This window comes from Caballeronia udeis (assembly GCF_044909315.1).
Classification (GTDB): Bacteria; Pseudomonadota; Gammaproteobacteria; order Burkholderiales; family Burkholderiaceae; genus Caballeronia; species Caballeronia udeis_A.
On record NZ_JBIYEB010000041.1, the window covers coordinates 1 to 57027 of the forward strand.

The window sequence follows — 57027 nt, forward strand, 5'->3', positions numbered from 1 at the left end:
TCAACCGTCGGCATGCCGTCCGTTCTGCTACCAACACATTGTACGAACCAGAATCCTTTATAAACCACTGGACAGGTCAAATACATATCAGTGTCACGATGCCGGGCGCGCCCGCGGCAATGGTCCGCTCGACCTGCACGCGCATGGCGTCGCGATCAAGCTGGTTGTGTTCATCGAAATAAGCATAGAGGACCGGCCAGATGCCGGCGGGTGAATAGTCGTGTTTCAAAGTCATATGCATTGAACCTGATCTTCGATGTTCAGTGAGAGTCGCGCGGCACGGGTGCACCGCTCGCGCCGACCAGGAAATCGAGGTCCGCGCCCTCGTCCGCCTGCAGCACGTGATCAACGTAGAGCTTCACATAACCGCGCAGGGGAGACGCCGGCCTTGACCACGCCGCACGCCGCCGTTCAAGCTCTTCATCGGACACGTCGAGATGCAGCCGGCGCGCCTCGACATCGAGTTCGATCATGTCGCCGGTCTGCACGAACGCCAGCGGACCGCCCGCCGCCGCTTCCGGCGACACATGCAACACGACCGCGCCATACGCGGTACCGCTCATCCGGCCATCCGAGATACGGACCATGTCCGTAATGCCTTTTTGCAGCACTTTTTTCGGCAGCGGCATGTTGCCAACTTCAGCGAAACCCGGATAACCCTTCGGCCCCGCGCCCTTCAACACCATCACGCAATGCTCGTCGATATCGAGCGTTTCGTCGTCCACCTTCGCGTGCAACTCCTCCACGGTCTCGAACACGACCGCGCGGCCGCGATGTTTCAGCAAATGTTGCGTTGCCGCCGATGGTTTGATCACCGCGCCGTTCGGAGCAAGATTTCCCCTCAGCACAGCGATACCGGCCTTGGGCTTGAACGGCGCGGCAAACAGCGTGATGACTTTTTCGTCGTCATTGCGGGCACCGGACACGTTGTCCCAGATCGTCTTGCCGTTCACGGTCAGCGCGCCCTTGTGCAGCAAACCTTGTTCGCCAAGCTGCTTCAGCACGGCCGGCAAGCCACCCGCGTAGTAGAAGTCCTCCATCAGGTATTCGCCCGACGGCTGGAGATTCACGAGACACGGCACGCCCGAACCCAGTTCCCAGTCGTCGAGGGTCAACGGCACGCCAATGCGCCTGGCGAGCGCGATCAGATGCACGACCGCGTTCGTCGATCCGCCAATCGCGGCATTCGTGCGAATCGCGTTCTCGAAGGCTTCGCGCGTAAGGATGCGGTCCATGGTGAGGTCCTCGTGCACCATGTCGACAATACGCCGGCCCGCCATATGCGCCAGCACCTGACGGCGGGCGTCGACGGCTGGAATGGCTGCGTTATGCGGCAAGCCCATGCCCAGCGCTTCGACCATCGACGCCATGGTGGAGGCCGTGCCCATCGTCATGCAATGTCCTCGCGAACGGTTCATGCACGACTCGGCTTCAGTGAATTCCTCTTGCGTCATGGTGCCCGCGCGCACTTCCTCCGACATCTGCCAGACACCCGTGCCCGAGCCGATAGGCTTGCCGCGATACCGGCCGTTCAGCATCGGTCCGCCGGATACAGCAAGCGCGGGCAGGTTGCACGACGCCGCACCCATCAGCAACGCGGGCGTGGTCTTGTCGCAGCCGACAAGCAGGATCACTCCGTCAAGCGGATTGCCGCGAATGGATTCCTCCACATCCATGGATGCGAGATTGCGAAACAGCATGGCGGTCGGTCGCAGGTTCGACTCGCCGAGGGACATCACCGGGAATTCGAGCGGCAGCCCGCCCGCCTCTCGAACACCGCGCTTCACGTACTCGGCCAGCTCGCGAAAATGAGCGTTGCACGGTGTCAGTTCCGACCAGGTGTTGCAGATACCGATCACCGGACGGCCATCGAAATTGTCGTGAGGAATGCCCTGGTTTTTCATCCACGAGCGGTGAATGAAACCATCCTTGCCGTGTGTGCCGAACCATTGTTGCGAGCGAAGTTTGCGCATGTCCTTGTCTCCTGGCGCAGGGCCGTTGTGGGTTGTTGTAGGTCGTTGTGAAGGATGGGCTTGCCGGTTCGGTGACTACGCGCGATTACCCGACGTCCTGTTCTTGCGAGTCCGCATGGCTGGTTACCTGATCGCCGGCTGCCACCGCTGTACGCACCGCGGTCTTCTCAAGCGCGTTGAAGTCACGTTGCGTCGCGAGCAGCAACCGCGTCATTGCCGTGTGCGCCTCTGCGGGCTGGCGGCGCCGGATCGAATCGAACACTGCACGATGCTGCTCCAGCGACGCCTGCGCCGATAACGCTTGCCCACCGGTCAGGCGAATACCCGCGTCCAGCGCAGCCCGGACCGTGCCGATCAAATGCGTGAAAACCCAATTCCCGGCCGCCTCGATAATGCCCGCGTGAAAGGCAACGTCCGCTGCCGCCCAGCCCGCGCCGCGCGTGCCATCCGCCTCGCTGGCCATTGCGTTGAGCGACGCTTCGATACGAACCAGGTCATCCTCGGACGCTCGTGCCGCGGCGAGCTCGGCGGCTCGTGGTTCGACCAACAGACGCGCCTCGACGAGCGCCTGAAAAAAAGACACGTCGTCCACGCGCAATACCGCCACGCCCAACACTGACGCGTCCAGCAATTTCCACGACTCGCGCGCAAGAACGGTCGCACCCTTGCGCCGTCTGCTCTCGATCAGGCCGAGTGATGCGAGCTTCTGCATTGCCTCCCGCGCCGCCGTCCGGCTCACGCCGTGCGCAGTGGCGAGTTCCATTTCATTCGGCAAGCTCGCGCCGACCGGGTAGGCGCCCGAAAGAATCGCGTCGACGAGATGGACGACGATCGCCTCATGAAGCTTCGTCATGGTCGGCGAGGCTGCGTTTTCTGGTTTCATCGAAGCGGTGAGCTCATGTGAGTCGAGAAGTTAAATCATACATAATCATTGGCAAAAAACCGAATATGTACGACATAATTTCACACTCACCCAAGGTCAGCGGAAACCGTTGTCGGTCGTGACAGGCCATCCAGAGGGCCGCTGAGCTTCATTCCTGGTGACTCAGACAGAAACCCGCGCGTGCGATACAGACGTGCTGAGAGAGTCCAGGCGCTTGCCCGGGAACTCACAGTGAATAGCAGTTGATCGGCGATGCCCGGCCGGACGCCCCGGTCAGAAACGCGGGAGTAAGGTCTTCAGCCCAACCGGCGGCCTATGCCTGCGCGAATAAACCCGACCCGACAGTGGAATGCAGCAGTCAGAGCAATTTTTCGATATCACTGGAAAGCGCGTCCGGTTTCGTCACCGAGCCGAACCGGGTGATCACGTTGCCTTCCTTGTCGACCAGGAACTTGGTGAAGTTCCACTTGATGCCCTCGGTCCCGAGCACGCCCGGCGCCTCTTCGGTCAGATAGCGGAACAGCGGATGCGCATTCGCCCCGTTTACGTCGATCTTCGCAAACATGGGAAACGTGACGCCGAAGTTCTGCTCGCAAAAGCTGCCAATTTGAGCCGCGTCGCCCGGTTCCTGCTTGCCGAACTGGTTGCACGGGAAGCCCAGCACCACAAAGCCGCGCTCTGCGTAACGTTCGTACAACTCCTGCAAACCCTTGTACTGCGGCGTGAATCCGCACTCGCTCGCCGTGTTCACGATCAACAGCACCTTGCCCTGGTAGCTCTCCATGCTGACGGTTTCACCGCCGAGGGTTTCCGCTGAAAACGAGTAGATAGGGTTCATTCGATGCTCCGCTTGAAAAAATCCAGTCTAAGCGAAACACGGGTCAAAAAACATCTGACCGAACGGCCAACGGCGCGCCAACGTCGATGAGGCGGCGGCGACCACCCGCGCCGGTCTAAAATAGCGTTTTCCCGTACTCGCCTGGGTCTCCACGCCGTGATTCGCTTCAACCAGTTCAGTCTTGCCCGCGGCATCAAACCGCTCTTCGAACAGATTACGTTCGCGCTCAATCCTGGCGAAAAGGCGGGGCTCATCGGCGCTAACGGCGCGGGCAAGTCCACGCTCTTCTCCGTGCTGCGCGGCGATCTGCACGCCGACGGTGGCGATTTCTCGATGCCTCCGTCGTGGCAAATCGCGCACGTCGCGCAGGAAACGCCGGCCGTGGACCGCACCGCGCTCGACTACACGCTCGACGGCGACACGCAATTGCGGCGCATCGAAGCGCGAATTGCGGCGGCATCGGCGGCTCACGACGGCGCCGCTGAAGCCGACGCGCACGCCGCCTTCGCCGACGCCGACGGTTACACCGCCCCCGCCCGTGCCGAAACCCTGCTGATCGGCCTGGGCTTTACGCTCGCGCAAACGAAAGAACCGGTGACGAGCTTCTCCGGCGGCTGGCGCATGCGCCTGAACCTCGCGCAGGCGCTGATGTGCCGTTCGGACTTGTTGCTGCTCGACGAACCCACGAACCACCTGGATCTCGATGCCATCGTGTGGCTGGAAGACTGGCTGCATCGTTATCCGGGAACGCTGATCGTGATCTCGCACGATCGTGAATTCCTCGATTCCGTCTGCAACGTGACGCTGCATCTGGAGAACCGGCAAATCAAGCGGTACGGCGGCAATTACAGCCAGTTCGAAATCCTGCGCGCACAGCAGATCGCGTTGCAACAGAGCGCGTACGAGAAACAGCAAAAGACGGTGGAGCATTTGCAAAGCTTCATCAACCGTTTCAAGGCGCAGGCGACCAAGGCAAAGCAGGCGCAAAGCCGCGTGAAGGCACTGGAGCGCATGGAAATCATCGCGCCGGCGCACGCGTCTTCGCCGTTCACGTTCGAATTCCGCACGCCCGATGCCGCGCCGAACCCGATGATGGTGATGGAGGCCGTGCGCTGCGGTTATCACACGGATGCGGGTGAAGTGCCGATCGTGGAAGGTGTCACGCTGTCCATCCAGAACGGCCAGCGAATCGGCCTGCTGGGCGCAAACGGCCAGGGAAAATCGACACTCATCAAGACGCTGGCGGGCACGCTTGAAGCGTTGAGCGGAACGGTGCGCGAGGGTAAGGGCCTGCGGATTGGCTATTTCGCGCAGCATCAACTCGAAACGCTGCGTCCCGATGACTCCGCGCTCCAGCACGTCGCGCGCCTTGCTCCGGACACGCGCGAACAGGAATTACGCGATTTCCTCGGCGGGTTCAATTTTTCCGGCGAGATGGCGACCGCGAAGATCGCGCCGTTTTCCGGCGGAGAAAAGGCACGGCTCGCGCTTGCGCTGATCATCTGGCAAAAGCCCAATTTGCTTCTGCTCGACGAACCGACGAACCATCTGGATCTTGAAACGCGTCACGCGCTGACCATGGCGCTCGCGCAATTCGAGGGCACGCTGATCCTGGTGTCGCACGATCGCCATTTGCTGCGCGCCACCACGGATAATTTCATGCTCGTGGCCAAACATCGGCTGCAGCCGTTCGACGGCGATCTCGACGACTATCGCGACTGGCTGCTGCAGCACGCGGCCGAGCAGCGGGCGGCAGCCAAGGAGATAAGCGGCAACGGCAATGGTTCAGCGGACGATTCTTTGGAATCGGGGCAGAACCGCAAGGAGCAGCGTCGTCTGGAAGCACAAGAGCGGCAGAAGCTCTCGCATTTGAAAAAGCCGCTGCAATCGCGGATTTCGAAGATCGAGAAGGAGATGGACAAGCTGAATGCCGAGAAAGCGCAGCTCGATATTTTCGTGGCCGACGCCGCCAGTTACGAGCCTGCCATGAAGACGAAACTCACTGAATCGATTCGCTGCCAGGCCGATGTGAACGGTCAATTGGAAGCGCTCGAAGCGCAATGGCTCGAGGCGCACGAGGAACTGGAACAGATTGGCTGAATGCCCGCTGCTCAACCAGCCTTAACGCCTGGGCAGGGTTTGGCGCGGCATTCCTTCGTCGTCGACGAGTACGTGCTTGCGTCCCTTCACGTGGCGCCGGATGGTCGCCACCACCTCGTCTTCGGTCACGTCTTCGGCCACTACGCGACGCGATATCTGCCCTTCAGCGTCGATCCACTCGACGATCCGGCACCCGCCGCCCCATGGCTGCTGAATGGGCGCGGACACACGGCAGCCGCGCAGATGGAATGAAGGGCGAGACAAAGTTTGATCTGCGTGTTTCAAGGCGTGGTCCTTTTTCCTTTTGCGCTCGTATCCGGGTTTGTCGCGATACAAGGATAGAAAAAGCCCGCCCCCCGTGGGTTACATGAACCTCGCGGTTTTTTACGTCACATTACTAAGGGACGGATCGGCGACGCCCTCGCGGCGAACCCCGTGTGACCCTGACGCCGCGGTGGATGATGTCAGGCCAGCGACCGCACCCGATCGATCGCCTCTTCAATCCGGTCGACCGCGATCACTTCCAGCCCGTCGATAGGCTGCTTCGGCGCATTCGCCTTTGGAATCAGCGCGATCGAGAAGCCCAGTTTCGCAGCCTCCTTCAAACGGTCCTGGCCTCGCGGCGACGGCCTGATTTCACCCGCCAGCCCGACTTCGCCGAACACGATCAAACCCTTGGGCAACGCCTTGTTACGCATCGACGAATGGATCGCGAGCAGCACGGCCAGATCGGCCGCGGGTTCCGTAATCTTCACGCCGCCCACGGCATTCAGGAATACGTCCTGATCGAAGCACGCAATGCCCGCGTGCCGATGCAACACGGCCAGCAGCAAGGCAAGCCGGTTCTGTTCGAGCCCTACGGCAAGACGGCGCGGATTCGGGACATGCGCGGTATCGACCAGCGCCTGCACTTCCACCAGCAGCGGCCGCGAACCTTCCTGCGTCACCAGCACGCACGAACCCGGAACGCTCTGCTCATGCTGCGATAAAAACAGCGCCGATGGATTCGCGACGCCGCGCAAACCGCGCTCGGTCATCGCGAATACACCAAGTTCGTTCACCGCGCCGAAGCGGTTCTTGAACGCGCGCACAAGGCGAAACGATGAATGGGTATCGCCTTCGAAGTACAGCACCGTATCCACGATGTGCTCAAGCACACGCGGCCCGGCGAGATTGCCCTCTTTGGTCACGTGGCCAACCATGATGATGGTCGTACCCGTTTGCTTCGCGATCCGCGTCAGTTGCGCCGCGCATTCACGCACTTGCGCAACCGACCCCGGCGCGGAGGTCAGCGCTTCAGAGTAAACGGTCTGGATTGAGTCGATGACCGCAACTTCCGGCCTCTCGGTATCGATAGTCGCCTGGATTCGCTCTAGCTGGATTTCCGCCAGCAAGCGCAAATCGGGCGCTGCGTTGCCGGAATCGCCGAGCAGGCCGAGCCGCTGTGCGCGCAACGCGATCTGCGCGCCGGACTCTTCGCCGCTGATATAGAGCGCAGGCCGCTCGCGGGCGATCTCCGCCAGCGATTGCAGCAGCAGCGTGGATTTCCCGATGCCCGGGTCGCCGCCGATCAGCACCACGCCGCCGGCCACCAGGCCACCGCCCAGCACCCGGTCGAATTCACCAATGCCCGTGGTAAAGCGCGGCACATCCGACGCTTCGATCTCGGACAAGCGCTGCACCGGCGAGGTCTTCGCGAGTGCTTGAAAGCGATGCGCCGACGGCGATTCCGCCACCGACTCGACCAGCGTATTCCACGCTCCGCATGCGGTACATTGGCCTTGCCATTTCGGCGCCTGGCCGCCGCATTCGGTACATACGTACAGTGTCTTGACCTTCGCTACTTTCGCCACTCGCCTTCCTGAATTCCGTCGTTACATATCCAGATACTCAACGCAAACCCGCTCTACTCCGCCCGCATTGGCACACGCGGCGCGACTGCGCACATCAACTCATAGCCGATCGTGCCGCACGCTGCCGCGACATCATCGATTGGCAATTTCGTGCCCCACAACTCCACGGGGGCACCGATCCCGGCAGTTGGGACCGGAGTGAGATCGACCGTCAGCATGTCCATGGAGACGCGGCCGACAACCCGCGTCAGCACGCCATCGACGATAACCGGGGTGCCTTCGGGCGCCACTCGAGGATAACCGTCCGCATAACCGCACGCCACTACGCCGATCCGCATAGGACCTGTAGCCGAGAACACCGAACCGTAGCCGATCGAGTGCCCCGCCGGCACCGTCTGCACCCCGATCAGCTCCGACGCGAGCGTCATGGCGGGCTTCAATCCAGTGCTGGCGATATCGGCTGTTTTGCCCGACGGCGAAGCCCCGTACAAAATGATGCCGGGACGTACCCAGTCGAAATGCGAAGCCGCATGCCAGAGCGTTGCCGCCGAGTTCGCGAGGCTGCGCGCGCCTGCGATGCCTTCGGCGCCGCGCTCGAACGCTTCGAGTTGATGGCCGATCCCGCGCGGACCATCGGCATCGGAGAAGTGGGTCATCAGCGTGATCTGGCCAACGCCCTGCACGGCTCGCGCACGTTCCCACGCTGCCCGGAAGCGCTCCGGGGTATAACCGAGCCGGTTCATGCCGCTGTTCATTTTCAACTGGATATTCACCGGCTTCGATAATCGCGCCATTTCCAGCATCCGCAACTGTTCATCGCAATGCACTGCCGTAGTCAGGCTATAACGATCGATCACATCGATATCCGTCGGACGGAAAAAACCTTCCAGCAGCAGGATGGGCCCGGCCCAGCCGAGCTCACGCAACTTGACCGCTTCTTCGAGGTCGAGAAGACCGAAGCCGTCGGTGGCGCGCAATCCGGGGAACGCTCGCGCCACGCCGTGGCCATAGGCATTAGCCTTGACGACAGCCCATATCTTGGATTTCGGCGCGTGGCGGCGTGCGACAGCGAGATTGTTGGCGAGTGCTGCGGTGTGGATCGTGGCGGATATGGGGCGCGGCATGGGAGTTCGGTTGGAAAAAGCGGTGATTATGCGAGAGCGGCCGCAGCTTGACAGTGAGTTGCCTGAGAAGGCTGCGTTTCAAACCCGGCACGGTGGCAGCCGATCGTGCCCTATTGGTGCCCGGTTCATTATCATTCGGGGACGTTACAAGGCTGCTCGGAGTTGATCAGTCAGGCATCAATCATTGCATATGATGGCCGCTTGATGAGAGACCGTGCACGTGGTGATAAATTCGAAAATACCCGATAGCGAGGCCAATAGCTGAATCAGTACCTGAATCAATACCTTATCACCGCCTTGCAGACCGTTGACGTTCCGGCCTGAACGTCTGCGAATTGTCATGCAGGTTACTGCTAGGCAGAATGCGCCTATTTTCGTGTTATAAAGCCGTGCACACAACCCATTTCGAACAGAAATTGCCTGAACGGGAGCCTGAGCGCAAAACCGGACGCGAGAGACGAGCGCGCCGTGTGCGAGCGGGGCGGATTACCCGCAGTGCGGACTAGCATCGGATCAGATGAAAAAAGGTTTTTACACCATCATGGCCGCGCAGTTTTTCTCGTCGCTGGCCGACAACGCCCTTCTGATCGCTGCGATCGCACTGCTGAAAGATCTTCACGCTCCGAACTGGATGACACCGCTGCTCAAGCTTTTTTTTGTGCTGTCATACGTTGTTCTGGCCGCTTTCGTCGGTGCCTTCGCAGACTCGAGACCGAAGGGCCACGTGATGTTCGTCACCAACTCGATCAAGGTCGTCGGCTGCCTGACCATGCTGGTCGGTGCGCATCCGTTGCTCGCCTACGGCATTGTCGGATTCGGCGCCGCGGCGTATTCGCCGGCGAAATACGGCATCCTCACGGAGCTCTTGCCCGCCGACCGTCTGGTCGCGGCGAACGGCTGGATCGAGGGCACGACGGTGGGCTCGATCATCCTTGGCACCGTCATGGGCGGTGCGTTGATCAGTCCGCACATTGCCTCGCACATCCTTCAGTTACATATCCCCAAGGTCGATACCCCCGCCGAAGCCGCGATGCTCGTGATCGTGCTCATGTACATTGTCGCGGCCCTCTTCAATCTGCGGATTCCCGACACCGGCGCGCGTTATCCGAAGCAGGAACATCGCCCGCTCAAACTGATCACCGATTTCGCCGATTGTTTCAACGTGCTCTGGCACGACAAGCTCGGCCAGATCTCGCTTGCCGTGACCACGCTGTTCTGGGGCGCGGGCGCGACGTTGCAGTTCATCGTGCTCAAGTGGGCCGAAGTGTCGCTCGGCATGTCGTTGTCGGAGGCCGCCATCCTGCAGGCGATCATCGCGGTCGGCGTGGCGGTAGGCGCTATCCTTGCAGCCGCGCGCGTGCCGCTGAAAAAATCGCTGTCCGTGCTGCCGGTCGGGATTGTGATGGGCATCGCGGTGATGCTGCTCGCGTTTTATTCCAGGCATCTGTTCCCTGTGCACTGGGGCATCTATTTCGGCCGCATGCATCTTCCGGGGTATCTGATCTGCGCGTATATCTTCCTGATGATTGTCGGCGGGCTGTCGGGCTTTTTCGTCGTGCCGATGAACGCGCTGCTGCAGCATCGTGGTCACGTGCTGTTGTCCGCGGGTCACTCTATTGCGGTGCAGAATTTCAACGAGAACCTGTCAGTGCTCGTGATGCTGTGCCTGTATGCCGTGCTCGTCTGGCTCGACGTGCCGATTCAATTCGTGATCGTGCTGTTCGGCACCTTCGTCTGCCTGATGATGTACTTCGTGATGCGGCGGCATCAGGCCAATCAGCGCGCCTTCGATTCGGTCGCGCTGATTGGTGAATCAAGGCATTGAGCGCGGGCTTTGCGGCTGGCCAGGGCGTGTGAGTCGCGCCTGAGCGGAACAAAGCAAAACCGCCAAAGCCTGAAACCACGCCGAGCATTGAACCGCCCGGCGCGCGATAATCCCGCTTATTACCCTTTTCTTCACACCCTGCCCATGCTCGCCGCCGATCTCTTTTCGTTCGCCGTGCGTGTGCGCGAACGCGCGCCGCTGGTCCACTGCCTGACGAATCTCGTTGTCACGAACTTCACGGCCAACGTGCTCCTCGCGCTGGGTGCCGCACCCGCAATGGTCGTCGCGCGCGAGGAAGTAGGTGAATTCGTCCCGCTGGCCAACGCCGTATCGGTGAATCTGGGCACGCTCGACCTGCCGCAAAGCAAGGCGATCCGCGCTGCCGTCGAAGCCGCCAACCGCGCGCATAAACCATGGGTGCTGGATCCGGTCGCGGTCGGCCCGTTGAGTTTCCGCACCGCCTTCGCGTTCGATCTGCTCGATGCGCATCCGGCCGTGATTCGCGGCAACGCGTCGGAGATCATCAGCTTGTCGGGGGGTGAATCGAGCGCGCGCGGCGTCGACAGCACCGCCCTCGCCGAAGCCGCGCTCGACGCAGCTCAGGTTCTTGCGCTGAATACAGGCGCCGTGGTCGCCGTCACAGGTCAAACCGATTACGTCACCGACGGCCGCCGGACAGTCGCGTTATCGAATGGATCGCCGTTGATGACCCGCGTGACCGGCGTGGGCTGTGCGTTGTCGGCGACGGTCGCAGCTTTTGTGGGCGTGGCCGAAGCCGATGACTTGTGGGCCGCGACCGTCGCCGCGATCGCTTACTCAACCATTGCGGGAGAACTGGCGTCGCGTGACGCTGCGTTGCCCGGCAGTTTCGCGGTCGCCTATCTCGACCGGCTGGCATCGCTCGATGCAAACCTGTTCGCCGCCACGCTCGTGTCGCGTGAGCTCGCGCCCGGCGCGTGATGAAGCCCGGATGACCCTCGATCTTGCGCTGTATCTTGTCCTCGATCCCGTCCAGTGCGGCGGCCATGCACGCGCGCTCGATGTGACGCGGGCCGCGCTCGATGGCGGCGTCACGATCGTGCAACTGCGCGCGCCTGAATGGCACAAACGCGCGTGGCTCAACCTCGCGCTCGACTTGCTGCCGCTGACACGCCTGCATGGCGTGCCGCTCATCATCAACGACCATGTGGATGTCGCGCTCGCGGCCGGCGCCGATGGCGTACATATCGGCCAGAAGGACTTGCCGCCGGATGTCGCAAGGACCTTGCTTGGGGCGCGGGCGCTGATCGGGTTGTCGGTATCGAATGACACGCAGGTCGATCACGCCAACACGCTGGGCAGCACGATTGATTACGTCGGCGTGGGACCGGTATTCGATACCCTGACCAAGCCGGACGCGTCGGCGGCGTGCGGTATCGACGGACTCGCCGCGCTGTGTGCGCGTTCCGTGCATCCGACTGTGGCTATCGGCGGAATCCAGTTGCACAACGCCGCCGATGTCAAACGCGCGGGGCCGGGAGGTATCGCGGTGGTATCGGCTATCTGCACCGCTGCCGACCCGCATCTCGCCGCGCGACAATTGCTTGAATCCTCTTGAAGACCATGACCCATCCAATCCCCAACGTCCTCACCATCGCCGGCTCCGATTCCGGCGGCGGCGCCGGAATCCAGGCTGACCTCAAGGCGTTCTCGGCACTCGGCGCTTACGGTTTGTCCGTCATCACGGCGCTCACCGCGCAGAACACGCGCGGCGTGACGGCCATTCATACGCCCGACGCGTCGTTCGTTACTGCCCAGCTTGACGCCGTTTTCGACGATATCCGCATCGATGCCGTGAAGATCGGCATGCTCGCCAACGCCGACGTCGTGCGCGCGGTAGCGGCCGCGTTGCGCCGGTATCGGCCTGTGCACGTGGTGCTTGATACGGTGATGATTTCCAAGAGCAACCATGCGTTGCTCGCGCCGGACGCCGTGGCGGCGTTGCGCGATGAACTGCTGCCGCTCGCGACGCTGGTCACGCCAAACTTGCCGGAAGCCGCTGCATTGCTGAACGTGGCAGCAGCCGAAGATGAGGACGCGATGGTGCTTCAGGGCGAAGCGCTGCGAGCGTTGGGCGCGCGGGCGGTGTTGATGAAGGGCGGCCATCTGAGTTCCGCCGATAGCCCCGACTGGCTGATCGAGGACAGCGGTGCGCTGCGGCTCGGCGGCCCGCGCGTGCCGCTGAAGAACACGCATGGGACCGGGTGCACGTTGTCGTCGTCGATCGCGGCGCTGCTGCCCCAACGCGATTCGCTCGCTACCGCTACCGCCGATGCCAAGCTCTATCTGACCGGCGCGATCGAACAGAGCGCGCGGCTGGAGGTCGGGCACGGGGTTGGCCCGGTGCATCATTTTTTCAGGTGGTGGTGAGGGTCGCCTTGCTACGCGCGAGCTCGGCCGGGTCAGGCATGCTTAACCCGCAAAGTCAGCGGCGCGCTCCGGCCATTCATCGGGCACGATAAATCCGCGCGAGTGTTCGCGCCAGATATCGCGGGTCGCGCGCCCGGAGTAATCGGAACCTTCACAACGTTCGTAACGCGCGACCATGATCGGCGACGGCAGTGCTGCGACTCGCTCGGACAACACCGCCGTCTGTTCGAGCAGCGCTTCACCCTCTTCTGCCGATAACGTTCGCTCTGCCATCCATCCCAATCTCGGCAGCGAAGCGAACAGTCCGTCTCCCTTCGAATCGCGCCACTCCGACGCCGTTTTCCACCAGCCGCGCAGATGGTCCCCGGCTAGTTCGAGCGGAAGATTCGACCCGAGACTACGATCGCCGTCGCGATAAAACAAGCGCCCTTTGACGAACAACTCGGCGCGCCATGGGCCTTCGAAACCGAGTGACGCGAACTCATCGCGCGCACTTAAACCCAGTTGATGATTCAAGAGCCGCGCGTGCTTCAGGTCGAAGCGATCCTGCAGATTCGGGCCGACATAATGAGCGAGCGTAGCAGCGCCGTCACCCTCGCCGATGTGGAGATAGAACTTAACCGCGAGCTCCCAGTGCAGCCGATCGCCACGCAGGTTCTCCAGCAGGAAATCGACTTCGCCGAGCGTACGGCCTGCCGTGCGCAACGGGATGTTCGCCGCGATCAACCGTGCGTGCGGGCCATGCTTCAGGAAGTATTCGAGCAACGCTTCAGCGTAGAAGCCTAGCCGGGTCAGCGACGGTATGTGAACCCGGGTATGCAGGGCCGCGGGGTCCAGATCGAGCGCGGCGAGCCAGGCCAACGTGGTTTCGCGCTCGATCTGCGTTACGGCGGGACGCGCGAGCGGCGCGCCCGCGCGCGACGCGCTCAGCAAGTCCGGCGAGAACAGCAGCCACGCGAGATCCCGGACGGCGGGATCGTGGAAAGGCGTGATCTCGTCCGCGGCCGTCACGGGCCCTCTACTTCCTTCACCGACTTGCGATAGGTGGCCTGGGCAAGACACAGGTCGGCCCATGCCTTGGCTTTGTCGGGAAGACTGCGCAGCAGGTAGGCCGGGTGATATGTGACGATCACCGGCACGCCCTGATAGTCGTGCACCCGGCCCCGCAGCGACGCAATGCTCGCCTCCGTCTTGAGCAGGCTCTGTGCGGCAAACCGTCCAAGCGCGACGATCAACTTGGGTTTCACCAGTTCGACCTGCCGCTTTAGATAGGGCTCGCAGCGCGCGACTTCATCGAGTTCCGGATTGCGGTTGCCGGGTGGCCGGCACTTGATCACGTTCGCGATGAACACGTTGTCCTCACGCGATAACGCCACCGCGTGCAGCATGCTGTCGAGCAGCTTGCCCGCCTGGCCGACGAACGGTTCGCCCAGCTTGTCCTCGTTCTCACCCGGCGCTTCGCCGATCAGCATCCAGTCGGCGTCCCGGTCACCGACGCCGAATACCGAATTCGTGCGCCGCTCGCACAAACGGCACCGTTCGCAGACGGAGACGCGAGCGGCCAGCGTGTCCCAGTCGAGCGTCGCGATGTCGGCGGCTGTGTCGTCAATGGCTTGCGATGCAACCAGTGGTTGCGCCGGCACATCGTCGACCCACGGCAGGTCATCGAAGACAGGCGGTTCTACAGAAGCGGTCTTTGCCGGCGGTGTTTGCTCCGCATTGCGCTGGTTCGCCTGCGCGGCGGAAAGAGCGGCGTCGAGTGCTGTCAGCGTGTCGACTGGATCTGCTGTCCGGGCCACCGGCACGTGCTGCTCTTCGACCGGCATACGCGGAGCGGGACGCTGCGCCCCGGCGGCGGTTTGATCGAGCGCACTCGCCGTCGAGTCCGTCGATCGATCAGCCGCCGACACGGACGTATCAGCATCAGCCGATGCCTCCCCTCGCCTCACCCAGACCGTTCCCAGCCCGAACTCTTCCAGCATCGACTTATGCAGCGCCATCCACGGCCTCCTTTGAAAACGTCAGACGCATGACGAGTGCATCCTCGCGCGACCGGTGCCGCGCGGGGTAATAGTTTTTGCGCCGCCCAATGGTGGCAAAACCAAAGCGCTCGTAAAGCTGGATGGCGCGTGGATTCGATGGCCGCACTTCCAGCAGCACGCCGTCGAGTTTCTGATGACGCGAGATCCGTACCGCTTCGCGCAGCAACGTGAGCCCGGCACCGGCGTGTTGCGCCTGGGGCGCCACGCACAGATTCAGCAGATGCATTTCATCGACGACCGGCATCAGCACGCAATAACCCAGCAGCGTCCCTGTGACGTGGCGCAGGCACACGCCGAAATAGCCATTGCGCAGCGAATCCTGGAAATTGCCACGGGTCCAGGGGAACTCATAAGCGAGCTTCTCGATGGCGGCGACCTCATCGAGATCGGCTTCCGTCATCGGCGACAGATAACGATCCGCCATCAACACGCCGCTCACCGTAGCGGCTCCGTTGTGTGAACGACCGGCACCGCGGGGTCCGTGTGATTAGCTTGATCTTCAGCAGCGGCAGCCTTCGCGGCACGCGCGTCCATTCGTTCGGCGGTGGTCTGTGCGACCTTGTTGCGTACGTACTCCGGCTCGGCCTGATCCGGCGCGACCGCCCGGCCGGCACGCAGCGCACGCAACCCGGCGAGCGCCACGGGCAACGCGTGCGGCAGCGCATCGAAGTCGATACGGCATGCCGGGGCAGCCGGCACGGGCAACCGTTCGCCGAAAGCCGCCGCCGCGTTGCCCGCCAGCGTGAACGGCTCGTCGGGCAGAACAATGGCCTCAGGCTGATCAAGCGATGCCGCCTGCACCGTGCCCCACTCGCCCGCCGCCGTGTCCCAGCGGAAATCCGCCCAGTACGCCTCGTTCATGCGGGCGTCGAGCGCCGCCAGCACACGCGCGGCCGACGGTTCGTGCAAACGCGCGAACTCCGCGCACGCGAGCAAGGTGCCGACCGGCACCACCTGCACGCCCAAGCCGAACGCAAGCCCTTGTGCGACGCCGGTCGCCGTGCGCAAACCGGTAAACGATCCCGGCCCGGCGCCGAACGCCACTGCGGAGCAATCCGGGAGCTTCAAACCGGCTGCATTGAACAATTCGCGGATCGCGGGCAAAAGCCGCGTGCTGGAAACCGATCCCGTCAATTCATGGCTGAACCAGACGCTGACTTCGCCAGCAGAGTAATGAGGAGGACTTGCATGAACCACGGCCGCGGCGGTGGCCGCCGGGTCGGCAATCAGCAGCGCGACTGAACAAAATTCGGTCGAGGTATCGAGGGCGAGCAGAACAGTACGTGTCATGGCCGCTATTGTAATGCGTGACGTAACGCGTGAGCCGTGAGGCTGCGAGCGCGACGCAGAGCGCGCCTGCGCGCACCGGATAGCGCATCGCCGCAACGAAATTCTGGAAGAAACCCTCGACAATCGTGTGCGGCCGGCTTGCTATGATCGCCAGTCCTTAACCAGCACGTCAGGAGAACCCGATGAGCGAAATCAACGAACTCGACGCGCAATTTGTGCTTGCCCAGGCCGACGTCAAGGAATTGCCCGAACGTCCGGGCAACCTCACGCTGCTGCGCCTGTACGCGCTCTACAAGCAAGCGAGCCTGGGCGATGTGCAGGGCGACAAGCCGGGTTTCGCCGATATCGCCGGCAAATACAAATACGATGCGTGGAGCGCGCTCGCGGGCACACCGCAGGACGCCGCAAAGCAGCAATATATAGGGCTGGTGGAGTCGCTGAAAAGCGGTGCGTCGGCGTAAAAGCCGGGCGGCCCCAGCGGCCGCTCGAGCGCCTCACCGCGCTTTCTCGGCGGTTTCTCCAGATACACGCGGGATAGCCACGGAAAAGCGCAGCCCCACACCGGCAAACGTAAGATGAATCAAACTGTCTTAAAATCTGGCGCAGCGCAACAATTGCCGCTATACTCTTGCCTGCGCTTCACTGTGACCGGGTGAATTGGTGGTTTTAGTCGATTCATCGCACGCAGCGCGGCGCCTCGTAGCGTTTTGCTCCAATCCAGTTTAGAAACTGTCCCCTCCCTGCTAGGCCTTCTTCGGCCGATCATGCATCAGGCTGACGACAAAGCCGCCTCGGCCTGTCGAATCCGATACAGCTTCTAACGAAAAGCTCGCCTTTATTGTTGCGAGCTGCCCCCGTTTTTCGATTTGCTCGCTGCTTCTTTGCTCGCTGAATCTGACGACTTGGGTATGCCGATTGGCGCCACACGCCTTATTCCCCGTTTCAAGGATCGACATGACTTCGAGCAACACCCATAGCCCGCTGGACTCCATCGCTGCACTGGCACTCGGTGAAGACACACCCGCCGCGCCGGCAGCATCTGTTTCGCCCGCTATCCCCGCCCCTATTTCTTCAGTTGCGCCCGTCGCCGCTGCTATCGCCGTGCAGACCGGCCCGAGCTTCGAGTCGCTCGGCCTGTCGCCTGAGATCGTTGTTGCCCTGACGGCCGCCGGCTATCAAGTACCGACTCCGGTTCAGCAGCGCGCGATTCCCGCAGCGCTCGCCGGCCGCGACTTGCTGGTTTCCAGCCCGACCGGTTCGGGCAAGACCGCAGCATTCATGCTGCCGGCTATCGAACGTTTCTCGCAGCTCGAAAAGGCCAAGGCTGCCGCTCCGCGTGAGCCGCACGACCCGAATGCCCGCCCGGCCCGCCGCACCCAGCCGGTCGCTCGTCCGACCATGCTGGTCCTCACGCCGACCCGTGAACTCGCGATGCAGGTTACCGCTGCCGCGACCACGTACGGCAAGCACTTGCGCCGGTTGCGCACGGTCAGCATTCTCGGCGGTGTTGCGTATGGCCAGCAATTGATGCTGCTCGCGAAGAACCCGGAAATCCTGGTTGCTACGCCGGGCCGTCTGCTGGACCATCTGGAACGCGGCCGTATTGACCTGTCGCAACTGCAAATGCTCGTGCTCGACGAAGCCGACCGCATGCTGGACATGGGTTTCATCGACGACATCGAAACCATTGTTGCTGCTACCCCCGCTTCGCGTCAGACGCTGCTGTTCTCGGCAACCATCGACGGCAAGATCAGCTCGCTGACCGGCCGCCTGTTGAAGAACCCGGAACGCATCGAAATCATTCAAAAGCTCGAAGCGCAGAACAACATCGCGCAAACCGTGCATTACGTCGACGACCGCGATCACAAGGATCGTCTGCTCGACCATCTGTTGCGCGACGCCGGCCTGGATCAGGCTATCGTCTTCACGGCGACCAAGAACGACGCTGACCAACTGGCTATCCGTTTGTCGGACGCTGGTTTTGAATCGGCAGCACTGCACGGCGATCTGCCGCAAGGCGCGCGTAACCGCACGATTCGTGCACTGCGCGAGCGCAAAGTGCGCGTGCTGGTTGCAACCGACGTTGCCGCTCGCGGCATCGACATTCCCGGCATCACGCACGTGTTCAACTACGATCTGCCGAAATTCGCGGAAGACTACGTTCACCGTATCGGTCGTACGGGCCGTGCTGGCCGTACGGGTACGGCAATCAGCCTCGTGCACCACGCCGAGCAAGGCGCGCTGAAGCGCATCGAGCGTTTCGTGCGCGTACCGCTGAATGTGAGCGTGATCGTTGGCTTTGAACCGCGTCGTTCGGCTCCGGCTGGTGGTGGCGGTGGTCGTCCTGGCTTTGGCGGCCGTGGCCGTCCGGGCGGTGGCGCTGGTGCGGGTGGCGCCGGTCGTCGCTTTGGTAGCGGCGGTGCCGGCAACGGTGGTTCGGCCAAGCCGGGCGGCTGGGGCAACAAACCGGCAAGCGCCGGTGGTGCTCGCGATTCGCGCGACGGTGGCTCGCGTGACGGCTATCGTAGCGGTGGTGGATCGCGTGACGGCGGCTCGGGCTTCGGCGGCGGTTCGCGCGACGGTTATGCAGCACGTCGCAACGACGGCCCGCGCGCTCCGCGTCGTGGCAGCTAAGTCTTATCAATAGTGCGGCGCGGCGTCTCGCGCGCCCCTAAATAAAAACCGATGCTTCGCGCATCGGTTTTTTTTCGTCCGATCCCCGTATTTCACAATGTGGAATGAGCTTTTGTGCGGCGAAATTGTTGGTGCGTGGCACAAATCAGAACATCCCAGCATGAAGAAAGGCATTTCTTAATGTGAAATTAATTCTTCAATACATTGATTTATAACGATAATTTTTATCATCGAAACACCGTAAAAGCGCTTTCTCCTCAGCCTCCACTTCCCTAGACTCTTATATAAGAGTTGAGCAACCGGAAACGTCACTGACGGCTTCAGCTTCTCGACCGGACGACCATCCATTAGTCATTAGTCAGGTAATCAAAGGAGAAACGCCATGTCGCGCCAACAACAAGCTCAGGAACTTCAGAAGCAATGGGACACGGATCCGCGCTGGAAGGGCATCAAGCGCAGCTACAGCGCCGAGGACGTCGTACGCCTGCGTGGTTCAGTGCCGGTGGAGCACACGCTGGCCAAGCGCGGCGCGGAGAAATTGTGGGCGTCGATTCATGAAGAGCCGTTCGTCAACGCGCTCGGCGCGCTGACCGGCAACCAGGCCATGCAGCAGGTCAAGGCCGGTTTGAAGGCGATCTATTTGTCCGGTTGGCAAGTGGCCGGCGACGCCAACGTCGCGGGCGAAATGTATCCGGATCAATCGCTGTATCCGGCCAATTCGGTGCCGCTGGTCGTCAAGCGCATCAACAACACGCTGACGCGCGCTGATCAGATCCAGTGGTCGGAAGGCAAGAATCCGGGCGATGAAGGGTATCTCGACTTCTTCCAGCCGATCGTGGCGGACGCTGAAGCCGGTTTCGGCGGCGTGCTGAACGCGTTCGAACTGATGAAGGCGATGATCGAAGCCGGCGCCGCGGGCGTGCACTTCGAGGATCAGCTGGCATCGGTGAAAAAATGTGGGCACATGGGCGGCAAGGTGCTGGTGCCGACGCGTGAAAACGTCGCGAAACTCACGGCTGCGCGTCTCGCTGCCGACGTTTCGGGCACGCGCACCATCCTGCTTGCGCGGACGGACGCGGAAGCGGCGGATCTGGTGACGTCCGACGTGGATGAAAACGACCGGCCGTTCCTCACCGGCGAGCGCACCGTGGAAGGTTTCTTCCGCACGAAGCCGGGCCTGGAGCAAGCAGTCTCACGCGGACTCGCCTACGCGCCGTATGCCGACATGATCTGGTGCGAAACCGGCAAGCCGGACCTGGAATACGCGAAGAAGTTTGCCGAAGCGATCCATCGTGAATTCCCGGGCAAGCTGCTTTCGTACAACTGCTCGCCGTCGTTCAACTGGAAGAAGAACCTGGACGATGCGACCATCGCCAAATTCCAGAAAGAGCTCGGCGCGATGGGCTACAAGTTCCAGTTCATCACGCTGGCCGGCTTCCATGCGCTGAATTACTCGATGTTCAACCTGGCTCACGGCTACGCGCGCAATCAGATGAGTGCGTTCGTCGAGATGCAGGAAGCGGAGTTCGCCGCGGCTGAGAAGGGTTTCACTGCAGTGAAGCATCAGCGTGAAGTGGGAACGGGATACTTCGATGCAGTGACGCAAGCGGTTGAAAAAGATGCGTCGACAACCGCGTTGCACGGCTCGACCGAAGATGAACAGTTCTTCGAGAAGAAAGTCGCTTAATCTCGCCAAGGTAACCGGGTAGGTCGTAAAAAAAGCACGCGGCTTAAAGACCGCGTGCTTTTTTATTGCTTGCACATCAGCAACATCAGAGTTCGTTTCCAGAATGGCATGCGCGGGTTCTGCTTTGCGGTATGCGCACTCACCCACGGAACCCTGAAAACCTACCGGTAAACAATCACCGGAATCTTGGTGTGAGTCAGTACCCGCTGGGTCTCGCTACCAATCAGCAAACTGCCTAAACCCCTTCTCCCGTGCGATGCCATGAAAATCACATCGCAGCCATCGCGCTCGGCAATATCGATAATGCCGATATAAGGCGCAGACTCCACGCTGGTGACGGAATTGCAGGAAACACCCACAGCGGCAGCCGCCTTTTCGACCGCGCCGAGATGCTCCCGCGCTTCCCGTTCGGCGCGCTCGTGAAAATCCCCAGGCGGCTCGACGGCGACATCGGCGAAAGGCGAATACGGATAGAGCGGCAAGCAGGCATAAGCCGTAATCCGTGCCCCCACCGACTGGGCTAGATCGATCGCGCCATCAATGGCTTTCTGCGAAAGAACCGATCCGTCCGTCGGAACCAGAATGTGCTTGAACATGGTCGACTCCTCGGCAGTGGCCATCGTGCACTTTCATTGTAGTAACTGGATCAGGGCAAGCGGCCTGTAATTCAACCCCAATAACCGGGCGCCCCGAACGTATGTTTCAGCAGATCGAGAAACAACCGGACTCTGAGCGGTAAATGCCGGCGCTGCGGAAACACGGCATGGATCCCGATAGGCGGTGCCGCGAACGCTTCAAGCACGCTGACAAGACGACCATGGACGATGTCATCCCCTACTTCCCACCATGAGCGCCATGCGAGCCCGTACCCCGCGAGACACCACTCGTGCAGCACGGCGCCGTCGGAGCACTCCATCGTCCCGGATACGCGCATCTGGACGATCCTGCCGTCCTTCTGGAACACCCAGCCGCGCTGCTGATTCGAGCTCGCGCCAAGCGGCAGGCAGTTGTGCTGCGCGAGCGCGTCGAGGTCGAGGGGCGCGCCGCGCACGCGCAAATATTCCGGCGACGCCACGCAAACCCGCCGGTTCTCACCCAGCTTTAGGGACACCAGCGACGAATCGGGCAACTCGCCAAGCCGCACGGCGCAATCGAACCCTTCGTTGACCAGGTCGACCATGCGATCCGTGAGGTCGAGCGTGATGGACACATCCGGGTGCATCGAGGTGAAAACGGGGACGAGCGCAGCAACGTGGCGCCGCCCGAACCCCGCAGGCGCCGACACCCGCAAGTGCCCGCTCGCCTTCACCCCGCCCGCCGATACGCTCGCCTCGGCACTCTGCATGTCATGAATGACCCGCTGGCAATCCTCCAGGAATGCTGATCCTTCGAACGTGAGCGTCAGCCGGCGCGTGGTGCGCACAAGCAGCTTCACCCCGAGCCGTTCTTCAAGCGCGTCCAAGCGCCGGCCGATCACGGCAGGCGCAACGCCCTCGGCCTGCGCCGCCGCGGACAGGCTTCCCTTCGCGACGACCGCCACGAACGTTTCTATTTGCTTGAAGCGATCCATATGCGCGCTTGTTCGGATGACAGGGCGCCCAGATTAGGTGTGAAAAAGTCAAAGATCAAGTGATCCGTATGTATCTTCCGGTCATTTCAACGCACTAATAGAATGATTGGAGACCTACTTACGGAGCGCCAGCCATGTCACAGACATCGATTTCGCCTCCTCGCGCAGTCATCTTCGATGCCTACGGCACGCTGTTCGACGTGCACTCGGTCGTGGCGGCCGCCGAGCAGCTGTTCCCCGGCCACGGCGATGCGCTCTCGCAGTTGTGGCGCCAAAAACAGATCGAATACACGCAATTGCGCACGCTTTCCGACCCCACCGGCGCCCGATATGAGCCGTTCTGGGCGATCACGCTCGACGCGCTGCGCTTCGCCGCGACGCGCCTGAAACTGGAACATGCGCTAACCCCGGCCGCGGAAAAGCGCCTGATGGACGAATACGCTTGCCTCGCGGCATTCCCCGACACCGTCGCGGCACTCAAGCGCCTGCGCAAACGGGGAGATCTGACACTCGCCATCCTGTCGAACGGTAATCCGCAGATGCTGGACATCGCGGTGAAAAGCGCCGGCATGTCGGGACTCTTCGATCACGTCCTCTCAGTAGACGCCGTACGCGCCTACAAACCCGCCCCCGCTGCCTACGCACTCGGGACGCAAGCTATCGGCGTGGGGGCCCCGGAAATCGTGTTTGTATCGTCGAATGGCTGGGACGTGACGGGCGCAACATGGTTTGGCTACACCACTTTCTGGCTTAACCGCATGGCAATGCCGGCGGAACAACTCGGCGTCCTGCCGCGTGGCATCGGACGCGATATGGCCGATCTGCTTGCTTTCATCGATGCCGGCTGTCCGCAGCACCAGCACACCGCGCCGTTCGATCTTTCCAACCGCATGCGCCGCAACCCGGGCGGCTAGCCGGTTTCATCCGATTCACCAAGCACGCAAAACCGTCTGACCGACCAAGGAGATGTAGAACATGGCGAACCCGCTGACCCACGTGCCGCAGGGCATGACCATCACGGCTGAAATCAAGCCCGGCTACGAGACCATCCTGACGCCTGAGGCGCTTGAACTGGTCGCAACGCTGCATCGCGCATTCGAGCCGCGTCGCCAAGCTTTGCTCAAGGCACGCGCCGAACGCACGAAACGGCTGGATGCAGGCGAACGCCCGAATTTCCTGAGTGAAACGCAATCCATCCGCGATGCCGACTGGACGATCGCACCCTTGCCGAAGGCGCTGGAATGCCGCCGGGTTGAAATCACCGGACCGGTCGAACGCAAGATGATCATCAATGCGCTGAACTCCGGCGCGGATGCCTACATGACGGACTTCGAGGATTCGAACACACCGAACTGGGACAATCAGCTAACCGGTCATATCAACCTGAAGGAAGCGGTACGCGGCACGATCTCGCTTGAGCAGAACGGCAAGTCGTACAAGCTCAACGATAAAACCGCGACGCTGATCGTGCGTCCGCGCGGCTGGCATCTGGATGAAAAACACGTGACGGTGGATGGTCAGCGTGTCTCGGGCGGCATCTTCGACTTCGCGCTGTTCCTGTTCCACAACGCGAAGGAGCAACTGGCTCGCGGCGCAGGTCCTTACTTCTATCTGCCGAAGCTGGAAAGCCATCTCGAAGCGCGCCTGTGGAACGAGATTTTCGTGGCGGCGCAGGAGATTGTGGGCGTACCGCGTGGCTCGATTCGCGCGACCGTGCTGATCGAAACCATCCTCGCCGCGTTCGAAATGGACGAGATCCTGTACGAGTTGCGCGAGCATTCGTCGGGGCTCAACGCCGGCCGTTGGGACTACATCTTTTCGGCAATCAAGAAGTTCAAGAACGACGCCAATTTCTGCCTCGCCGATCGCGCGAAGATCACGATGACCGTGCCGTTCATGCGCGCCTATGCGCTGCAATTGCTGAAGACCTGTCATCGGCGCCAGGCGCCGGCTATTGGCGGCATGAGTGCGTTGATTCCGATCAAGAACGATCCGCAAGCCAACGACACAGCCATGGGCGGCGTGCGTTCGGACAAGGCGCGTGATGCAGGCGACGGTTACGACGGCGGCTGGGTTGCGCATCCGGGCCTCGTGCCGATCGCAATGGAAGAGTTCGTGAAAGTGCTCGGTGACAAGCCGAACCAGATCGCGAAGCAACGCGAAGATGTGCTGGTTGCAGTTGCCGACCTGCTCGATTTCCGTCCTGAAGCTCCGATCACTGAAGGCGGCGTACGCGGCAATATCAACGTGGGGATCCACTATCTTGGATCGTGGCTCGCGGGCAATGGCTGCGTGCCGATCCACAACCTGATGGAAGATGCGGCGACGGCGGAAATTTCGCGCTCTCAAGTCTGGCAATGGATTCGCTCGCCGAAAGGCAAACTCGACGATGGCCGCAAAGTAACGGCCGAGATGGTCCGCGCCTTCACTCAGGAAGAGCTGGTCAAGGTGAAGCAAGTCGTATCCGGAGACACCGCACCGTACGATCGGGCCGCAACGATTTTCGAAGCGATGTCGACATCGGATACGTTCGCGGAGTTCTTGACGTTACCGCTTTACGAAGAGATTTAAGACTTATCGCTGGTCTTCGATAAAAAGAAAGCCGCTCTGGAATTTCAGGGCGGCTTTTTTATCGCCGTTGAACAATCACTGCCTCGATTGTCGATAAACCACCCAGTCGCCGTTATCGATACGCGGCAAACCCTCCACCGCCTCTTCGCCGACCAGATAAACCAGACAATCGATAACCTGCGCGCGGCCGTCTATGCGAGCCGTTACCGCCAACCGTTCGCTGCGGTACAAGCCGATGACACCCGGCACTACCTCTTCGATTTTATCGAGCACGGGCACGAGTGTTTCATCAATTCGATAGATATCGCCACGCACCGGCCCCGCTGCGGAATCGAGCACCAGTCCGGGATAAGCGTTGAAGTCGTACAGCCGTCCATTGATATGACCCGGGCCGATCAGCGCCGGCCCGGCAATCCCATGACGCTCTGCCGCCAGGCGAATGTCGTTGCTCTCGCCCGCTCGCAGCGTGCCGTAGACGAATACGTGTTGCATGCGTTCCATTCCTTCCTTGAAGATACAACGCGCATTATGCCAAGCGCATGAAGCCGCCTTTATGTCACGACTGCACAGCAAGCGAAACACGTCCGGCGCCCGGTTTCACAGCCAAGCCCACTCGATGCCTTTAATATCACGGTGGAGGAGCGTTTAAAAACCATGTTCACGCCCATCGATCAACCGCTGCAGCCGCTGCAACCTGAAGAAGTCGAGCACCTCGACATTCCGGCGGAGTCGTCGCCAACGCTTGCGCACCCCATCCGCGTGCGTTCGCGGCCCGTGCCGGCTGGTGTCAGGATCGCGCGGCACACGCACGCGTGGGCGCAGGTCGCGTGCACGACGCGGGGCGTATTGCGGATCGCAGCCGAGGGGTCGACGTGGATGGTGCCGCCATCGCGGGCCATCTGGGTCCCGCCGAACGTGACGCATGAAGTGGTGATCGTGGAGGACGCGTTTCTGCGGACGCTGTATATAGACGCGAGCGTGGTGCCGCCGGGACTGGACGCATGCCGCGTGGTCGAAGTGTCGCCGCTGTTGCGCGAGGTGGCGGTTGCGCTGGACGATCTCACCATTTCACGCGAACGCGAGCGGCTGCTCGGCACGCTCGCCCTCGATGAAATCACGCGCTCGCGGCCGCTGCCCCTCTCGATCCCGATGCCCACCGACAAACGCCTGCTGGCACTATGCGAAGCCGTTCTCGCCGACCCTGCTTCCGCGGATTCGCTCGAGCACTGGGCAACGCTCGCCGGCGCAAGCACCCGCACCATCGCGCGTTTGTTCCGGCGTGAACTCGGCGTGAGTTTTTCGCAATGGCGTCAGCAGGCAGTGCTGGCGCGCGCGATTCCGTTATTGAGCCAGGGACGACCGCTTGCACAAGTGGCGTTGCTGCTTGGCTACCAAAGCCAAAGCGCCTTTTCCGCGATGTTCAGACGTGCGTTTGGTGAGAGCCCGCGAGCATTTTTTGTCCGCGACGGCGAGCCGAGAGATGATAGTCATACCGCCGCACCCGGTGAGCGCTAAGGTGCTAAACGCCGCGCACCATATGCCGGATTGCGCCGAATTGTGCGAGTCGCGAACCCGCGGTTTTATAACCCATGCGGATATAGAGGCGGGCAGCAGGGTTATCGACGAATACGCGCAGCTGCGTCTCGGTTAATCCGCGTGCGCGCGCCCAGCGATGTGCGGTATCGAGTAGAAATGTTCCCGCGCCCGTCCGGCGCCAACCCTCCACCACTTGTACGTCACGGATGTGCAGCGACTGGTCCTCTTCCGTCACGCGCATCACACCAATGGCCTGGCCATCGCACTCGAGTATGAAGTTTTCCGACTCCCGCCAGCTACCCAGGAAAAGATCGCTGCGCCACACGAGATTGTGGCGGCGGTAGTAGCCGTTCATGTTGTTGCGCGTAAGCGCCTCGGCGAACGAAAAATCGTCCATCGACGCCAGGCGCAACTGAAACGGCGAGAGAGCTTCGGTGGGATCGAGCATTGCGCGATGAAAGCCGGAATCAAGTCATCAACACTAAGTCAGCCGGAGCGCGCTGGCAATGGAGAGTTTTACGAGCGTGTACGTTCGATGGCACGCACGCCACACGTTCAACAGAATGCAACGGGATGGCGGGCCGGAGGAACCGCGGAGGAAGTCGGGAAAAGAAAGAGGGACGAAACGCGACGCACAAAAACGTGGACGAAAAAAATCCAGCTTAAGCTGGATTTTCTTTTACAACTTGTTGGCGGAGCGGACGGGACTCGAACCCGCGACCCCCGGCGTGACAGGCCGGTATTCTAACCAACTGAACTACCGCTCCACTTCTTTCCATCAGTTCGTGAGGTTGGTTGGCTCATCAAACTTGCAGCGCTTCTGGCAGCCGCCGATGTTTTGGCGTCCCCAAGGGGATTCGAACCCCTGTACTCACCGTGAAAGGGTGATGTCCTAGGCCTCTAGACGATGGGGACATAAACTTTTCAGTTAATGTCTTTTACTCTTTTCGCTTAAAGCCTGACTGGCTTCTGATTAACTTCGATTAATACTTTCTTAATCGCTTGAATCTTGCTTGATACTTATTAATCAGTTTCTTGTCAGTCAGCAGCGAAGAACGACATTATAAACAGCTTTGTGATTCTTGTGAAGCTTTTTTTCCGATGCTCTGGCGCTTTAAAAAGCTTCGTTTCCGTTCTGTGGTGGAGGTAAGCGGGATCGAACCGCTGACCTCTTGCATGCCATGCAAGCGCTCTCCCAGCTGAGCTATACCCCCCTTGCAGAACAGAAACGAGATTCTAAAGGGCACTTTTGAAGTTGTAAATACCTTTTAGCCCAGCATCTGAAAATAGTTCGTCCTCAGGGTGCGAACTCGGGGCGCAAACCGGACACCGTTCCCACCGATGCCGATGCTCCGCTCTCCACTCCCGTTCGTTCTTCAGGCAATACCCTTGTCGAGCCGGGACAGCACGGTCTCGCGTCCGAACAGCATCAGCACGGCGTCGATAGACGGTGTGTGCGTGGTCCCCGCCACAAGCAAGCGCACCGGCATGGCGAGATGCGGCATCTTGAGCTTGTGGCTCGTGAGCGTGGCCTTGAACGCCGCCGAGATCGCTTCCTTGCTCCACTCCACTTCGCTCAGCGCCTGGCGCAAGTCGACGAGCGCGGGACGCACGGTTTCAGTGACATGCTGCGTGAGCGCAGCGGGATCGATCACGGGCTCCTGGTAAAACATGGCGGCGTTATCGGCAATTTCCTTGACCGTCGAGGCGCGGTCCTTCAGCAAACCGATCACGAGCTCGAGCGGCGGCCCTTGCTCGATCATGGCGGCGTCGATACCCAGCTCGGCCAGAAAAGGCTTCGTGAGCGTTTCGAGCCGTGCGTTATCGGCTTCCTTGATGTAGTGCGCGTTCAGCCAGTTCAGCCGGTCCGGATCGTATTGCGCCGGCGACTTGCCCAGATGATCCAAATCGAACCATTCGACGAACTGTTCGCGCGAGAAAATCTCCGCATCGCCATGCGACCAGCCGAGCCGCGCCAGATAGTTCAGGACCGCTTCCGGCAGATAACCGCTATCGCGATAACCCATCACGCTCATTGCGCCATGGCGCTTGCTCATCTTCTCGCCCTGCTCGTTGAGCACGGTCGGCAAGTGCGCGTACACCGGCACTTCACCGCCCAGCGCGCACAGGATGTTGATCTGACGCGGCGTGTTGTTCACGTGGTCGTCGCCGCGGATCACGTGGGTGATCTTCATGTCGAGGTCGTCCACGACCACACAGAAGTTATAGGTGGGCGTACCGTCCGGGCGCGCGATCACGAGGTCGTCGAGCTCGTCGTTCGAGATTTCGATCGTGCCCTTCACCGCGTCGTCCCAGCTCACTACGCCACCCAGCGGATTGCGAAAACGAATGACCGGCGACACACCTTCGGGAATGGGCGGCAACACCTTGCCCTCTTCCGGGCGCCACGTGCCGTCGTAACGCGGCTTTTCATTGGCCGCTCGCTGGCGCTCACGCAAAGCGTCGAGTTCTTCCGTCGACATGTAGCAGTGGTAGGCCAGGCCCTGGTCGAGCATCTGCTTCAGCACTTCGCGATAGCGGTCCATGCGCTGCATCTGGTAGATGGGGCCTTCGTCGTACTCGAGGCCGAGCCATTCCATGCCTTCAAGGATGGCGTCGACGGATGCGTCGGTCGAGCGCTCCAGGTCGGTATCCTCGATGCGCAACACGAAAACACCCTTCATCTTGCGCGCGAACGCCCACGGATAAAGCGCGGAGCGAATGTTGCCGAGGTGGATGAAGCCTGTCGGGCTGGGAGCGAAACGGGTACGGACTTGGGTCATGTGCGGTGTGCTCGATAGCTCAAATGCGCGTGCCGGCACGGGAGGAGCCAGGCAAGCGATACATCGGGGACCGGCTTCGGCGCGTCTTCTGGACGAACGTCGCGAGCGGTCGAAACGAGTGTGAATTATACCCGCCAGCGCTTTTGGCCCGCTTTCCCAGCCCATCATGTTTTATCATGTGCGCCGTCACTGGATGGCTTGACCAAGCGGCTAACCAGCCTGCATGGACGGCCCCCACGCTCCACGCTCGTCCTCGTTGCATCGCAGGAGAACTCCTTGAAAACATCGTCGTCCCCGCTTTCGTCGCTGCCCCAATTGTCGCGGCGCGCGTTTTCTCTCGGCTGCGCATCGGCCGTACTCACGGCCTGCACCACGACGACAAGCTCCACCACCGCCGTCACGCCGGCCGCGCCGACAACACCGGCCGCGAGCACACCCCAGCGGCCTGTGCGGATCGGCCTGGCACTGGGCGGCGGTGCGGCGCGCGGGTTTGCGCACGTCGGTGTGATCAAGGCGCTCGAAGCGCGCAACCTGAACGTGGACCTGCTGAGCGGTACGAGCGCGGGGTCGGTGATCGCGGCGTTATCGGCGTCAGGCATGAGCGGTATTGCCATCAACAAGCTCGCGCTGACCATGGACGAAGCGTCGATCAGCGACTGGGCAATGCCGTTCCGCACACGCGGCTTCCTGCAAGGCGTCGCGCTGCAGAATTATCTGAACAAGACCCTCGATAACCGGCCAATCGAGAAGATGGTAAAACCGCTCGGCATTGTTGCGACGGACCTGAAAACCGGCCAGCCGATCCTGTTCCAGCGCGGTAATACCGGCATTGCCGTGCGCGCGTCGTGCAGCGTGCCGTCCATCTTCGAGCCCGTGAAGATCGGCGGCCACGAGTACGTGGATGGCGGCCTGGTGAGCCCGGTGCCGGCGTCGTTCGCACGCAAGATGGGCGCGGATTTTGTGATCGCGGTGGATATTTCGGCGCGTCCCGAGACAGGGTTGACGCAAAGCTCGTTCGACGTGCTGATGCAGACCTTCACGATCATGGGCCAGACCATCAAGGCGTACGAACTCGATAAATACGCCGACTTCGTCATCCGCCCAAACCTTGCCGCCATGAGCGGCAGCGACTTCGGTCAGCGCAATGCAGCCATTCTCGCCGGCGAGGAAGCGGTCGCCAAGATCTGGCCGGAACTGCAACGGCAAATGGCGGCGAAAGGCGCTACCGTTTGATCAGACGGTAGCGCTTCCTGCCCTCGCAAAACCGGGCTTAGCGCAACGCCTTGACGTTCGCTGCGGTTACATCGCCCGGCTGGCCGCCCCAGCCTGAACGCAGGTAGTTGGCCAGATTCGCGAGTTCGTCGTCGCTAAGCGTGGTGGCAAATCCCGGCATTGCCTGCATGCTCTCCGTACCCGCGAATTCGGCGGCGTCCATGCCATCGAGCATTGCGACGATCAGGTTGTGCGGATCGGGCTGGCGCAGCGTCGAACTCCCTTGCATCGATACCGCCACGTGAGGTTTGCCCTCCCCCTCGCGTCCATGACACCCCGCACACACGGCAACATAGCTTGTCCGCCCGGCCGCCACTTGCGCGGCATCGGAGGAACCCGGTTGCACCGGCGTGGGCGGAGGCGGCGCATCGCCGAGCATATAGGTCGACAGCGCGCGCAAATCGCCCGGGCTCAGGTACTGGGTGCTCAGCATCACCACCGGATGCATCTCGCCGAACGCCGGGCCCTGCCGGCTGATTCCCGTTGCGAAGAATGTCTGCAAGTCGGCGCCGGTCCAGCCACGCGCGGCCAACCCAGCGGGCGTGATATCCGGTGGCTCGACACGGCCGAGCGTCGAACCCTGCAGCGCCTTCGCGCCGTTCATCTGCTCGAACACCCCACGCGGCGTGTGGCATTCGGCACAGTGACCCAGCGCATTGGCAAGATAGCGTCCGCGGTTCCAGTCGGCCGAACTCCCCACCGACGCATCCGGCAACGTGTCCTTGAGGAACAGCATGTTCCAGAACATCACCGCAGCCCTCACGTTGAACGGGAACTTCAAATCGGGCTCGTGGTTCGGTACAGCGGCCGGCTTCTGCGCCATCAGGTATGCATAGATGGCGTCGCTGTCTGCGCGGGACATCGACCGGTAAGACGTGTAGGGCATCGCCGGGTAGAGCTGCTTGTCAGGCGCCACGCCATCGTGCAGGGTCTTGTAGAACTGCGCAGCGCTCCACTTGCCGATGCCATGCACCGGGTCAGGCGTGATGTTCGTACCATAGAAGCTACCGAAGGGCGACGCGAGCTTCACGCCGCCGGCAAACGGTGCGCCGCCGGTAATCGTGTGACAGGCGGCGCAATCGGCCGCCTTTGCAAGATAACGGCCGCGGGCGATCTGCTCGGCGGCCGAATCATGCGTGGAAGCCACCGGTTCATCAGGGCGTTCGCTGCAAGCCGACAGCGCGGCGGCGCATAGCGCAAGCGCGCCAAGGCGAAGTGAAATTGCCAGGTTCATGCGGAATCCTTAACAAGTCCGGGCGTACTCAGCACAACGTCCCTGACTGCCTCGTAGTAGCGCACGTAGCCGGTGCAGCGGCAGATGTGATCATCAAGCGCTTTCGTGATCTCGTGCTCCACCCGTTCTTTGGCAATCGGCTCGCGCTTCAGCCGCTCGATCAACACCGTCGCCGCATTGACGAATCCCGGCGTGCAGTAGCCGCACTGGAAACTGAAGTGTTCGAGGAATTTCTGCTGCACCGGCGAGAGTTCCACCACCTCGCCCTGCTCATTGCGTTTGGCGTGGCCTTCAATGGTCCGCACCTTTTTACCATCGAAGAAATGCGCGCCCGTGATACACGTGCGCACTTCTTCGCTCGACCCGTCAGGCTTGTCGAGAATCACCACGCAGGCGTGGCAGACGCCCTGCCCGCAGCCCAGCCGCGAGCCGGTCAGGCCCACGTACTCATGCAGGAAGTCGATCATCATGAGCCCGTCAGGGGTCTGGATCGGACCCGTGGCGATACCGTTGATCGTCAGCGAAATGGGCTTCATCCGGATCAGGGGCAGGTGCAACGCCTCGCGCGTGAGCGGCGTAGGAGTGGTGGGGTTGGCAGCGGTCATGCGAGCGCCTCCTGAATGTTTTGCGGTGTTACGGGCAAGTCGTTGAAACGATGCCCGATGGCATGAGCGATACCGTTGACGATGGCGCCGACGACCGGAATCATCACCACCTCTGCAATGCCCTTTGGCGGATCGGTCTCGGACAACGGCGGCAGCACTTCGCCGGTCTGGGCCCAGACGGCGACATCGCTTGCACGCGGCAGGTGATAGCGGTTGAAGTTCCAGGTGCCGTTGCCGGGACCGTCTTCGTAGAGCGGCAGGTATTCATGCAGCGCGTGTCCAATGCCCATCGCCAGGCCGCCTTGCAACTGGCCTGAGACGAGCTGCGGCGACAGCATGTTGCCGCACTCCATGATCGAGTGATGCGAGAGCAGGCTGACGTGGCCGCTGGCTTCGTTCACCGCGAGTCCGACCAGTGTTCCAACCGCGCTGTAGTAGGTGACCGCGGCGTTGTTACGGCTGACCGGAGCAATGAACACACGTTTGCGATCGAGGGCGCGATAAACGGGCGGGACGGGTGCAGCGCCTGACCTGGCTCCGGCCTTGCCCGCGCCGAGAAGCAGCGACAGGCCGTCGACGGGCAAACGCTCCGTCACGCCATCAATGTCGAATTCCGCTTCGCTCCACTGCCACCGATTGAACACGTGGACGACCGCGCCCGTGACGAGCCCCAGGTCATGCGCTTTGCTCGCGAGTTGTTCGAGCGGCAACGGTTCCAGACCTGCCACCGTCAGCTTGCCTTCCACCCAGCGCGCTTCTTCACGACGCACGACGAGCGGCGCCGCCTGACCGCCGCCTATGCCGCCGCTCCATATCGCCATCGCGGCCGGCCACAAGCCGTGCGTGAAGACCACGCGTGCCGCTTCATGCGTGCTATGCGTGAAGTAGAAAGCCGAATTCGTCGCACTCGCGGGCGATATCAACCCCGGCGACCAGCGCGGATTCGCCGACAGCTTGTCCTGCTCGCCCTGCGACATCATGTACGGGTCGCCGCTGGTCACGATCGGCAACTCGGGCCAGTCGATAATCGCCATGCGCACCTCGGCGGCCGGCTTGCCGAGCCATTTCGCGCACGCGATTGCTTGGGATGTCGACACGCCCGTCCCAATCTCGGCGCCCGTATGATGCAAGGTGATCTTGCCGTCTGCCGCGATTTCAACCTTGGCGAACGACGACTCCGCACCCGTGCCGAAGTCCTTCTGGGTGCACGCGAAGCCCACCCCATAGCGGTTGCCCGGATGCGTCAGCTCATACTCCGCTTTCTTCTGCGCGCGCCCGGTCCACAGAGGGTGAACCTTGGCTTTCTGCAGAACTTCATCAACCCGAATTGCACCCGCGGGAATCGCGCCCTGGGTATTTTCATGCCGGAACGCAGCGCGTTCTTCAACCGCAGGTCGATCGCATCGAGCCCAAGCTGCGTTGCCATTTCATCAATCAGCATCTCCGTCGCAGCCATGGTCTGCAGCGTGCCGTAGCCGCGGGCCGACCCGGCGTCGATGGCACGCGAGGCGATCGCCACGCCCGTCAGGTCGCTCTTCGGGAAGTAGTAGATCGACTGCGCGGCGGATGCCCCACCATGGCCACCGATGGCGAGAAGTTGCAGCGCCCGCCGCCGTCGACTTCGAACTCAACCTTGAACGACTGCAGAGGGTTGGTTTTCTTATCAATCCCGATTCGATAACGCATCTTCGATGCATGGCGTTTTATCGATGTCTGGAATTGCTCATAGCGGTCAAATGCAAGCCGTACCGGCCGGCCGTCGCCATACATGGCCGCGACGAGTCCGTAGAACGGAACCGTGAAGTGATCCTTCGATCCGTAGCCGACCGTATAGACCGGATGCACGAACAGGTTCTTCACCGGGAAGCGGCTCTTTGCCGCCATGCCGGCAGCGCTCTCGGCGACCTCGTGCGGACCTTGTGTCGGCACGACCATGTGCAGCGATTGCGTCGTAACGTCGTACCAGCAGTTCGTGTTGTCGGGTTCGAGCGCGGCGGTATCGATGGATTGCGTGCTGTAGTTGCGTTCCAGCACCAGCCAGTCCGCAGGCGGATGATCGAGTTCGCCCTGCATGCCTTGCGCGTAGAACATTCCCTGCTCGTCGAGCTTGCCGTCCTGCCGTCCCGCCGCCCACACAGGCTCGTGCTTGCGCATCGCGCTTGGGAACAGCATGGTGTCCTTCAGGCTCGAGAACGTGTCCTCGTCATACGCCGTCGATCCACCCACACGCACAAAACGGAACGTGCCCCACGGATCGCGTTGCAGCGGCCCGGTCTTCTCGCCGTAGCGGATGATTTCATCGCGGAACTGAAGCTTGTCTTTGGCAAACCGGAAGCGCGCGAAATCGCGATAGATGAGCATGGCCACGGCCTGGCCAAGATACGCAGGTGTCTTGCCCGGCGGCAGCAGCATGTCGTCGCCATAGAAGGCGGGGAAAGCAAGACCGTCGCGGGCAAGTTCTGCCGCCGTGACCACCCGGTCCGGCTGAAGCTCATCGCCGAGCAAGCTCAGGTCGAAACCCTCATACGTCCTGTCGGCTTGAGTCGTGCGCAATATGAATGCGTGCGATTGCTGGTTCGGCCAGTGCGGCATGTCGGCCGCGCGCACGTCGCGCGCAAATACCTTCGAGCCGGTAACTTTCGCAATTCCGTCGATACGAAACTTCGCGCTGCCGCTGGCTGTATCCCACTGAATCGGCGTGAGGATTTTTTCTTCAAATAGCGCAGCAAATGCGCGACTGCCGAGCGGCGCAATAATGACGGTCAGTCCCGCAATTGCACTCGCCTTCAGAAAACCACGACGCGATCGGTCGAGTTCTCTCATAGTCCTCTCCTTCGGTAATCGGCTGAGTGCTTCAAGCCACGCTGTTTCGAGTTGCAGTTTTTATTTTGCATTCCGAAATGATTAATTTATTCATATAACCGCTTGATCCGGTACGAGAGGATCCGATAACCGGGTATCCCGGATCGTAATCGCACTTCGGGTTCGTCAACGTGCCAGAATTTGCACCAGCCTGTTTCAACGTTTGGCTGGCTTTTTCAGACTTTGCCTTTGAGCAAAATCCTGTTACTGCGGAGCGTTCGGTATGCCCGGGAAAGGTTGGCGATTGTACGTGCGAAGCTTGCCCTCAGGCAGCGATAGGCATGTCAAGTTTTGTGCTGCGCGGGGATCGGTGTTGCGGGTGAAAACTCATTGTGATGCATGGCATCAATGTCACTCGGAAGCATCCGAATGTGGCCCGGTCAGACCGGTTTTCGGGCGAGATAGCCGATTGATTGCGTGAGTGTGTGCATGAGCGCGGTACGGCGATCGTCGGGGACTACCAACGCGCACGCCAAATCACCCGGCAACGACAAAAGCCCGCCCTTTTTGAAAGGCAGGCTTTTGTACACCGTACCGGTTATCAGCAACCGGTCAGATTGGGAACAACGGCTTAGTTGTCGTTGTTACCAATCGTGGCGCTGACACGCTGACGCAGGTCGACGCCGTCAATCGGGAAGGTCGCTTCAACACGCCGAGCGCCCGTATACCGCTTTTCCCAATAGCTGTTGTCCATGTCGTCCACACGGATCGTGCTGCCGGTGGACGGCGAATGAACAAACTTGTTGTCGCCGATATAAATCCCGACATGCGAGAACGAGCGACGCATTGTGTTGAAAAACACGAGGTCACCCGGTTTCAGCTCGCTCACGCGAACCTTCTCGCCAACCCGGCTCATCTCTTCCGCACGCCGCGGCAAGGTCATGCCCAGCGTGTCCTGAAACACGTAGCGCACGAAACCGCTGCAATCGAGACCGGAATCCGGCGTATTGCCGCCCCAGCGATAACGCACACCGATCATATTGAGCGCGCCAACGACTACGTCGCCCGCCTTGCTCGCCATGCCGGAAAGAAAAGAACGCGTGCCGCTGGATGGGTTGCTTGTCACATTGCCGGAGTCGGCAACGGGATAAATGTCGTTAGCTGCTTTGGTCGACGCAGATATGCCATTGCTGGCATTTTGGCTTGAATTGCTGACTTCGTCGGCGAACGCACCGGAAGTTGCTGTCATCATCAGGCCGATCAACATGCTGGCTGCTGCTCGCGCGCATGTCTGAGTCAAAGTTAATTGCTGCATCGGTCGGTAGTTTTTGGTGAAAAAGACTGAAAAATCAGAGTCATGCGGAAAAGTTGGCTTGATACTAGCCAGATATTATTTACATGTCAAAAGGCATAGAAAAATACAATTGAGATACGCACCTAATTGGTGAAAATTAGGCCGCGATCGCCGCTTTCAGTAGCTTTCTTGTGTACTCGTGCGACGGCATCGCAAAAATATTCTCCACATCACCTGTTTCGACAACATTTCCGTTCTGCATGACCACCACCCGGTGCGCCATCGCGCCGATGACCTCCAGGTCATGGCTGATGAACACGTAGCCCAGGTTGTACTTCCGTTGTATATCGGCAAGCAGACGCAAAACTTGATGCTGAATTGATACATCGAGTGCGCTGGTGGGTTCGTCGAGGATCAGAATGCGTGGTTCGAGCACCAGCGCACGGGCGATGGCAATGCGCTGCCGCTGGCCGCCGGAGAACTCGTGCGGGTATCGGTTGAGCGCCGTACGGTCCATTCCGACTTCACGCAGAACGGCCACCACCTTGGCGTGGCGTGCGGCGGCATCGAGTTCCGGACGATGCAGCGCCAGCCCCTCCCCCACTATTCGCTCGATCGTCTGGCGCGGGGACAGCGAGCTATACGGGTCCTGAAACACCACTTGCATATTTGATCGCAGGACCGTTTTTTCGCGGCCACGATAGTCGACGAGCAAGCGGCCTTGAAACTCCACCTTGCCGTGCGACGTCCGCTGCAAACCTAATAGCGCCATCGCCAGGGTGGACTTTCCGGAACCGGACTCGCCCACGATACCCAGCGTTTCACCCTGCCGCACCGTCACCGACACCCGATCCACCGCCTTGAATGCGCCGCGCCGGAACCAGCCGCCCACGCCCGGCACCTTCGTCGCGAATTCCACGGACACCTCTTGTGCGTCGAGCAATACGGGCGACAGCGGCAGCACCGGCAACACCTTGCGCTCGGGCTTGCTCTCAAGCAATCGCACCGTATAAGGATGCTGGGGCGACGCGAATATGTCCTGCACCGTGCCGCTTTCCACGAGCACGCCCTGCTCCATCACCGCCACACGCTGCGCGAATTTACGCACGAGGTTGAGATCATGCGTGATCAGCAGCACAGCCATGCCGCGCGACGCGGCTTCGTCCCGCTGCAACTCCAGCAGCAATTCCACGATCTGTGCGCGGATGGTCACGTCCAGCGCGGTCGTGGGTTCATCAGCGAGCAGAAGACGCGGGCGGCATGCGAGCGCCATCGCGATCATCGCGCGCTGGCGCTGCCCGCCCGAGAGCTGATGCGCGTATCGGTCGATGCGTTTTTCCGGCTCCGTGATCCCCGTCCGCGCGAGCAGGTCGATCGCCCGGCGGCGGGCGTCGCGAGCGGACACGCCATCGTGCAGCACGATCGTCTCCACGATCTGGTCGCCGATGGTGTACAGCGGGTTGAGCGCGGTCATCGGCTCCTGGAAGATCATCGCAATGTCGGAGCCGCGCAGCTTGCGCATTGCGGGTTCGCTTTTGGTGAGCAGTTCCTGGCCGTCAAAGCGGATCGAACCGCTCAGCTCGGCATCGCGCAAAAGCCGCAGGATGGACAACGCCGTCACGCTCTTGCCCGACCCCGACTCGCCGACCAGCGCCACACGCTCGCCGGCTTCGATCTTGAGACTCACGCCATCGACGGCGAAGGTCTCGCCGAAACGCACCCGCAAATCCGCGATTTCCAGCAGCGGCGGGCTCATTGGCCACCTCCCGATTTGACAGCATCGGAGATACGGGTATCGAGCGCGTTACGCAGCGCGTCGCCCATGAACGTGAGCAGCAACAAGGTCGCAACCAGCACGCCGAAGGTGGACAGCGAGATCCACCACGCGTCGAGATTCGCCTTGCCTTGCGCGAGCAATTCCCCCAGCGACGGCGTGGGCGGCGGCACGCCCAGACCGAGAAAGTCGAGGCTGGTCAGCGCAAGGATCGCCCCGCTCATGCGAAACGGCAGGAACGTAATAACGGGGGTGAGGCTGTTTGGCAGGATGTGACGCCAGATGATCTGGGCGTTGGACAACCCCATTGCCCGCGCCGCCCGCACGTAATCCTGCGTGCGGTTGCGCAGGAACTCGGCGCGCACATAGTCCGATAGCGCAATCCATCCGAACAACGACAACAGCACGACGAGCAAAACCAGGCTCGGCTCAAAGATAGACGCAAAAATGATCAGCAGATACAACTCCGGCAGTGCACTCCATATCTCGATCAGACGCTGCCCGGCCAGGTCGGTACGACCACCGAAGTAACCTTGCACCGCGCCGGCCAGCAGGCCGAGCACAGTGCCTATCGCCGTCAGGACCAGCGCGAAGATGACCGATACACGAAAACCATAGAGCAACCGGGCGAACACATCGCGGCCGCGGTCGTCGGTGCCGAGCCAGTTTTCACGCGATGGCGGCGCCGGATTCGCGGCCTTCGAAAAGTAATTGAGCGTGTCGTAGTAATAGTGATTCGGCGGATAAACAGCGAAGTTGCTGCCCTCGCTGAAGCGGTCGCGAATATAGGGATCGAGGTAATCGGCGGGAGTCGGAAAATCGCCGCCGAACGTGGTCTCCGCATACGTCTTGACCAGCGGAAAATAAAGATGCCCCTGATAACGGACGACCAATGGTTTGTCATTCGACCACAGCGGTCCCGCAAGACTGATCGCGAACGCGATCACGAAAATCACCAGGCTCCAGTAGCCGAGCCGGTTGCGTTTGAAACGTCGCCAGACGCGTTGTCCCGGCGTGATCGAAACCGGCACGCTAAGCGGTTGGGCGTCGCTGTCTTGAGGTGTGCGGAGCAGGGAACGGTTCAACTCAGCGCTCCAGTTGTTCAAATTGAATGCGCGGGTCGACCCAGACATAACAAAGGTCGGAGATCAGCTTGGCGGCGAGACCGATCAGCGTGAACAGATACAGCGTGCCAAGCACGACCGGATAATCGCGCCGCACGACGGACTCATAGGAAAGCAGGCCGAGGCCATCGAGTGAGAAAAGCGTTTCTATCAGCAGGCTGCCCGTGAAGAATGCCGCGATGAACGCACCCGGAAAACCGACGATCAGCGGCAACAACGCGTTGCGAAACACGTGCTTCCACAACACCCTTCTCTCCGACAACCCCTTGGCCCTGGCCGTCAGCACATACTGTTTGCGGATTTCATCGAGGAACGCGTTCTTGGTCAGCATGGTCACGACCGCGAAGCTGCCGACCACCGACGCAATCACGGGCAGGGTGATGTGCCATAGATAGTCGGTTATTTTTCCGCCGATACTCAACGTAGCCCAGTTGTCCGACGTGAGGTTGCGCAACGGAAACAGTTGCCAGAACGAGCCGCCGCCGAACAGCACGAGCAGGAGCACACCGAGCACGAAACCAGGAATGGCAAAGCCAACAAGCACCAGCAAGCTGGTGGTGACATCAAACGTGGACCCGTTGCGCACTGCCTTCGCGATCCCAAGCGGCACCGATATCAGGTAAGTGATAAAGAACGTCCACACGCCGATGCTGATCGACACCGGCAGCTTCGACACAATCAGCGACCACACGCTTTGATGGCGAAAATAGCTATCGCCGAGATCGAAACGGGCGAAGCGCCCGAGCATCAGCCAGTAGCGTTCGAGCGGCGGTTTATCGAAGCCGTATAGCGCGCGAAGTTGTGCGATCTGCTGTTGATCCACGCCCGTATGCGCGCGCATGCCGAAGCTCCTGGTTTCGCCGCGCCGCAATTCGTGCACCGCCTGCTCGACCGGTCCACCCGGCACGAACTGGATCACCGCGAACGTGAGCGTGAGAACCCCGAGCAAGGTCGGGATCATCAGCAAGATGCGTTTCAGGATGTAGCTCCACATGGGCGCGGTCCGCTTGAGTGATTGAGTGTGTGGCTTGGCTGCGTGACTTATCTGCGTAGACCTACTTCGCGGCCGCAGCGGCAGGTGGCTTGAACCACCATATCGATGTGATCCAGTCTTCGGCGGTGTAATACAGCGGCAAAGTCGCCGGATGCGCGAGCGCGTTTCGATACGCCACCCGGTGCGTCGCCGAATACCAATGCGGGATCACATAGTAGCCATGCATGAGGACCCGGTCGAGCGCGTGGGTGGCATCGAGCAGTTGTTCGCGTGTCTGCGAACCAAGCAAGGTATGCACAATCGAGTCCACCGACGGCGACTTCAGCCCGTTGATGTTATCCGAGCCCTGCTGATCCGCCGACTTGCTGCCAAAACGCGACTCCTGTTCGGTACCCGGAATCTGCACGTCGGGCATGCGCAGGCTGGTCATATCGAAGTCGAAGGCGTCGAGCCGCTTCTGGATCAGAGCAAAGTCGACCGTGCGGAAATTCGCGACAATCCCGAGCTTCTGCAAGTTGCGCTGGTACGTGGCGACAACAGGTTCCATCGACGCCCCGCCGCCCGTGTCGTCAAGGATCTCGAACACGAACGGCTGGCCCTTCGCGTTGCGCAACGCACCGTCCCTATAGGTCCAGCCCGCGTCGGCCAGCAGCTTGCGCGCCTTGATCAGGTTCGAGCGCAATGAACCGGGCGGATCGGTGTCCGGTTGCTTCACCATATCGCCGAATACGGCGGGATCGAGTTGCGCGCGTAGCGGCGAAAGGATCGCGAGTTCGCCCGCGCTTGGCTTACCCGTCGCCTGCAGGTCGGTGTTCGCAAAGAAGCTGTCGGTACGTGTGTACTGGTTGAAAAACAGTTGCCGGTTCAGCCACTGAAAATCGAACGCAAGATCGAGCGCCTGGCGCACGCGTACGTCCTGGAAAATCGGCCGGCGCAAGTTGATGTAAAACCCCTGCATGCCCGTGCCGTTGTGATTGCGGAATTCGCTCTTGATCAGCTCGCCGTTGGCGAAGCGTTTGCCGATGTCGCGGCGCACCCAGTTGCGCGCGATATATTCGACCAGCGCGTCATATTCGCCGGCCTTGAACGCTTCAAGCCGCGCGACGCCATCCGAATAGAGTTTGTAGTTAATGCGCTCGAAGTTGAACATACCTGCACGCACCGGCAACGCGTTGCCCCAATACGCCGGATCGCGCTTGTAGGTGATCGTGCGGCCGTTGTCGTATTGTTCAATGAGGTACGGACCGCTTGCTATCGGCTTCTGGAACGCGAGTTGATCGAAAGGAATGTGACTGCCGTCGGGCTTCATGCCCCACTTGTGCGAAAACACCGGAATCGCGCCCGCGATAAACGGCATCTCCCGCGTGCGCACCTTGAAATCGAAGCGAATGGTCAGCGGATCGAGAACCACCGCGCGTGAAATCTGCCCGAAATACACTGCATATTGCGGCGCGGCCTGCGGGCTTTTCAGCGTATCGAACGAGTATTTGACGTCCTCGGCGGTGACGGGGTCGCCGTTCGAAAAGTGCGCCTTGGGGTTGATGTGGAACGTGACGGAGAGGCCGTCGGGGGCGATGCGGATGTCATCAGCGAGGAGGCCGTAAGCCGTCGATACCTCGTCAAGACTGCCCGTTGTCAAGCTCTCGAACACATAGAGAAGCCCGGGCGCCGGGTTGCCGCGTTGCGTGAACAGGTTGAATTTGTCGAAGCTGGTGAGCCGGTCCGGGTTCGCCAGAACCAGCGTGCCGCCGCGGGGCGCGTCCGGATTGACGTAGTCGAAGTGCTTGAAATTGGCGGGATATTTCGGCTCGCCATACTGCGCGATGGCGTACACGGCCAATGCCGCTTTCGGTACCGCAAGCCCGCCGAAGCCGATCAGCAAGCTACTAAACAGAAGACCGAGGACCCGTCGGGAGCCAGTCGCCATGAGTGCCTTTTTAAGTACCAGTGAAACGATGATCGGAAAAACAGCCTGCCGTTCAGAGCCGGCTCAGTGCTCGCTCGCGGCGCCCCGAGCGCTGCGCGCCTTAAGCGATGTGAGAGAATTCTACTAAAACCACGGTCCCGGGCATTGTAACGACGTGCGCAAGGCTTGCGCGCGCTCAGTCCGGCGCACGTGTGATATCGACTTCTTAAGGAGCATTCATGGGATTTCTTGCTGGAAAACGGATTCTGCTGACCGGCTTGTTGTCGAACCGCTCGATCGCCTATGGCATTGCGGCTGCTTGTAAGCGCGAAGGCGCCGAACTCGCATTCACCTATGTGGGAGACCGCTTCAAGGACCGCATTACCGAGTTCGCGACCGAATTCGGCAGTGATCTCGTGTTTCCATGCGACGTGGGCAGCGACGAGGAAATCGACGCCCTCTTCATCTCGCTGAAAGATCGATGGGACACGCTCGACGGTCTCGTGCATTCCATCGGCTTTGCGCCGCGTGAAGCGATTGCAGGAAATTTCCTCGATGGCATGACGCGTGAGAACTTCCGCATCGCCCACGATATTTCCGCGTACAGCTTCCCGGCGCTCGCCAAGGCAGCGCGGTCCATGTTGTCCCCGGATGCCTCGTTGCTCACGCTGAGCTACCTTGGCGCCGAGCGCGCGATCCCGAACTACAACACGATGGGTCTGGCGAAGGCATCGCTTGAAGCCAGCGTGCGGTATTTGGCCGTGTCACTCGGAGACACGGGCGTGCGTGTGAACGGCATCTCGGCGGGTCCGATCAAGACGCTGGCGGCAAGCGGCATCAAGGGCTTCGGCAAGATTCTCGAGTTCGTCGAGAACAACGCACCGTTGCGGCGCAATGTGACCATCGATCAGGTTGGCAATGTGGCGGCGTTTTTGTTGTCCGATCTGGCGGGCGGCGTGAGCGCCGAGATCATCCACGTCGATAGCGGCTTTAATGCCGTGGTCGGGGGGATGGGCGCACAGGCGGTTTCAGAGTAATCCCGACAACGGCGGCCCTCCCCTCCAGCCGCCGATGAAATCAAAAAGGCCGTCCCGCTTGCGCGCGACGGCCTTTTTAGTGCGTCCGACCAGGGTGTCTAATTACGGTAGCCGTTGTTGCCATGGTGGCCGTTGTTGCCTCCGTGTCCGTAATTTCCACCATGCCCTCCGTATCCCGGACCGCCGTGACCATACGATGGTCCATAGTTCGGACGGCCACCGTGGTGCCGATACCACTCGTCACGCCCCCAATAGCGGTGACCATCATAGTAACGGTTGCCATACCAGCCGATCACCAAGCCCGGCTGCACATACACCGGAGCCGGTTGATAGATCACCGGCGGCGGCGGTGGCGCGTAATAAGGCTGAGGCGCCACGTAGACCGGTGCCGGAACACCGATGTTGATCCCCAGCCGCACGTCGGCCGCGTGGGCAAAGCCGGATAGTGTAGCGAGGCACAGACCGGCAACGCCAGTCAGGATCCGGATGCTTTTTATCTTGTTCATGTAAGGCGCGCCTCTGGCCGTCATTGTTCAGGTGGAAGCGAATATAGCGGATCGCCTTCAATCCGGTACTTCAACTTTGTAAGTTGTTCTTCGGCGAGCAGGTATCGTCTGCGGAAAGCTTACTCTTTGTTACATGATGAAAAACCGCAAATCGCGCGGCGCCGGATGGAAAAACAGGCCGGCGCAGGAAAGACAAAGGCCACCCGGCTTTCGCCGGATGGCCTTTGGGCCAGATGTCTGACGGGTATTGTATTGCGGCTGGTGTTTAGTGCCAGCCGCGATGGTCGTATCGCGGACCGCCGTGATAGCGGTACCAGTCGTTACGGTTCCAGTAGCGACGGCCGTCCCAGTAACGATCGCCATGCCAGCCGATTACCACGACTGGCGCCGCAGCATACACCGGCGGCGGCGGTGCGTAGACGACCGGCGGAGGCGGCGGCGCATACACCGGTTGCGGTGCGACGTAGACCGGCGCGGGCACGCCGATATTGATCCCAAGATGCACTTGGGCCATTGCCGCGCTGGACATTCCGAGCGCCCCGATTGCAACCGCGCCGGCAAAAATGGAAGTCTTTAGTTTGTTGTTCATTTGAAGTGCACCTCAACGGAGTAGGTTCGTTGAGTAAATCTTAGCGGAAGGACCCGGGCCAAATGTTTCAAGTTGGTAACTCCGAATTACGACTGCCAACAGGGTGTGACACAACATTTCTTTAACCGGGTGCCCTCTCGCGCCGGGACGCTGTTTTGCTTGCGCACGGACCGCAAGGGGTTGAACGCGCGCTGGTAGAATTGCACCACTACAGCATTTAGATTCGTCAATCATCGCAGCCCGAATGACGTTCGCAATGTGCGGGGGACGTTTCCACCTTTCTCGCGGGCGTGTTTGGGCTTCTGATTCATCCATGCATATCCGTCATCGCCTCGCCGTGGTCTGCGGCACCACTCTTATATTCCTGCTGATGCTGGTCGCTAACGAATGGATCTTCAGCCATTCGGAGTTCGTGCGCGGCATCAACTGGATCTACCTGCCTGCCGGCATACGCCTGCTCTGCACGCTGTTATTCGGCGGGCTGGGTGCGATCGGGATACTCATTGCGTCCTGGATCAGTTGTTTCTTTTATTATTTCCCGAACGATCCGGTTCGCGCGGCATTCGGCGGCATTATCTCGGCGCTCGCGCCGTATCTTGTGTATTTCTTCGCCACGCGCAAACTTGGACTCAGCGCGTCGCTCGTGAATCTCACGGCTGGACGTCTGTTGGTCCTCGTGGTGCTCTATTCGCTCGCGGGCCCGGCAATGCTGCAAGCGTGGTGTGCATTGAGCGGCGATACCGCCAATCTCGGGGAGCGCTTTATCGTGATGTTCATCGGTGACCTGAGCGGTACGCTCATGATCATCTACACACTCAAGCTGGGTCTCTGGTTTGTCACCCGCATGCATGCGTCGATGCATCGGGCATCGCGCTCGCGTTGAGAGCGCACACCATAGTCGAAAACGTACCGCCGTTATCGCGCAGCGATACCTGCGTTATCAAGCCGCCAAACGTGTTCAATCGGCTACGTTGCCCCGCTTCCTGCCGCAGGGCAACGCGCTCTTTTTTTAGTCTCTCTCAGGTCTAGTTGCGCATCACTTTCTTCCGCCAATACGCACCCTGTTTTGCGAATTGTAACATTTAATTATCAAACTGATAAGGGTTTGGGAGGCCGTTTACTCGCCAATGCTATGATTCACGGGTGCATTTCGGGTCCGCCGCCGTGGCAAAAAAACACCTTGTCGATACCTATTTCCGCTTCCTGAACCTCGCTCAGGCGGTACAGGCATTGCCGTCCTTTCCGAAACTCGATGCCGCTGAAGAACGGCTGCTCGAGGCACTGACGGCAGCCTGGCACGCGGGGCGTACGCTGAGCGTGACGGAGACAATGGCGCTATCGATCGCGGGCGCGCCGGCGACAGTGCATCGGAAACTGGCGCGGTTAAGGCGGGAAGGACTGGTCTCGGTCGACGAATCGAGTACGGATCTCCGCGCGAAGACCGTCGTACCCACGCGCAAGGCACTCGACTATTTCGAAAAGCTGGCGGCGTGTCTTGAGGAAGCCAAGCGGAAGTAGACAGGCCGGCGAGCGCGCAACGCGCATCACAAAGCCACCTTGAATTCCGAACCACTTCAACGCGTGACACGGCCAAGACCCGCCCTCAAGCGAGATCCCTATCCCGCTTGATCTGTGCAACAGCGAGCGCTCTGCCTGCGATGAGACAATGGCTGAATTTTGGAGAGGCACACCATGATTGATGGCCTGGTTTCCGGACGTCTCTACGGCACGGCGCAAGTCCGTACGGGTCAGCACGGCACGCACTTCGTGACATGCCGGGTTCGCGCCTCGGCCGGCGACGGCGAGAGCCTGTTCGTGAACGTGATCGTGAACGTGATCGCCTTCGACGATACCGTCAAGGACGCGCTTCAGGCGCTGGATGACGGCGACAGCGTATCGCTTGCCGGCGCCCTCACGCCAAAGACCTGGACCGACAAGCAAGGTAACGCAAAACCGGCGCTGGACATGGTCGTGCATGCGGTGCTGACTGCATACCATGTGCAACGCAAACGTCGCGTTATACGCGGTGAAGCGGGACAAACGGACCTGCACGGCTCCGACGATCTGGACGACGACGAAGTCTGAGTTCGCTTTGGCGCTCGCGGCGGCTTGCCGGCCGGGCGAAGCGCCGCTGCGTGATCGAAGAAAAACCGGCAGCCCATCGGGCTGCCGCATCCGTCAGCCATTCAACGCCTGAATCAACGGATGATCGCAGTAGATCCGGTTCTCATAGACCTGGCCATTGCTGTGACGGACGCAATCCACGCCTTCGAAGCGCAACGGCACATCGCCGTGCGTGCCAGTGGCAATCCAGCGGATGAAAACCGTATCGCCACGGCTCGCGTGGTCAGCAACTTCCAGCCTGAAATCCGGAACGCGACGCAACAATTCATGCAGCGGCCGCACATAGGCCTCCACGCCCTTCAACGCCCCCCGCAAACCCGGCCAATATCCTTCAATACCCGACGCCAGTTCATCGGTCGACCGGCTGAAGTCCGGCGCGGCCCAGAACGCGGCATATTTCTCCACGCACCATGCCGGGCCCATCAGCGTGCTGTCGAGAAAACCGGTAATGCCGGCAAACCGTCCATCGATGGAGAATTCGCCGATATCCGTCCCGCTCGCCAGTTGCCGGCCGCCGGCATCGACCAGACGCCAACTGAAGCGGACCATTGCCCCCGTCGCATCGATCGCGCCAACATGCTCGAACTTCAACCCCGGCATCTGCGCCTGGAATGCACCGATCATCTCGGCGAAACCTTTCGGGCCCGTGCCGCTCATCATCGGATCGGTGTAACGGGCACCGTCGGTCAAAACCAGCTCTGCGAGCGCGCTGCGGCGCGAAGAATCCGTCTCGTTCCATGTATCGATATAACGGCCCACCAGAACGTCATGCTCAGTCATGATTCCCTCCTTCGATAATCTTCGTGGCTATATGGCCGGACTGGATTAGCGCGGCCTGGGAGCAATAATCGGGACAAGCATGTCGTGCGTCGATTACCTGGCAGGTAATGGAGCAGCGTGCGCCGGTTTGATAAGGTAGAACCATGAACACACTGACTGCGACGGCTGTAGGGGCTGTGGGTGCTATGGATACCATGGGTATCGGCCCAATGATCAGGCACTGGCGCGAACGACGCCGCATGAGCCAGCTTTATCTGGCCAGCGAAGCTGAGATATCGAGCCGGCACCTGAGTTTTATCGAAACGGGGCGCGCTGCGCCGAGCCGCGCGATGGTGCTGCGGCTCGCGGAGTATCTCGAGGTGCCGCTGCGCGAACGTAACGAGTTGCTAACCGCGGCAGGGTTCGCACCAGTGTTCCAGGAACGTTCACTCGACCACCAATCGATGCAGCCCGCGCGAACCGCAGTCGAGCAGATCCTGAAGGGGCACGAGCCGTATCCGGCACTGGCTATAGACCGGCATTGGAACCTGGTGTCGGCAAATGGTGCGGTGGCTGCGCTTATTGCCGATGCCGATCCGTCGCTGCTGGAAGCGCCAGTGAATGTGTTGCGGTTGAGTCTGCATCCGCAGGGGTTGGCGTCGAAGATCGTGAATCTCGGGCAATGGCGCGCGCATTTGCTTGAACGGCTGGAGCGTCAGATCGCGCTCACGGCCGATCCGCAGTTGGGCGCATTGCGTGACGAGTTGCAGCGTTATCCGGGGGAATTCGATCGCGATGACGCGCGGGAATCTTCTATCGTGATTCCGTTTGTGTTGAACACCGCTGCGGGACAATTATCATTCATCAGTACAACGATGATATTCGGCACACCGATCGATATCACGTTGTCAGAGCTGGCAATCGAGCTGTTTTTCCCGGCAGATGAAGCCACGGCAATGGCGTTCGGGCGTTGAGATGTGACTGCGCTCCAAAAAACAAAAACCCCGTAAGTCGTTAGACCTACGGGGCTTTGCATTCTTCTGGCGGAGACGGAGGGATTCGAACCCTCGATCCAGGTTTTAGCCCAGATGCTCCCTTAGCAGGGGAGTACCTTCAACCTCTCGGCCACGTCTCCTGCACTTTTTGTCACGCGGGAGTCAGCGCGACGAAGCCAAGATGATAGCGGGTTAGCCGCCGCGGGTCAATTTCGTGAGACAAAATTTTTCATCTCGTGAATTGCGCCGAACAGCGTTTCGCGGCAAGTTTCGCCGCTTGTTGCGACTACCGCAAAAAAACCACGCGGAAAGCCACGGATTTGCGCGGCTTTCTCTATCACCCCGGTGTCACGCGTAGTCTTCAGCCGCGATCGAGTTCGAACACCTTATGCAGCGCGCGCACGGCGAGCTCGGTATATTTTTCGTCGATAAGCACCGAGATCTTGATCTCCGATGTCGAGATCATCTGGATATTGATGCCCTCTTCCGCCAGTGTACGGAACATCGTGCTTGCAATACCCACATGCGAGCGCATGCCCACGCCGACCACCGACACCTTCGACACCTTCGGATCGCCCCGCACCTGTTCGGCCTTCACATGCGCCTGAACCTTGCTCGTCAGGATCTCCATGGCGTGCGCGTAATCGCCGCGGCCAACCGTGAACGTGAAGTCGGTCTTGCCGTCCACGCTCGTGTTCTGGATGATCATGTCGATGTCGATATTCGCATCGGCCACCGGCCCGAGGATCTGGTACGCAATGCCCGGCTTGTCGGGCACGCCCATCACGGCAATGCGCGCTTCGTCGCGCTGAAATGCGATGCCCGAGATAACAGCTTTTTCCATGGTCTCGTCTTCTTCAAAAGTAATCAGGGTGCCCGAGCGCATTTCGGTTTCGAGCGGAATCAACGGGTCCGTCAGACTCGACAACACGCGCGTCTTGACCTGATATTTGCCGGCGAACTCCACCGAGCGGATCTGCAGCACCTTCGACCCGAGGCTCGCCATTTCCAACATCTCTTCGAACGTCACGCGGTCGAGCCGGCGCGCTTCTTCGACCACACGCGGGTCGGTGGTGTAGACACCGTCGACATCGGTGTAGATCAGGCATTCGTCTGCCTTCAACGCCGCCGCAATCGCCACCGCCGACGTGTCCGAACCGCCGCGTCCCAGCGTGGCAATATGCCCGTCCGGATCGACGCCCTGGAAGCCCGTGACCACCACGACCTTGCCTGCGTCGAGATCGGCCAGCACGCGTGTGCCGTCGATGTCGTTGATGCGTGCTTTCGTGAACGCGCTGTCGGTCTTGATCGGCACTTGCCAGCCGGCATAGCTGACCGCTTCCAGACCTTCGGCTTGCAACGCAATCGCGAGCAGGCCGACGCTGACTTGTTCGCCGGTGGAGGCGATCATGTCGAGTTCGCGCGGGTCGGGGTGTGCGGTGATTTCGCGCGCGAGGCCGAGCAGCCGATTCGTTTCGCCGGACATGGCCGACGGGACGACGACCATCTTGTGGCCGGCCTTGTGCCATTTCGCGACGCGCTTGGCGACGTTCTTGATGCGCTCGACCGAGCCCATCGAAGTGCCGCCGTATTTATGTACGATGAGTGCCATTGTCGTTTTGAACAGGAGGAAAAGCCGCGCTGGCGCGCCGTTTGATGCGCCGCGTACTGCACGTGCTGCACGTGTTTCACGTATTGCATCAGAAGCCGCTCGACGAAAACACAAGCGAACCCTGGATCAGTGCGATCGACGACTTAAGCGTGACGACGAAGCGCGGTGGCCGCACGCGCAAGGTTGGCTCGCGCGCAAAATGCAATTCTGGCGGCTAAAAACGCGTCTTCTGGACGGAAAAGCTGCTTGAAAAGCGTTGCGGGAAACCGGTAAACGTACCTGATCGAGGCCCAAAACACAAGCCGGAACGGGCGATTCGACGTGTTCGCAGGCCGCTCGCAGGCGTTCCGCAAGAAAAATTGACCGGGATTTGCTCCCGCGCACGAAACGATGAAAAATCGGGGCAGATTGCGTTTCGCGCAGCAGAGCGAGCGCAGATGCAAAGCCCGCGCGCCCCGGCTAGTCATTCAGGCAATGACCAGATCCGGCTGCCACTCGATCCGCCTATAGCTGAGCTCGCCGCCCTCGCCGCTCACTTTCGCGCACGCGCGATTGACGCCGATCAACGGCACGAACAGCAAGGTCTCGCCTAGAAACACCAGCGGAACGTCACGTTTCCAGCCCGGCACCCCGCGCTCCTGGAACAGGTTTTTCAGGGTCCGGCCCGGTCCGTCCGCGCTCAGACGCAAACGCTCGCCGCCCGCGCGAGAACGCGCGCAAAGCGGCGCGGCGCGCAGCGTGGCTTCGGAAATCCCGTCCTCATCGCCCGGTGCCGCCGGTTTGAACACAAACGTCCCCCGCCAATGCGGCAGGCGCCAGATACTTTCGCCATCCCAGTTCAGCACGCTCGCCATGCGCGCGGGATTTGCCCCATCGTCGAGATCGACGGGGTCCGCACTATCGCCCTTTTCCCAGAAGATCGCATCGCGATACGCCCGCAGGCAAAACCCCGCATGATCGATACGCAACGCGTGGCCGTCGCGAGAAACGGCGGCATCGCGCAACTGCCGCAGCACCTCGCCAATCCGCGCCGCCGATGCCGCCTGCAGCCCGAGCGAGCGCATCCAGTAACGCAGCAGGTTGATCGCGCGTTCATCGTCGAAAGCGAGTACAGCCGATAAACTCAACGCGCCCTCATCGTCACCTTGCGCCGATGCCATATCAATGCGCGCGAGTTCATCGAGCAGCCTTTGCGCCGATGCCGCATGCGACGCGGTCCGGGCAAGCGCATCCCGGAAACCGGGGAAATGCACGGCGAGCGCCGGCAGCACGTCATGGCGCAGCGCGTTGCGGGCATAGCGGGTATCGGCGTTGGATTCGTCGTCGATCCAGCGCAGATCGCGCTCATGCGCGTAATGCTCGAGTTGTGCGCGCAACAGATGCAATAACGGCCGCACGCGCGGCGTGGATGCACCATCGGCACGTTGCGGCGCCATCGCGGCAAGTCCTGCCACACCCGCGCCGCGCAGCAATTGCAGCAACACGGTTTCCGCCTGATCGTCGGCGTGATGGGCGAGCCAAAGCGCGCTTGCACCGTGCTCGTCGCACAGCGCGTCGAGCGCGCGATACCGCGCATCCCGTGCCGCTGCCTCCAGGCTCTCACCACCTTCGCGCACCACATCGACCTGACGAGACGCGAACCGGACACCCAGCGCTTGCGCGAACGCGTGACAACGCGCGGCCCACGCATCGGCGTTTGGACTCAAGCCATGATGAATATGCAACGCGATAACACGCGTTTGGCCCGCGCATCGAACAGCGGCGTCGAGCAGTGCGGTCGAGTCGAGACCACCGCTGAGCGCAACGGCGATGAGGGTATGAGGAGAGGCCGCCACATCGGCAAACGCCGCGCGCACCGCATCGATCACGAGGCGGCTGGCGGGAGTGTCGGTGTCGGATGTCACGGAAGTCGGCTTGTTAAGTTGCCTTCAAGGCAGCCTGTCGGAGCAAGCTGCGGGGAGGGAACCGTGAGCGCCGCGCTCAAGCTTCAAGCACCCGGCAGGTTTTCCTTGAACTTGCCGTACGCCATCAGCTTGTCGAAGCGGCGCGCGCGAACGTCGAGCGCGTTCATGCCATGGAACTGGCGCAGCGTATCGGCCAATGCACGGCGCAGCAACGCGGCCATGCCTTTCGGATCACGATGCGCACCGCCCAGCGGTTCGTTGACGATCTTGTCGATCAGACCCAACGCCTTCAGCCGGTGCGCCGTCAAACCCAGCGCTTCGGCCGCTTCCGGCGCCTTCGCCGCGCTCTTCCACAAAATGGACGCACAGCCCTCGGGCGAAATCACTGAATAAGTGGCGAATTGCAGCATCAGCACGCTGTCGGCAACGGCAATAGCCAATGCACCGCCTGAACCGCCCTCGCCAATAATGGTTGCGATAATCGGCGTCTTCAGTTCGGCCATCACATACAGGTTACGGCCGATTGCTTCCGATTGCCCACGCTCCTCTGCCCCAATGCCTGGGTACGCGCCCGGGGTATCGATGAACGTAAAGATCGGCAAGCCGAATTTTTCCGCCAGACGCATGAGCCGCTCAGCCTTCCGATAACCCTCCGGGCGCGGCATGCCGAAATTGCGCGCCGCACGCTCTTTCGTGTCGCGGCCCTTCTGCTGGCCGATCACCATGCAGGGCTGGCCGTTGAAGCGCGCCAGACCGCCGACAATAGCCAGGTCGTCCGCATAGGAGCGGTCGCCGTGGAGTTCGTGGAAGTCGGTGAAAAGCTCGTTCACGTAGTCGAGCGTATAGGGGCGCTGCGGATGGCGCGCGATCTGCGAAACCTGCCATGGAGTCAGGTTTGCATAAAGATCTTTGGTGAGTTGCTGGCTCTTCTTCGACAGCCGCTCGATTTCTTCCGAAATATCGACAGCGGAATCGTCCTGAACGAAGCGCAATTCTTCGATCTTCGCTTCGAGTTCAGCGATCGGCTGTTCGAAATCCAGAAACGTGGTCTTCATATGTTCGAATCCTAGAGCATCGGGCAGCGCGTATTCTAACCGCGCCGGCCTCACTTCATTTCGGGTCGCAACTATCGATTATAAGATATCAATAGTCCGCCGACTGCGACCGGACAATGCGACCGGAGGATTTTAGTGATCGGCGGGAACGGGGTAAAGGCTGCGCCACATGTACCAGGTCGCGACGGTGCGCCACGGTTCCCAGTTGGCCGCGACTTCGCGCGCTTCGCTACGGGTCACGGGTTCGCCGCTGAAATAGTTGACGCTGATGGCCTGGATCAGGCCGAGGTCGTCGAGCGGCAGGACATCGGGGCGCGACAGGTTGAAGATCAGGAACATTTCCGCTGTCCACCGGCCGATGCCGCGAATCTGCGTCAACTCCGCGATCACGGCCTCATCTTCCATTGATGTCCAGCTATCCACGTGCAGCGCGCCGGAAACGAAATGCTGGGCGACATCGAGGATATATTCGGACTTCCGCTTCGATAACCCGCACGACTGCAGTTTCGCCGGTCCCACCTTGATGAACTGCTGCGGCGCGAGCGTCGGGCACGTGCCCTCCACGCGTTTCCAGATAGCCTGCGCGGCTGTCACGGAAATTTGCTGGCCGACAACCGAACGCGCGAGCGTGGTGAATGGATCGTCTCGATTGATCAGATGCACCGGGCCAAACTTCGGAATCAGTTTCTTGAGGATACGGTCACGCTTGACGAGATCGGCGCACGCCTTGTCCCAATACTCGGGACGCGCGGCTTCCGCCGACAAGCCGGGCGTCTGCACCGGCACGGATTTCTCGGCGGTTATCGCACGCGACTTGCGGACAATCTCGCCGTCGTTCTGCGGAGCGCGCACGAGTGCCTGGGCTTCGTCAACGCCGACGCCGGTCTCGACGGCTTTCACGTCGAGCGCGCCATTTGCATTGCCGCCCGTCTTCTTCGGCGACACTTTCGGCGCCGCTCCGCGCACCGTCTTGCGTGCGCGAACGAGACCGTTCGGTTTAGCGGCGCCGTCATGCGCCACGCCATTGACCACGCGTTTCTTCGATGCAGTCTTGCGTTCTGCGTCGTGACCAGCGCCGTTGGCGAGCTTCGCCCCGGACGTCGATACCTTCGACGTTTTCATCTGCGCACGCCGCGCGACCTTGCTCGCGGGCACTGCGATACTTCCGGACGCGGCTCGTTTAGCCGGCGCCTTCCTGGCCGTTGCCATCATGCCTCCTACCTGGCGAGTCGATCAAAGGGAACGAGAGGCGTTTAACTGCGACGCCATTCGGTCAACCCACCCGGTTTGTCTTCAAGTGCAATCCCGGCTTCGAGCAATTCCGCGCGAATCCGGTCTGCTTCGGCATAGTTCTTTGCCTGCTTCGCAGCAACGCGAGCGGCGATCTTCATGTCTATATCGGCAGGCGTGAGGTTTTCTGCACCTTCTTTGCCGCCACTATCTCGACTGCTGCGCGGCGTGTCCTGAAGGAACGCTCGCGGCTCTCGCTCCAACAATCCGAGCAAAGCGGCCAGTCCCTTCAATTGACGTGCGAGCACGGTGTCCTGCGAGCGATTCACTTCGCTCGCCAATTCGAACAGCACGGCGACCGCGACCGGTGTGTTGAAGTCGTCGTTCATAGCCGCGCGAAAGCGTTGCGCATGCGCTTCGTTCCAGTCGAGCGGAGCGGCATCCGGCGTCACGTCTTTCAATGCTGTATACAAACGCGTGAGCGCCCCACGCGCATCGTCTATATGAACGTCGCTGTAATTGAGCGGCGAACGATAGTGTGCCCTTGCAATAAAAAAACGCACGACTTCCGCATCGAATTTTTCGAGGACTTCGCGGATAGTAAAGAAGTTGCCGAGCGACTTCGACATCTTTTCACTGTCGATCTGCACGAAGCCGTTGTGCATCCAGTAGTTCACGAACTGAACGCCCGTTGCCGCCTCACTCTGCGCAATTTCATTCTCGTGGTGCGGAAACTGCAGGTCCTGACCGCCGCCATGAATGTCGAAACGATCGCCCAGCAAGGTGCAGCCCATGGCCGAGCATTCGATATGCCAGCCCGGACGGCCGCGTCCCCAGGCCGAGTCCCAGCCCGTGTCCGGCGGCTCCCCTTCCTTCGCGCGTTTCCACAATACGAAGTCGAGCGGATCTTGCTTGGCGTCATTGGCGGCCACACGCTCGCCCGCACGCAAGTCTTCGATCGACTTGCCCGACAGCTTGCCGTAGCCCTCGAATTTGCGCACCGCATAGTTCACGTCGCCGTCTTTGCCCTGATAGGCGTAACCGTTCTGCACGAGCGTCTGGATCATGCCGAGCATCTGCGGAACGAAGTCGGTCGCACGCGGCTCGAGATCGGGACGAGCAACGCCAAGCGCATCGAGATCGTCATACATGGCCTGGATGAACCGGCCGGTCAGCGCCTTGATCGACTCACCGTTTTCCACGGCGCGACGAATGATCTTGTCGTCGATGTCTGTGATGTTGCGCACATAAGTCACGTTGTAACCGAGCGTGCGAAGCCAGCGCTGGACAATGTCGAACACGATCATCATGCGTGCGTGCCCGACATGACAATAGTCGTACACCGTGATTCCGCAGACATACATGCGCACTTCTCCGGCACGGAGGGGCACGAAAAGTTGCTTGTCACGCGCGAGCGTGTTGTAGATGCGCAATGAGTTCATAAGCGATGGTGCGTGGGCCGGGACATCCGTGTTTCGACTGCTGGCCAATGTTGTGACGACGGTTGTGACGGCGTGCTGCATGTCCGCGTTCGTTCGCATTCGTTTCCGGCTGCCGATGACAACGGTACACTGTGCGCTGCTGCGGTCCATGCTACAGGTAGCCGTGGAGCGAGAGCAACATCAAGAACGGCGATGAAACCAGCGACGAGAACGACGTCGACGCGAACATCAGCGAGTGGCACGATCCCGCACGTTCCAGCACGTTCAACATGTTTGACCCGGCCCGGCTTCGAACTTGAAGCGCTGGGAACCGTGCGCGCCGTCGCAAGAAACATGACGGTCACGTCGCAATCAAAACGGAGGCGGCCGCGAGTGGCGTAAAGACTGTCTGGACGTTCAGCGGAACGTTGCAGACGTTTTGTTAGAATGGGTCGGAGTATAACATCCAGACTAGAGCCTATGAAACCTTCCAGCGGCCGCGCATCAAGCGTTGCCAAGCTCGCGGCGACCGCCCTTGCAACCGTCACATTCGGACTTGGCGCAACGTTTTTGGCGGCTACGCCTGCGCTTGCACAAGTCTCCACCGCCACCGCGGACGACACGCCTGCCATCGACCTGGCAATCTCGCAGAAGCAATGGCCGAGTGCGCTGGCTCAACTGAACGCGCGCCTGAAGACCAACCCGCGCGACGTGCAGGCCAAGTTCAAGCGTGCCACGGTGCTCGCGCGTTTGAACCGGGACGACGAGGCCATTGCGGCGTTTACCGAGCTCACCCAGGCCTACCCCGAACTGCCCGAGCCGTATAACAATCTCGCAGCGCTCTATGCCAAGAAGGGCCGCTATGACGAAGCACGCGTAGCCCTCGAAACGGCGACAAAAGCGAATCCGAGCTACGCGCTGGCCTACGAAAACCTGGGCGATCTATATCTGCGTCTCGCCAGCGAATCGTACAAGCGGGCCCAGGCGCTCGGGTCGAAGAGTCCGTTGACAGCACAACGCGTGGCCGACATTCAGAAGATCGTATCGCCGCCGCCGCGAGCTCACCCAGAAGCTGCAGCCGCTGCGGCCGCCGCATCAGGCGCGTCGCATGTGTCGGCCGCTTCGGCCGCTTCGGCGGCGACGGCCGCGTCTTCGTCGAGTGCAACGTCTAATGACTGGACGGGCACCACGTCCACCGACGACATGTCATCGCCGCTTTACTCGCCGTTCTCCGGGCCCAGCGTGCCGCTTTCGACCACCCCTTACTTCGCGCCCACGAATCCATAACCCGATAATCCGGCAGGATCGAACGTTCAGACGTCCATGCACCGGAATGGTTTGAACGTTCGGCAAGTCTTCACCCGTAGCTGCTCCAACCAGAGGATCGATTGCTCATGAAAAGTTTGTTGTTGGCGCTCGGCAGCGCTGCACTCATCGCCCAGGCGCCCGCCTTCGCCCAGTCGTCGCAGACTGCTGCTCACCCCACGGTGCTGCTCAAGACTTCACAAGGCGACATCAAGGTCGAGCTGTATCCTGAGAAGGCACCGAAAAGCGTCGCCAATTTTCTTGACTATGTGAAGTCCGGCCAGTACAACGGCACGATTTTTCATCGCGTGATTCCAGGCTTCATGATTCAGGGCGGCGGGTACACAACCAGCTTCGTGGAAAAGCC

General features: G+C 60.9%; 51 protein-coding genes, 4 tRNA genes and 1 pseudogene (1 of these 56 only partly in view). 20 read left to right on the forward strand and 36 right to left on the reverse strand.

Annotated elements, in window-relative coordinates:
• Positions 1–76: 76 nt before the first annotated feature.
• The 4 genes from ABH944_RS39855 to ABH944_RS39870 form a co-directional block, all read right to left on the reverse strand.
• A complete protein-coding gene (locus tag ABH944_RS39855; protein ID WP_404613983.1) occupies positions 77–235 on the reverse strand; it encodes a hypothetical protein in 159 nt (52 codons plus the stop codon).
• Between the two features lie 25 nt (positions 236–260).
• The gene (locus ABH944_RS39860; protein WP_404613981.1) at positions 261–1973 is read right to left on the reverse strand and encodes an IlvD/Edd family dehydratase; all 1713 of its coding nucleotides are present in this window, start codon (positions 1971–1973) and stop codon (positions 261–263) included.
• An 85-nt stretch (positions 1974–2058) separates the two neighbouring features.
• Complete coding sequence (locus ABH944_RS39865; protein WP_404613979.1) at positions 2059–2856, reverse strand: FadR/GntR family transcriptional regulator; 798 nt, start codon at positions 2854–2856, stop codon at positions 2059–2061.
• Positions 2857–3214: 358 nt separating this feature from the next.
• Positions 3215–3694 (reverse strand): glutathione peroxidase, encoded by a 480-nt coding sequence (locus tag ABH944_RS39870; RefSeq protein WP_404613977.1) that lies wholly within the window; start codon positions 3692–3694, stop codon positions 3215–3217.
• A gap of 156 nt (positions 3695–3850) precedes the next feature.
• On the opposite strand from ABH944_RS39870, the gene ABH944_RS39875 reads away from it, so the two are divergent.
• Complete coding sequence (locus tag ABH944_RS39875; protein ID WP_404613975.1) at positions 3851–5794, forward strand: ATP-binding cassette domain-containing protein; 1944 nt, start codon at positions 3851–3853, stop codon at positions 5792–5794.
• Positions 5795–5815: 21 nt separating this feature from the next.
• On the opposite strand, the gene ABH944_RS39880 is transcribed toward ABH944_RS39875, so the two are convergent.
• The 3 genes from ABH944_RS39880 to alr all read right to left on the reverse strand — a co-directional run bounded on the left by ABH944_RS39880 (position 5816) and on the right by alr (position 8771).
• On the reverse strand, positions 5816–6079 hold the full coding sequence (locus ABH944_RS39880; protein ID WP_075644028.1) for a DUF2866 domain-containing protein: 264 nt from the start codon (positions 6077–6079) through the stop codon (positions 5816–5818).
• Between the two features lie 179 nt (positions 6080–6258).
• Entirely contained in the window at positions 6259–7647 is a 1389-nt protein-coding gene (radA, locus tag ABH944_RS39885; RefSeq protein WP_404613973.1) for a DNA repair protein RadA, read from the reverse strand.
• A 53-nt stretch (positions 7648–7700) separates the two neighbouring features.
• On the reverse strand, positions 7701–8771 hold the full coding sequence (gene alr / locus ABH944_RS39890; protein WP_404613971.1) for an alanine racemase: 1071 nt from the start codon (positions 8769–8771) through the stop codon (positions 7701–7703).
• A gap of 517 nt (positions 8772–9288) precedes the next feature.
• Here alr and lplT point away from each other — a divergent pair.
• From lplT to thiD, 4 genes are all read left to right on the forward strand, one after another.
• Positions 9289–10596 carry a lysophospholipid transporter LplT gene (gene lplT / locus ABH944_RS39895; RefSeq protein WP_097262162.1) on the forward strand — a complete coding sequence of 436 codons (1308 nt, stop codon included), beginning with the start codon at positions 9289–9291 and terminating at the stop codon, positions 10594–10596.
• A gap of 144 nt (positions 10597–10740) precedes the next feature.
• Entirely contained in the window at positions 10741–11556 is an 816-nt protein-coding gene (gene thiM / locus ABH944_RS39900; protein ID WP_404613989.1) for a hydroxyethylthiazole kinase, read from the forward strand.
• A 10-nt stretch (positions 11557–11566) separates the two neighbouring features.
• Positions 11567–12193 (forward strand): thiamine phosphate synthase, encoded by a 627-nt coding sequence (thiE, locus tag ABH944_RS39905; protein ID WP_404613968.1) that lies wholly within the window; start codon positions 11567–11569, stop codon positions 12191–12193.
• A gap of 5 nt (positions 12194–12198) precedes the next feature.
• Complete coding sequence (gene thiD / locus ABH944_RS39910; RefSeq protein WP_404613966.1) at positions 12199–13005, forward strand: bifunctional hydroxymethylpyrimidine kinase/phosphomethylpyrimidine kinase; 807 nt, start codon at positions 12199–12201, stop codon at positions 13003–13005.
• Between the two features lie 42 nt (positions 13006–13047).
• Here thiD and ABH944_RS39915 read toward each other — a convergent pair whose 3' ends face one another.
• The 4 genes from ABH944_RS39915 to tsaB are packed head-to-tail and all read right to left on the reverse strand — an operon-like array spanning position 13048 to position 16337.
• The gene (locus tag ABH944_RS39915) at positions 13048–14016 is read right to left on the reverse strand and encodes a DUF1853 family protein (RefSeq protein WP_404613964.1); all 969 of its coding nucleotides are present in this window, start codon (positions 14014–14016) and stop codon (positions 13048–13050) included.
• Entirely contained in the window at positions 14013–15005 is a 993-nt protein-coding gene (locus ABH944_RS39920) for a uracil-DNA glycosylase (RefSeq protein WP_404613962.1), read from the reverse strand. The genes ABH944_RS39915 and ABH944_RS39920 overlap by 4 nt, the downstream gene beginning before the upstream one ends.
• On the reverse strand, positions 14992–15486 hold the full coding sequence (gene rimI / locus ABH944_RS39925; RefSeq protein ID WP_404613960.1) for a ribosomal protein S18-alanine N-acetyltransferase: 495 nt from the start codon (positions 15484–15486) through the stop codon (positions 14992–14994). The genes ABH944_RS39920 and rimI overlap by 14 nt, the downstream gene beginning before the upstream one ends.
• Positions 15483–16337 carry a tRNA (adenosine(37)-N6)-threonylcarbamoyltransferase complex dimerization subunit type 1 TsaB gene (gene tsaB, locus ABH944_RS39930; RefSeq protein WP_404613958.1) on the reverse strand — a complete coding sequence of 285 codons (855 nt, stop codon included), beginning with the start codon at positions 16335–16337 and terminating at the stop codon, positions 15483–15485. The genes rimI and tsaB overlap by 4 nt, the downstream gene beginning before the upstream one ends.
• A 182-nt stretch (positions 16338–16519) precedes the next feature.
• Between tsaB and ABH944_RS39935 the strand changes: the two genes are divergently transcribed.
• From ABH944_RS39935 to aceA, 3 genes are all read left to right on the forward strand, one after another.
• Complete coding sequence (locus ABH944_RS39935) at positions 16520–16798, forward strand: acyl-CoA-binding protein (RefSeq protein ID WP_404613956.1); 279 nt, start codon at positions 16520–16522, stop codon at positions 16796–16798.
• A gap of 493 nt (positions 16799–17291) precedes the next feature.
• Positions 17292–18971 carry a DEAD/DEAH box helicase gene (locus ABH944_RS39940; RefSeq protein ID WP_404613955.1) on the forward strand — a complete coding sequence of 560 codons (1680 nt, stop codon included), beginning with the start codon at positions 17292–17294 and terminating at the stop codon, positions 18969–18971.
• 382 nt (positions 18972–19353) lie between these two features.
• Entirely contained in the window at positions 19354–20658 is a 1305-nt protein-coding gene (gene aceA / locus ABH944_RS39945; protein WP_404613953.1) for an isocitrate lyase, read from the forward strand.
• Between the two features lie 161 nt (positions 20659–20819).
• Here aceA and ABH944_RS39950 read toward each other — a convergent pair whose 3' ends face one another.
• Both ABH944_RS39950 and ABH944_RS39955 read right to left on the reverse strand, forming a co-directional pair.
• The gene (locus tag ABH944_RS39950; protein WP_062090854.1) at positions 20820–21254 is read right to left on the reverse strand and encodes a universal stress protein; all 435 of its coding nucleotides are present in this window, start codon (positions 21252–21254) and stop codon (positions 20820–20822) included.
• 71 nt (positions 21255–21325) lie between these two features.
• A complete protein-coding gene (locus ABH944_RS39955) occupies positions 21326–22228 on the reverse strand; it encodes a LysR family transcriptional regulator (RefSeq protein ID WP_404613950.1) in 903 nt (300 codons plus the stop codon).
• Positions 22229–22362: 134 nt separating this feature from the next.
• On the opposite strand from ABH944_RS39955, the gene ABH944_RS39960 reads away from it, so the two are divergent.
• The gene (locus ABH944_RS39960) at positions 22363–23142 is read left to right on the forward strand and encodes a haloacid dehalogenase type II (RefSeq protein WP_404613948.1); all 780 of its coding nucleotides are present in this window, start codon (positions 22363–22365) and stop codon (positions 23140–23142) included.
• Positions 23143–23203: 61 nt separating this feature from the next.
• The gene (gene aceB, locus ABH944_RS39965) at positions 23204–24799 is read left to right on the forward strand and encodes a malate synthase A (protein ID WP_404613946.1); all 1596 of its coding nucleotides are present in this window, start codon (positions 23204–23206) and stop codon (positions 24797–24799) included.
• Between the two features lie 75 nt (positions 24800–24874).
• On the opposite strand, the gene ABH944_RS39970 is transcribed toward aceB, so the two are convergent.
• A complete protein-coding gene (locus ABH944_RS39970; protein WP_404613944.1) occupies positions 24875–25291 on the reverse strand; it encodes a gamma-glutamylcyclotransferase family protein in 417 nt (138 codons plus the stop codon).
• Between the two features lie 162 nt (positions 25292–25453).
• On the opposite strand from ABH944_RS39970, the gene ABH944_RS39975 reads away from it, so the two are divergent.
• Positions 25454–26314, forward strand: a complete 861-nt coding sequence (locus ABH944_RS39975) for an AraC family transcriptional regulator (RefSeq protein ID WP_404613942.1) — start codon at positions 25454–25456, stop codon at positions 26312–26314.
• A gap of 4 nt (positions 26315–26318) precedes the next feature.
• Here the strand turns inward: ABH944_RS39975 and ABH944_RS39980 are convergent, their stop codons facing one another.
• The 5 genes from ABH944_RS39980 to gltX form a co-directional block, all read right to left on the reverse strand.
• Positions 26319–26783 carry a GNAT family N-acetyltransferase gene (locus tag ABH944_RS39980; RefSeq protein WP_097262139.1) on the reverse strand — a complete coding sequence of 155 codons (465 nt, stop codon included), beginning with the start codon at positions 26781–26783 and terminating at the stop codon, positions 26319–26321.
• Between the two features lie 242 nt (positions 26784–27025).
• Positions 27026–27102 (reverse strand) — tRNA-Asp (locus ABH944_RS39985).
• A 72-nt stretch (positions 27103–27174) separates the two neighbouring features.
• Positions 27175–27250: transfer RNA gene (locus ABH944_RS39990), tRNA-Glu, on the reverse strand.
• A gap of 223 nt (positions 27251–27473) precedes the next feature.
• Positions 27474–27549, reverse strand: a tRNA-Ala gene (locus ABH944_RS39995).
• 162 nt (positions 27550–27711) lie between these two features.
• A complete protein-coding gene (gltX, locus tag ABH944_RS40000; RefSeq protein ID WP_404613939.1) occupies positions 27712–29118 on the reverse strand; it encodes a glutamate--tRNA ligase in 1407 nt (468 codons plus the stop codon).
• 276 nt (positions 29119–29394) lie between these two features.
• On the opposite strand from gltX, the gene ABH944_RS40005 reads away from it, so the two are divergent.
• A complete protein-coding gene (locus tag ABH944_RS40005) occupies positions 29395–30351 on the forward strand; it encodes a patatin-like phospholipase family protein (RefSeq protein ID WP_404613937.1) in 957 nt (318 codons plus the stop codon).
• A gap of 37 nt (positions 30352–30388) precedes the next feature.
• On the opposite strand, the gene ABH944_RS40010 is transcribed toward ABH944_RS40005, so the two are convergent.
• The 8 genes and pseudogenes from ABH944_RS40010 to ABH944_RS40045 all read right to left on the reverse strand — a co-directional run bounded on the left by ABH944_RS40010 (position 30389) and on the right by ABH944_RS40045 (position 42144).
• On the reverse strand, positions 30389–31624 hold the full coding sequence (locus tag ABH944_RS40010; protein WP_404613935.1) for a c-type cytochrome: 1236 nt from the start codon (positions 31622–31624) through the stop codon (positions 30389–30391).
• Positions 31621–32229 carry a (2Fe-2S)-binding protein gene (locus ABH944_RS40015; RefSeq protein WP_404613933.1) on the reverse strand — a complete coding sequence of 203 codons (609 nt, stop codon included), beginning with the start codon at positions 32227–32229 and terminating at the stop codon, positions 31621–31623. Before ABH944_RS40015 ends, ABH944_RS40010 begins: the two co-directional genes overlap by 4 nt.
• A pseudogene (locus ABH944_RS40020) lies at positions 32226–35052 on the reverse strand (xanthine dehydrogenase family protein molybdopterin-binding subunit). The gene ABH944_RS40015 and the pseudogene ABH944_RS40020 overlap by 4 nt, the downstream one beginning before the upstream one ends.
• A 610-nt stretch (positions 35053–35662) precedes the next feature.
• Positions 35663–36298, reverse strand: a complete 636-nt coding sequence (locus ABH944_RS40025) for a C40 family peptidase (protein ID WP_404613931.1) — start codon at positions 36296–36298, stop codon at positions 35663–35665.
• A gap of 184 nt (positions 36299–36482) precedes the next feature.
• Positions 36483–38081, reverse strand: coding sequence for an ABC transporter ATP-binding protein (locus ABH944_RS40030; RefSeq protein WP_404613929.1), 1599 nt, complete (start codon positions 38079–38081; stop codon positions 36483–36485).
• Positions 38078–39232: an ABC transporter permease gene (locus tag ABH944_RS40035; protein ID WP_404613927.1), complete on the reverse strand. Its 1155-nt coding sequence runs from the start codon at positions 39230–39232 to the stop codon at positions 38078–38080. The genes ABH944_RS40030 and ABH944_RS40035 overlap by 4 nt, the downstream gene beginning before the upstream one ends.
• A complete protein-coding gene (locus tag ABH944_RS40040) occupies positions 39186–40217 on the reverse strand; it encodes a microcin C ABC transporter permease YejB (protein WP_404613926.1) in 1032 nt (343 codons plus the stop codon). The genes ABH944_RS40035 and ABH944_RS40040 overlap by 47 nt, the downstream gene beginning before the upstream one ends.
• Before the next feature lie 61 nt (positions 40218–40278).
• Positions 40279–42144 carry an extracellular solute-binding protein gene (locus tag ABH944_RS40045; RefSeq protein WP_404613924.1) on the reverse strand — a complete coding sequence of 622 codons (1866 nt, stop codon included), beginning with the start codon at positions 42142–42144 and terminating at the stop codon, positions 40279–40281.
• 218 nt (positions 42145–42362) lie between these two features.
• On the opposite strand from ABH944_RS40045, the gene fabI reads away from it, so the two are divergent.
• Positions 42363–43160 (forward strand): enoyl-ACP reductase FabI, encoded by a 798-nt coding sequence (gene fabI, locus ABH944_RS40050; RefSeq protein WP_404613922.1) that lies wholly within the window; start codon positions 42363–42365, stop codon positions 43158–43160.
• Between the two features lie 98 nt (positions 43161–43258).
• Here fabI and ABH944_RS40055 read toward each other — a convergent pair whose 3' ends face one another.
• Positions 43259–43657, reverse strand: a complete 399-nt coding sequence (locus ABH944_RS40055; RefSeq protein ID WP_404613987.1) for a hypothetical protein — start codon at positions 43655–43657, stop codon at positions 43259–43261.
• 274 nt (positions 43658–43931) lie between these two features.
• Positions 43932–44255, reverse strand: coding sequence for a hypothetical protein (locus ABH944_RS40060; RefSeq protein WP_404613920.1), 324 nt, complete (start codon positions 44253–44255; stop codon positions 43932–43934).
• Positions 44256–44568: 313 nt separating this feature from the next.
• Here ABH944_RS40060 and ABH944_RS40065 point away from each other — a divergent pair, with 313 nt between their 5' ends.
• From ABH944_RS40065 to ABH944_RS40075, 3 genes are all read left to right on the forward strand, one after another.
• The gene (locus ABH944_RS40065; RefSeq protein WP_404613918.1) at positions 44569–45138 is read left to right on the forward strand and encodes a hypothetical protein; all 570 of its coding nucleotides are present in this window, start codon (positions 44569–44571) and stop codon (positions 45136–45138) included.
• Positions 45139–45419: 281 nt separating this feature from the next.
• Complete coding sequence (locus ABH944_RS40070; RefSeq protein ID WP_404613916.1) at positions 45420–45773, forward strand: winged helix-turn-helix domain-containing protein; 354 nt, start codon at positions 45420–45422, stop codon at positions 45771–45773.
• Positions 45774–45947: 174 nt separating this feature from the next.
• On the forward strand, positions 45948–46340 hold the full coding sequence (locus ABH944_RS40075; protein ID WP_404613914.1) for a single-stranded DNA-binding protein: 393 nt from the start codon (positions 45948–45950) through the stop codon (positions 46338–46340).
• A gap of 93 nt (positions 46341–46433) precedes the next feature.
• Here the strand turns inward: ABH944_RS40075 and ABH944_RS40080 are convergent, their stop codons facing one another.
• Positions 46434–47159, reverse strand: coding sequence for a nuclear transport factor 2 family protein (locus tag ABH944_RS40080; RefSeq protein ID WP_404613913.1), 726 nt, complete (start codon positions 47157–47159; stop codon positions 46434–46436).
• Between the two features lie 143 nt (positions 47160–47302).
• Here ABH944_RS40080 and ABH944_RS40085 point away from each other — a divergent pair, with 143 nt between their 5' ends.
• A complete protein-coding gene (locus tag ABH944_RS40085; RefSeq protein WP_404613911.1) occupies positions 47303–48112 on the forward strand; it encodes a helix-turn-helix domain-containing protein in 810 nt (269 codons plus the stop codon).
• Between the two features lie 67 nt (positions 48113–48179).
• Here ABH944_RS40085 and ABH944_RS40090 read toward each other — a convergent pair.
• Both ABH944_RS40090 and ABH944_RS40095 read right to left on the reverse strand, forming a co-directional pair.
• A tRNA-Ser gene (locus ABH944_RS40090) sits at positions 48180–48273 on the reverse strand.
• A gap of 221 nt (positions 48274–48494) precedes the next feature.
• Complete coding sequence (locus tag ABH944_RS40095) at positions 48495–49745, reverse strand: aspartate kinase (protein WP_062091127.1); 1251 nt, start codon at positions 49743–49745, stop codon at positions 48495–48497.
• A gap of 44 nt (positions 49746–49789) precedes the next feature.
• Here ABH944_RS40095 and ABH944_RS40100 point away from each other — a divergent pair, with 44 nt between their 5' ends.
• Positions 49790–49963, forward strand: coding sequence for a hypothetical protein (locus ABH944_RS40100; protein ID WP_404613909.1), 174 nt, complete (start codon positions 49790–49792; stop codon positions 49961–49963).
• 249 nt (positions 49964–50212) lie between these two features.
• On the opposite strand, the gene tilS is transcribed toward ABH944_RS40100, so the two are convergent.
• The 4 genes from tilS to cysS all read right to left on the reverse strand — a co-directional run bounded on the left by tilS (position 50213) and on the right by cysS (position 55376).
• Positions 50213–51649 carry a tRNA lysidine(34) synthetase TilS gene (tilS, locus tag ABH944_RS40105; protein WP_404613908.1) on the reverse strand — a complete coding sequence of 479 codons (1437 nt, stop codon included), beginning with the start codon at positions 51647–51649 and terminating at the stop codon, positions 50213–50215.
• An 83-nt stretch (positions 51650–51732) separates the two neighbouring features.
• Positions 51733–52704 carry an acetyl-CoA carboxylase carboxyltransferase subunit alpha gene (locus ABH944_RS40110; protein WP_062091125.1) on the reverse strand — a complete coding sequence of 324 codons (972 nt, stop codon included), beginning with the start codon at positions 52702–52704 and terminating at the stop codon, positions 51733–51735.
• Positions 52705–52836: 132 nt separating this feature from the next.
• Complete coding sequence (locus tag ABH944_RS40115; RefSeq protein WP_404613985.1) at positions 52837–53913, reverse strand: DNA-3-methyladenine glycosylase family protein; 1077 nt, start codon at positions 53911–53913, stop codon at positions 52837–52839.
• A gap of 44 nt (positions 53914–53957) precedes the next feature.
• A complete protein-coding gene (gene cysS, locus ABH944_RS40120) occupies positions 53958–55376 on the reverse strand; it encodes a cysteine--tRNA ligase (RefSeq protein ID WP_404613905.1) in 1419 nt (472 codons plus the stop codon).
• Positions 55377–55802: 426 nt separating this feature from the next.
• On the opposite strand from cysS, the gene ABH944_RS40125 reads away from it, so the two are divergent.
• Together ABH944_RS40125 and ABH944_RS40130 are read left to right on the forward strand one after the other, a co-directional pair.
• Positions 55803–56642 carry a tetratricopeptide repeat protein gene (locus ABH944_RS40125; protein ID WP_404613903.1) on the forward strand — a complete coding sequence of 280 codons (840 nt, stop codon included), beginning with the start codon at positions 55803–55805 and terminating at the stop codon, positions 56640–56642.
• Positions 56643–56749: 107 nt separating this feature from the next.
• Positions 56750–57027: the 5' end (the start) of a peptidylprolyl isomerase gene (locus tag ABH944_RS40130; protein WP_404613901.1), read on the forward strand. The gene runs 304 nt beyond the window's last position; only the first 278 of its 582 coding nucleotides appear in the window; it begins with the start codon at positions 56750–56752; its stop codon lies off the right edge, out of view.

Bases quoted from the DNA above. Each gene is read 5' to 3' on its own strand.
- ABH944_RS39855 (WP_404613983.1), bottom strand. From the start codon at position 235: ATGACTTTGAAACACGACTATTCACCCGCCGGCATCTGGCCGGTCCTC.
- ABH944_RS39860 (WP_404613981.1), bottom strand. From the start codon at position 1,973: ATGCGCAAACTTCGCTCGCAACAATGGTTCGGCACACACGGCAAGGAT.
- ABH944_RS39865 (WP_404613979.1), bottom strand. From the start codon at position 2,856: ATGAAACCAGAAAACGCAGCCTCGCCGACCATGACGAAGCTTCATGAG.
- ABH944_RS39870 (WP_404613977.1), bottom strand. From the start codon at position 3,694: ATGAACCCTATCTACTCGTTTTCAGCGGAAACCCTCGGCGGTGAAACC.
- alr (WP_404613971.1), bottom strand. From the start codon at position 8,771: ATGCCGCGCCCCATATCCGCCACGATCCACACCGCAGCACTCGCCAAC.
- lplT (WP_097262162.1), top strand. From the start codon at position 9,289: ATGAAAAAAGGTTTTTACACCATCATGGCCGCGCAGTTTTTCTCGTCG.
- thiM (WP_404613989.1), top strand. From the start codon at position 10,741: ATGCTCGCCGCCGATCTCTTTTCGTTCGCCGTGCGTGTGCGCGAACGC.
- thiE (WP_404613968.1), top strand. From the start codon at position 11,567: ATGACCCTCGATCTTGCGCTGTATCTTGTCCTCGATCCCGTCCAGTGC.
- thiD (WP_404613966.1), top strand. From the start codon at position 12,199: ATGACCCATCCAATCCCCAACGTCCTCACCATCGCCGGCTCCGATTCC.
- ABH944_RS39920 (WP_404613962.1), bottom strand. From the start codon at position 15,005: ATGGCGCTGCATAAGTCGATGCTGGAAGAGTTCGGGCTGGGAACGGTC.
- tsaB (WP_404613958.1), bottom strand. From the start codon at position 16,337: ATGACACGTACTGTTCTGCTCGCCCTCGATACCTCGACCGAATTTTGT.
- ABH944_RS39935 (WP_404613956.1), top strand. From the start codon at position 16,520: ATGAGCGAAATCAACGAACTCGACGCGCAATTTGTGCTTGCCCAGGCC.
- ABH944_RS39940 (WP_404613955.1), top strand. From the start codon at position 17,292: ATGACTTCGAGCAACACCCATAGCCCGCTGGACTCCATCGCTGCACTG.
- aceA (WP_404613953.1), top strand. From the start codon at position 19,354: ATGTCGCGCCAACAACAAGCTCAGGAACTTCAGAAGCAATGGGACACG.
- ABH944_RS39950 (WP_062090854.1), bottom strand. From the start codon at position 21,254: ATGTTCAAGCACATTCTGGTTCCGACGGACGGATCGGTTCTTTCGCAG.
- ABH944_RS39955 (WP_404613950.1), bottom strand. From the start codon at position 22,228: ATGGATCGCTTCAAGCAAATAGAAACGTTCGTGGCGGTCGTCGCGAAG.
- ABH944_RS39960 (WP_404613948.1), top strand. From the start codon at position 22,363: ATGTCACAGACATCGATTTCGCCTCCTCGCGCAGTCATCTTCGATGCC.
- aceB (WP_404613946.1), top strand. From the start codon at position 23,204: ATGGCGAACCCGCTGACCCACGTGCCGCAGGGCATGACCATCACGGCT.
- ABH944_RS39970 (WP_404613944.1), bottom strand. From the start codon at position 25,291: ATGCAACACGTATTCGTCTACGGCACGCTGCGAGCGGGCGAGAGCAAC.
- ABH944_RS39975 (WP_404613942.1), top strand. From the start codon at position 25,454: ATGTTCACGCCCATCGATCAACCGCTGCAGCCGCTGCAACCTGAAGAA.
- ABH944_RS39980 (WP_097262139.1), bottom strand. From the start codon at position 26,783: ATGCTCGATCCCACCGAAGCTCTCTCGCCGTTTCAGTTGCGCCTGGCG.
- gltX (WP_404613939.1), bottom strand. From the start codon at position 29,118: ATGACCCAAGTCCGTACCCGTTTCGCTCCCAGCCCGACAGGCTTCATC.
- ABH944_RS40010 (WP_404613935.1), bottom strand. From the start codon at position 31,624: ATGAACCTGGCAATTTCACTTCGCCTTGGCGCGCTTGCGCTATGCGCC.
- ABH944_RS40015 (WP_404613933.1), bottom strand. From the start codon at position 32,229: ATGACCGCTGCCAACCCCACCACTCCTACGCCGCTCACGCGCGAGGCG.
- ABH944_RS40025 (WP_404613931.1), bottom strand. From the start codon at position 36,298: ATGTTGATCGGCCTGATGATGACAGCAACTTCCGGTGCGTTCGCCGAC.
- ABH944_RS40030 (WP_404613929.1), bottom strand. From the start codon at position 38,081: ATGAGCCCGCCGCTGCTGGAAATCGCGGATTTGCGGGTGCGTTTCGGC.
- ABH944_RS40035 (WP_404613927.1), bottom strand. From the start codon at position 39,232: ATGTCTGGGTCGACCCGCGCATTCAATTTGAACAACTGGAGCGCTGAG.
- ABH944_RS40040 (WP_404613926.1), bottom strand. From the start codon at position 40,217: ATGTGGAGCTACATCCTGAAACGCATCTTGCTGATGATCCCGACCTTG.
- ABH944_RS40045 (WP_404613924.1), bottom strand. From the start codon at position 42,144: ATGGCGACTGGCTCCCGACGGGTCCTCGGTCTTCTGTTTAGTAGCTTG.
- fabI (WP_404613922.1), top strand. From the start codon at position 42,363: ATGGGATTTCTTGCTGGAAAACGGATTCTGCTGACCGGCTTGTTGTCG.
- ABH944_RS40060 (WP_404613920.1), bottom strand. From the start codon at position 44,255: ATGAACAACAAACTAAAGACTTCCATTTTTGCCGGCGCGGTTGCAATC.
- ABH944_RS40065 (WP_404613918.1), top strand. From the start codon at position 44,569: ATGCATATCCGTCATCGCCTCGCCGTGGTCTGCGGCACCACTCTTATA.
- ABH944_RS40075 (WP_404613914.1), top strand. From the start codon at position 45,948: ATGATTGATGGCCTGGTTTCCGGACGTCTCTACGGCACGGCGCAAGTC.
- ABH944_RS40080 (WP_404613913.1), bottom strand. From the start codon at position 47,159: ATGACTGAGCATGACGTTCTGGTGGGCCGTTATATCGATACATGGAAC.
- ABH944_RS40085 (WP_404613911.1), top strand. From the start codon at position 47,303: ATGAACACACTGACTGCGACGGCTGTAGGGGCTGTGGGTGCTATGGAT.
- ABH944_RS40095 (WP_062091127.1), bottom strand. From the start codon at position 49,745: ATGGCACTCATCGTACATAAATACGGCGGCACTTCGATGGGCTCGGTC.
- ABH944_RS40100 (WP_404613909.1), top strand. From the start codon at position 49,790: ATGCGCCGCGTACTGCACGTGCTGCACGTGTTTCACGTATTGCATCAG.
- ABH944_RS40110 (WP_062091125.1), bottom strand. From the start codon at position 52,704: ATGAAGACCACGTTTCTGGATTTCGAACAGCCGATCGCTGAACTCGAA.
- ABH944_RS40115 (WP_404613985.1), bottom strand. From the start codon at position 53,913: ATGGCAACGGCCAGGAAGGCGCCGGCTAAACGAGCCGCGTCCGGAAGT.
- cysS (WP_404613905.1), bottom strand. From the start codon at position 55,376: ATGAACTCATTGCGCATCTACAACACGCTCGCGCGTGACAAGCAACTT.
- ABH944_RS40125 (WP_404613903.1), top strand. From the start codon at position 55,803: ATGGGTCGGAGTATAACATCCAGACTAGAGCCTATGAAACCTTCCAGC.